This window comes from Anaeromyxobacter oryzae (assembly GCF_023169945.1).
Taxonomy (GTDB): Bacteria; Myxococcota; Myxococcia; order Myxococcales; family Anaeromyxobacteraceae; genus Anaeromyxobacter; species Anaeromyxobacter oryzae.
The window spans coordinates 3,511,570-3,566,536 of the sequence record NZ_AP025591.1 but is presented as its reverse complement, the minus strand read 5'-3'; the positions used below and the strand labels follow the sequence as shown (position 1 = coordinate 3,566,536).

The window sequence follows — 54,967 nt, the reverse complement described above, 5'->3', positions numbered from 1 at the left end:
GCCGAGTGCTGCCAGATGAACGCCGAGACGAAGAGCCAGACGCCCAGGATGAGGTTCGCCACCCGTGCGCCGTTGACCCGATTCGACATATGACCTCCCGGCCGCCCGGCCCGGGCGGCCCGCTTTGCTCTCTTTGTTGGTTGGTATCGCAACTATATGACTCCGCCGCCTCGCTCGCGCCCTCGTCGGTTCGCGGAGCGGAGAGCGCGCCGGGCCCCTGCGCAGAGGCCCGGTCGCGGCAGCCGGCCGCCCTCAGCGGCGGACGTTCAGGTTGGCGGTCTTCGTCACGCCGTCGCAGGTCGCGGTGATCTTCACGCGGACCTTGCGGCGCGTCGGCGACGTCGTCTGGATCGTGAACGTCGCGCGATCGGCGCCCGCCGGCACGATGACCGACGCGGGGACCGTCGCGACCGCGTCGCTCGTCGACAGGGTCACGGCGAGCGGGCTGGTCGTGGCGCGCGTCAGGACGACCGTGCCGGTCACCGTCCCTCCGCCGGCGATGGAGCCGCGGCTCAGGGTGACGTACGCGAGCTGGACCGGCACGGAGGCCGGCAGGACGGTGATCGTGGTCGTGCCCGAGAGGCCGCTCGAGCCGTCGGTCGCCGTGACCGTCGCGGTGCCGGCGGCGACGGCGGTGACGACGCCGGCGGCCGAGACCGTCGCGACGAGCGGGTCCGACGTGGTCCACGCGACCCTGGTGGTGAAGTCCACCGTCGAGTCGTCCGTGTACGTGCCCGTGGCGCCCAGGGCGACCGTGCCGCCGACCTGGACGACGGGATCGATGGGCGCCACGTCGATCGTGGCGAGCTGCGCGTCGATGACGGTCACGTCGAGCGTCCCGGGGACGCCGCCCAGCTCGGCGCCGACGACCACCGCGCCGGTGGCGACGGCCGTCACCACCCCGCGCGTGCCGTCCGCGTTCGACACGGTGGCGATGGCCGGATCGGAGGAGGTCCACGTCACGGCGAGCGTCAGGTCGTGCGTGCTCGCGTCGGAGTAGGTCCCGGTCGCGGCGGCCGGCGCCGACAGGCCGACCGGGAGGGCGGCCGGCCCGGAGAGCGCCAGGGAGACGAGGACCGCGTCCGTGACCTCGATCGTCGCGGACGCCGAGATCCCGCCCGGCGCCTCCGCGGTGATCGTCGCCGTGCCCGGGCTCGCGGCGGTGACCACGCCCTCCGACCCGGCCGCCGTCGAGACGCTCGCGACGGTGGCGTCGGAGGACGTCCAGGTGACCGCGGCGCCGAGGTCGGCGGTGCTGCCGTCGGTGAAGGTGCCGGTCGCGAGGTACCGGGTGACCGCGCCGTGCGGCAGGGGCGTGTCGCCGGTCACCGCGAGCGAGACGAGCTCGGCGGCCGTGACCGCGACCGAGACGGTGCCGGTCCCGCTGCTGCACGTCGCCGACACCTGCGCGGTGCCTTCCGCCAGCGCGGTCGCGAGGCCCCCCTGGACGGAGACGACGGCGGGGTCGCTGGAGCTCCACGCGGCGTCCGCGGTGCAGTCCCAGGTGAGCCCGTCGGAGCGGGTCGCGATCGCGCCGAGCTGGTGCGTGGTCCCCTTCGCCAGCGCCTGGTCCGCGCCGAGCGCGACCGTGGTGGTGAGGACGGAGCCGCCGCCACCGCCGCCCCCGGTGCTCCCGCCGCTCCCGCCTCCGCCGCAGCCTACGAGGAGAGCCACTGCGACCACGAACCCCGACGCGCGTGCGATGTACATGCAGAACCCCCCGGTCCAGTGAGGTCGAGCATGTCAAGTTCTGCGCCAGTGTCGGAGTCCCGCGACCGTGGTAGGAGAAACCGCGCGGAACACATCCCTCGACCGCCTGACACCCACAGGGTGCGGCAGGGACGCCCTCTCGACGGAAGACGCTGATCGGGTGAGGAAATCGCTCGCCGCGCGCTTCGCCGCTCGCGCCTACCCGATCCGCTCGAGCACCCGCGCGAGCCGCCCCCGGACCTCCTGCGCGATCGGCGAGAGCTTGGGCTCGGCGGCGGCGATGGTCTGCATCGGATCGACGGCGACCACCATCGCCTTCCCGTCGTCGCGCTCGTACACGACCACGTTGCACGGCAGGAGCGCCCCGATCTCCGTCACCGCCGAGAGCGCCTGGTGCGCGAGCGACGGGTTGCACGCGCCGAGGATCCGGTAACGGCGGAAGTCGACGCCGAGCTTCTGCTTCAGCGTGCCCTTCACGTCGATCTCGGTGAGCACGCCGAACCCCTCGGCCTTGAGCAGCTCGGGGATCCGCGCGAGCGCCTCGTCGAAGCTCCAACCCGTCACCTTCTGCATGCCGATCGCCGCCATCGGTCTCCCTCCTCGTCCGTCCATGAGAGCCGGGCCCGCGCCGGGCGGGGAGCGGTCTTCCGGGGCGCGAGAGCGCCGGTGCGGGCGCCCGTCTCCGCCGGGACGGGGCGGCCTCGCGCGCGGCGAGCGCCTACGTTCTGGGCATGCCGGAGAAGACCACGCTGCGGCGCGCGCGCCGCGACCGAGCAGAGGGGAAGGCGGCGACCACGCAAGCGGGCGAGTTCGTCCGCGAGGAGATGGAGCACGCGAAGCGCGGGAAGCACCCCGTGAAGAGCCGGAAGCAGGCGATCGCGATCGGCCTGTCCAAGGCCCGCCGGGCCGGGGTGAAGATCCCGCGCAAGAAGGGGTCCACCGCTCGCGGGCGCTCCGGCGGGTCGCGATCGACCTCGCGCTCGAGCGCGGCCAAGTCGCGGTCGGGCGCGTCCTCGAGGTCGCGGACGTCGCGCCGGTCGCGGTAGCGCTCGCCGGGTCGCCACCCCGTCTCCGCGCCCGGCGAGCGCCGGGTGCAGGCACGCCGCGGCATGTCGACCTTCCTCGCCGCGTCCGGCTCCTGCCGGACCAGGAGGCTGCCATGCCGAAGGACCGCGATCGCGCCGCGCGAGGTGAGGACAGGGAGTGGACGCCCGCCCGCTCCGCCGCGCCGGACGGAGGCGCGCCGGTGACGCCCACCGAGATCTCGCAGCGCCGGCTGCTCGACGAGGAGGACGGGCGTGACCGTCCGCTCGCGGGCGGCACCCAGCTCCCGCGCGAGCGGAGCTGACCCGAGCCCCGCGCCTACAGGCTCACGCGCAGCGCGACGCCGAGGTCGAGGATCGGCGCGCGGCCGAGCCGCGGGTCGATGGGCAGGAACGCCTCCGCGCCCGGGGGCACCTCGAAGGCGAGGCGGAACTCGCCCCCGCGGTGCCCGAAGTGGCCCGCCACGAAGGTCTCGACGCGCAGGTAGGTGAGCGCGAGCACCGCGTGATCGAGCCGCGCGATGAAGCTCCGGTCGGAGAGGTTTCCGAGCACGGAGAGCGTGAGGAAGGTGTCGTTCCAGCTCCCCGGCCGCGGCAGGTACACGAAGGCGCCCGCGTAGTGGCGCCCCATGTAGAACGGCCGGAACGCCGTCGGATCGCGCAGCGAGAGCTGCTGGCCGGTGGGCGCCGTCGGATCGATGAGCGGCGCGCCGGCGAGGAGGAACGGGTAGATGGAGGAATCCGAGTACCCGGCGTCGTTGAAGAAGTACTCCGCACCGAGCGTCACCGCGTCCTCGTCGGAGTAGTTCCGGGACCAGCTCCCGCCGAGCGTGAGCTGCGGAGTGAAGCCCTGGGGATCGGCGCGGACGTAGCCGAGCAGGTCCGTCGGCGTCGGCGGGCCGGGCGCCCAGTGCGACCCGTCGATCCCGGTCCGGAGCGCCGCCTCCGCGTGGACGTCGAGCTCCCAGATGCCGGCCGAGAGGTCGACGCCGAAGCGCGGCCGGTGCCCGCTCTGCGTCATGGCGTCGAGGCCGAGCTCCGCGGGCCCGAGCACCAGCTCCGCGCGGCCGCCGGCCGCGACGCGGCCCAGGCGATCCACCGGCTCGAGCTCGCCCGCGAGGTCCTCGAACATCGCGATGCCGTAGAAGTTCCAGCCCCGCTTCTCCCACGGGACGTGCAGCTTCACCATCGTGGTGCCGACCCGGACGTCGAACACGGCGAGCGGGTCGCGCCGGACGGGGTGCAGGTAGTCCGTCGGGTTCCAGAACTTCCCGACGCCCCACTTCACGTGCTGCCGCCCCGCGGTGACGAACACGCGCCGGCCGGGGTCGAAGTTCAGCCAGAGCTGATCGAGGACGCCGCGCGGGTTCTGGAGCGGCGTCGCGGAGACGCCGGGGACCGTGGTCAGGGCCTGGCCGGGCGTGCGCTCGCCGGGCACGAGGGTCGGGTCGTAGCTCAGCCGCCCGAGGACGAACCCGCGGACGCGCTCGTTCGGGCGCACGTCGAGGAACACGTCGAGCAGGTTCGGCGAGGTGAGGATCCAGTCCGACGGCGGGACGTCCTGCTGCCACGTCGAGGTCGCCCGGAGGTAGATCTGGCCGCCGACCTTCAGCGGATCCTCCTGCGCGCCGGCGCGGGAGACGACGCCCTCCGCGGGCGGCGGCGCCGCGTTCGGCGAGCCCGTCCCGCCGAACATCTCGGCCTCGCGCGCGCGATCGGTGCCCTTCGGTACCGGCGCCTCCTCGCCGCGCCTGGCCTCGTCGGGCGCGGGCGGCTTTCCGGCGGGCGGCGCGGCCTCCGCGGGCCGCTGCTCCGGCGCGGGCGGCTGCGGGTTGCCGAACAGCTCCTCCTCGCTCGGACGGTCCTGCGCGCCGGCGGGCCCGGCGGCGAGCACGGCTGCGGCGGCGAGGGCGCGGATCAAGGGGCGGGTCATGCTGGGGTCCTCGCGCGCGGCGCTCACCGGCTCTTCGACTCGAGCCACGCCTTCGTGAAGATGTTCTCGGCGAGGGCGCGGAGGTCGATCTCGCGGATGAGGACGAGGGTCGAGTTCCCCTTCTCGATCTCGTCGAAGACGCGGATCTCCTCCGGGTACCAGACGTCGTCCTTCTTCGACTCGGAGTAGATCTTCTTCCAGCGCGGATAGTAGCTCGTCCGCATGAGCCGCCCGGACAGCGCGAGGTCCTGCCGCTTGAGCACGTTGAGGCTCGCGCGGTCCACCCAGAGGCGGCGGACCGGGAACGAGACGTCGACGCCCGGCTTGACCTCGAGCCTGATCCGGTGGACGTCGTACACGCCGAGCTTCTCGTCGCCCTCCCAGGTCGCCGTGTAGTCCTGCGCGAGGCGGGGCTCGGAGAGGTCGTCGCGGCGCGTGTCGGTGCCGCCGATCCGCTCCCGCTCCGTCCGCCGCTCCCACCGGCCGGTGGACGGGTCGTAGCTCCAGAGGTTCTTCTCGACGCGGAGGTAACCCTTGCCCGCCTCGGACTTGGGCTTCGTGAAGAGGAACATCTGCTTGTCGTCCTCGTCGCGGCGGTAGACGACGAGCTCGTAGACGACGTCGGTCTTCCCCTTCTCCTTCGCCTCCATGTAGCAGAGCGCCTTCCAGTCGCCGGAGTTGCGCTGGCGGTCGTCGAGCGTGTGCACGACCTTCGTGAGCTCGGCCGGGTCGAGCGCGCGCGCGGCGGCGGGCGCGAGGGCGGCGAGGACGAGGAGGAGTGCGGGGAGGCGTGTGAGCATGGTCCGTTCACCCGATGTGATGCATGGCCGTGACCGGCCGCAGGCGGGCCGCGCGGAGCGCCGGGAACAGCGCCGCGACGACGGTCACGCCGGAGAGGACGACGACGTAGGCCGTGATGGCGCCGGGCTGGAGCAGGAACCGGAGCCGCTCCTGCATGATGAAGATCTGCATGCTCTCGGGGATCCGGATGCCGACGAGGTTCACCAGGCCGGCGACGAGGCAGGCGACGAGCGCGCCGCCCCCGGAGCCGGCGACGCCGAGCAGCACCGTCTCGAGCACGAAGAGCCAGAGCACCTTCCTGCGCTGCATCCCGATGGCGCGCATGGTGCCGATCTCCCGGGTGCGCTCGCGGATCGCGATGAGGAGCGTGTTCAGGATCCCGATGATCACCACCACCATCAGGACGATGACGAGGAGCCAGGTGAGCGCGCGGACGCCGAAGATGAACTGCTTGAACTGGCCCATCTCGTCTTCCCAGGTGGTCACGTCGAGCTTCTGCCCGGTCCAGTCCTCGCTCGGCACCTTCTGCATGAGCTTCACCCAGTACGGCTGCGGGTCCGGATCCATGATCCGCCACCCCGCGCCGCCGAGGTCGGCGCGGAGGCGCGCCGCGACGACCTTCGCGTCCTCCGGCTTGCGGAGGTACAGGTGGATCGCGCCCGTGGTGCTGGCGGCGAGCCCGTACAGCTGCCGGAGCGTATCGCCCTGGATGAAGGCGCTGAACGCGGAGAGCAGCCCGACGTTCTTCGCGACCACCGCCACGCGGACGTCGGCGGTGTTGTTGATGCCGCGGGACGTCGGGGCCGAGAGCGTCACGACGTCACCGACCTTCACCTTGAGCCGGTCCGCCTGCCCCTGGAAGAGGAGGATCGTGCCGGGCTGGCCGAGGTCCGCGAGCTTGCCCTCCAGCGGCATGATCACCTTGGCGAACCCCGGCTCCTTCGCGACGTCGACGCCGCCGATCACGAGGTCCATCGACGAGCTCTCGGAGACGGCCTTCGCCCAGCCGCGTCCGCGCACCGCGATGTAGTCCACCTCCGGGACGGCGGCGCGGACCTTCTCGAGCACGCGCGGGTAGTCGGAGACGAGCGGCGCCGCGCTCCCGGAGGTGATCTTGAAGAACCCGCCCACGTTCACGTGCCCGGTGAGGAGCGTGGTCGCGGACTCCATCATCGCGTGCTCGATGCCGGCCGTGAGGCTCGCGAGCAGCACGAGGAGCCCGGTCACCGCGGCGAGCGCGCCGCCGAGGAAGAAGTTGCGCCGCGTGTGGCGCGTGAGGTTCCTGCCCGCGATCTGGAGGTCGGTGGAGAGCACGGGTCAGTCCTCCGTCGACATCGCCTCGACGGGCGTGACGCGCATCGCGAGGAGCGCGGGGTAGAAGCCGGAGAGGATGCTCACCACGACGACGATGACGAGCGACACGACGACGCTCGCGCCGCCGAGGGCGGGCAGCAGCGTCGGCCCGGCGAAGAGGAAGTTCAGCATGTCGTTCGTCGCCGGGATGCCGCCCGCGGCGCGGACCAGCCACACGCCCGCCCCGCCGAGCGCGGCGCCGACGAGCCCGAAGACGAGGCCGACCGTGGCCGTCTCGACGAGGAGCATGACGAGCACGAACCGCCGCTGCGCTCCGATGGCGCGCATCGTGCCGATCTCCGTCACGCGTTGCAGCGTGGCCATCACCATCGCGTTGTTGATGATGACGAGCGCTACCACGAAGAAGATGAAGACCGAGACGTAGAGCACGATCCGCAGCGTGGTCACGAACTGCCCGACCATGCCGGACGCGGCGTGCCAGTCGACGACCTTCAGCCCGAGCTTCTCGCGATCCGACGCCGCCTGCACGTCCCGGAGCGTCCGCCGGAGGCGCCCGGGGTCGTCGAGCACGAGCGCGGCGTTCAGCGCGACCCCGCGATCGAGCTCCTCCTGCGTGTACGGGCGGTCGGCGGCGCTCGCGCCGGCCCGGGTCGCCGCCGCGCCGCCGAGGAGCGTGCGCTCGTCGATCGCCGCGGCCTTGGCCTCGCCCTCGAGCGCGCCGCCGCCGCCGAACAGCGCCGCCTCCGCGTCCTCGCGCGCGACGTCCCGCGCGCCGACCGCGCCCTTCAGCGACGCGATCTCCGCGGCCTTCTCCTTCGTCATGTAGCCGTACAGGTCCCGGAACGAGAGCAGGTCGAGCACGCTCATCATCCCCGCGATGCCGGACTTCTCGATCTGGCGGAACTGGATGAAGCCGTAGACCTTCACGTTCACCGAGTTGAAGTATCCGCTCTTCGCCGGCGCCTTGATGGTGATCGTGTCGCCGACGTTGATGAGGTAGAGGCGGAGGAGCGGCGCGAGCTGGTCGTAGAAGATCCGGTAGTGCGCCTCGAAGTTCCGGTCGTCCGTCCGGAACAGCCGCGCGAGGAGCGCCGGGAGCTCCTCCCCGGCCGCCTCGGGCCCGAGGGCCGCGCGCAGGCGCCGCGTCGCCTCCTCCGCCTGGATGGGATCGAGCTGCTGCAGGATCTCCTTCGTCCCGCTCTGGTTCTCCTTCACCCAGCGCTGCAGCTCCTCGTCCCGTGCGTCCGCGATCCGCCGCCCGCGGCGGTCGCGCGCGTCCTTGATGAGGTCGAGCCGGCGCGCGTTCTTGAGCTTCAGCCACTCCTCCGCGTACTGCTTCCCCACGAGGATCCCGCGCCGCCCCTTCGGGATCATCTCGCCCGTCGCCACCTGCGCGAGCTCGAACGCGCGGAAGAACGCGTCCGGGTCGGTGCCGACGTAGCGGATGAACGTGAAGCTCCCGTCCATCGACAGCTTGGCGATGCGGTTCTCGAGGAACTCCAGGTGGCCGTAGCGATCCCGGTCGAAGCCGGCCCAGAAGTCGTCGGCCGCCGCGCGGCCGAGATCCGCCCACTCCCGCCGGCGCTCCTCCGCCTCGCGCCCGTCGAGGTCCGCGATGACGCGCGCCTGGCCGAGCTCGTCCCGGAGCAGGCCGACGATGCGCCGGACGTGCGCCTTCCGCGCCTCGTAGCCACGGAGCGCGTCCGGCGAACGGTCGCCGGCCTCGAGGCGCCGCACGTCGGCGCGGAGCTTCTCGAGGGCGACGTCGATGACGTTGCCCGTCGCGACCATCGCCTGGTCGATGCCCATCGGCACGACCGCCCTCACGTTGGGCACCTTCGAGAGGACGTCCTTCACCCGCGAGAAGTCCTCGATGGGCGCGAGCTGGGACTCGCCGCGGAGGCCGCCGTACAGCTCGAGCGGATCCTGCGAGGCGGCGTTGTAGACCTGCAGCTGGCCGCCGAGGCTTCCCTGGATCGACGTGCGCATGCCTCGGTCGATCGAGTCCATGAGCGACGACCCGAGCACGACGAGGAACGACCCGCCGAGCACGATGGCGCCGATGATCGCGGTCCGGACCCGGCCCGCGACGAGGTTGCGGAAGGCGATCCGGAGGAGGATGCGGATCGCGTCGCGCCGCGCGCCCATGGTCACCGCCCTCCCGCCGCGGCCGGCGCGCCGGCCACCGCCTCGCGCCCGACCAGCTGGCCGTCGGCGATCCGGACGATCGCGCTCGCGTGGCTCATCACCTTGGGGTCGTGCGTCGAGAAGATGAACGTCGTGCCGTCGCGGCGGTTCATCTCCTTCATGAGGTCGATGATGTTCGCGCCGGTCTGCGAGTCGAGGTTGGCGGTCGGCTCGTCGGCGAGCACGAGCGCCGGGCGCGTCACCAGCGCCCGCGCGACCGCGACGCGCTGGCGCTGCCCGCCGGAGAGCTCGCTCGGACGGTGGCGCGCGTGGCTGGCGATCCCGACGGCGTCGAGGAGCCCGAGGACGCGCGCCTGCCGCTCCTTCTTCCCGAGGCCACCCTGGAGCAGCAGCGGGAACTCGACGTTCTGGAAGACCGAGAGCACCTGCACCAGGTTGAAGCTCTGGAAGATGAAGCCGATCGTGCGGAGGCGAAGGTCGGTGAGCGCGCGCTCCGAGAGCCGGGAGGTGTCCTTCCCGTTCACGAGGACGGTCCCGGCGGTCGGCGTGTCCACGCAGCCGACCAGGTTGAGGAGCGTGGTCTTGCCGCTCCCGGACGGGCCGGCGATGGAGAGGAACTCGCCCCGCTCGATGTCGATCGACACGCCGCGCAGCGCTGACACGACGGTCTTCCCGAGCATGTAGTCCTTCGAGACGTTCTGGACGGAGACGATGGACATGGGTTGCTCCCCGGGGCGCCCTCCCCGTGGGCGGGCGCGGTGGCGGGCCGCTAGGCCGGGTGTGCGGCTCTCTTCCGCGGCAGGCGCGCCGGCAACGGCGCCCGCCGGGCGCGCTCGCGCTCCCACCGCGCGAGGACGTCCGGCAGCTCCCGCTCGAAGAAGGCGTACTGATCGTGAAGCTCCTCGAGCCGCAGCCGGACCGCGGCCGGGCGCCGCGCGAGCAGGTCGAGGCCGCGGCGCATCACGGTGGTCGCCGTGCGGAGCTGCTCGAGGCGCGCGCGCCAGAGCCGCTCCCACTGCCCCGCGTGGATCCGGAAGTGATCGCGGCGCGCGCCGGGCGGCCGGATCCGCTCGACGAGGCCCGCGTTCGCGAGGAGGCGCGTCATCGTGCTCATCGACGCCTTCGACCCCTGGAGGGCGGCGGCGAGGTCCTCCATGGACTGCTCGGCGGGCTCGCAGACGAGGAGCCACGCGAAGATGCGGCCGGCCATCCGCGGGAGCCCGTCTCGCTCGAAGAGGATGGCGACCTCCTCGATCCAGCTCCGCAGCGCGGCGTCGTCGCGTGGCACGGGCCCGGTCTAGGCTGTTTGGAGTGTTCAGTCAACGCTGAACTGACTGACAGATCGCCGCAGCCGCCGGGGGCGCCGCCCCCGCGTCACTCCACCGGGAGGTGCATCCTGCGGAGCAGCGCGCCCCAGCGCGGGTCGCCGTGCAGCGCCGCGAGCAGGGGCTCGGCCTTCGCCGAGTGGAGGTCCTCGTCGCGCTGCCCCCAGGCGCGCTCGAGCCACTCGAAGGCGCGATCGCGCTCGCCCCGCGCGGCCAGCACGAGCGCGACCGCGTACGGCGCGTCCCGCCCGGGCCCGGAGACGAGGGCCTCGAGCGCGCACGCCGCCTCGACCTCGTTCCCGGCCGCGTGGTGCGCGATCGCCAGGCCGGCGAGGCGGTACGGCGCCCGCGGCTCGCGGGAGAAGAGCGGGAGCGCCTCGGTCGGCTTGCCCGCGAGCACGTCCCTCACCGCGAGGTGGTACGTCGCGAGCGGCTGCCCGGGCGTGATGGCGAGGGCGCGGCCGAGCGCCTGGGCGGCGCCGTCCCGATCCCCAGTCGCGAGCTGGTACGCCCCGAGCCTCGCCCAGGCCGGCGCGCTCATGGGATCGCGCTCGAGGGCCCGGCGCAGCTCCGCGATGGCCTCCCGGAGCCGCCCCTGGTCTGCGAGCCACATGCCGCGGGCGGCGAGGGTCTCGGGGTCGCGTGGATCGAGGGCGAGCGCGCGCTCGAGATCCGCCCCCGCCTCCGCCCAGTCCCAGCCGAGCGCCGTCCGGAGCCTGCCGCGGACGGCGTGGCCCTCCGGCGACGTCGGCGCGAGGGCGACGGCGCCATCGGCGGCGGCGAGCGCGCGCTCCGCGAGCGCGCGGCGGTCGTCGCCCGACGCGCGCACCGCGAGCTCTCCGAGCGCGGTCGCGAGCCGCGCCTGAGCGGGCGCGTAGGAGGGATCCAGCGCGAGGGCGTTCTCGAACGCGCCGACGGCGCGGCGCGTCGCCTCGACGGTGCCCGCGGCGAGGAGCCGCTCGCCGAGCAGGAGCTGCGCGTGGGCCGCGGCGCTGTTCGTCGCCGCCGCCGGCGAGAGGAGCGGCGCCCCCGGCTGCGCCCGCACGCCGAGCGCGTCCGCCACCGCCGCGGCGATCTCGGCCTGGACCGCCGGGACGCCCGCGAGCTCGCGGTCGTACGCGCCCGACCAGACCTGGGTGCCGCGCGCGACGTCCACCAGCTGCGCCGTGACCCGCAGGCGCGGACCATCGGCGCACACGGTGCCCGCCAGGACGGCGCGGACTCCGAGGGCGCGGCCCACCGCGCGCGCGTCGTCGCTCCGCTCCTCGAACGACGCCGACGAGGCGCGCCCGACGACGTAGAGGCCGGGCAGCCGCGCCAGCGCGGCGCGGATCTCGGCGGCGAGGCCGTCCGAGAGGTACGCCTGCTCGCGCTCGGCGCTCAGGTTCACGAACGGGAGGACCGCGAGGGACGCCGCGGCCCCGGCCACCCGCGGCGCGCGTGCGCTCCGGACGGCGGCCGCGCCGATCCCCACGAGCGCGAGCGCGACAGCGGCGGCGAGCGCCGCGGCCCACCGGCGTCGCCGCCAGGGCCGCCGCGCGCGGACGCGGATCGCCGCGCCCGGCGGCGCGCGGTTCAGCTCGCGCTCGAAGGCGGCGAGGGCGGCCTGCACCTCCCGCCCGTCCCGGGGCCGGCGCACCGGGTCCTTCTCGAGCATCCGCGCGACGAGGGCGCCCAGGCCGGGTGCGTGCGCGACCTCCAGCACCGGCGCAGGCCGCGGATCCTGGAGCGAGCGCCCGCCGTCCGCCGGGAACGGCGGCGCGCCCGCGAGCATCTGGTACAGGATGACACCGAGCGCGAAGACGTCCGTCCGCTCGTCCTCGGGCGCGCCCCGCCACTGCTCCGGCGCCATGTACTCCGGCGTCCCGCCGTCGAGCTTGCGCCGCCCGAAGGCGTGCGCCATCCCGAGGTCGAGCACCTTCACCTGTCCGTCGTCGCAGAGGTAGACGTTGCCGGGCGTGAGGTCCCGGTGCACCACGCCCGCGGCGTGGGCGTGGGCGAGCCCCTTCGCGACGTCCACCGCGATCCGGAGCGCCTCGCGGACCGGCAGCGGCCCGTACGCGAGCCGCGCCGCGAGCGTCTCGCCGCGGAGCAGCTCGAGGACGAGGTACGGCCCGTGCTCGCTCCGTCCGACGTCGTGCAGCGTGACGACGTTCGGGTGCGAGAGCCGCGCCGCCGCCTCCGCCTCGCGGAGCAGGCGCTCCTCGCGGACGTCCGGCCGGTCGCCGGCGAACAGCGCCTTGAACGCCACCGTCCGCCCGAGCTCGAGGTCGCGGGCCTCGTACACCACGCCGAAGCCGCCGCGGCCGACCTCGCGCACGAGCTCGAAGCGCCCGATGACTGCGCCGGGCCGGAGCGCGCGGTCCCAGCTGCCGTGAGCCGCGTCGCCCGTACGGGCGAGCTCCTCGAGCAACGCGGAGAGCGCGCCGGAGCGCAGCCCCCGCGGACCCGACCGTCCGTGCGCCTCCCGATTCGCCACCGTCCCCCCCGGTGCCGCTCGTCCCCGTTTACACCTCTGGCGCGGCGCCGACCGCTCCCACGGGGGTCGGGGGACCCCGGCCGCCACGCGCGACGACCGCTCGTCACGCCGCATCGCCGCTCGTCACTCCCTCCGGGCGAGCGAGCGCGACCGCGCGAGATTGACCTCGACCCTCCGAGGGAAAATCGAATGCTCCGGCCGCGCGCGCGGCCGCTTCCATTCCCTCTCGCTCCTCCTCGCAGCGCGCGTCTCGGCGAGCGAGCCTCCGCGGGCCCGGCGCCGCTCGTCGACACCGCCCGCCGCGAGCTCGCCGCCAACCTCCGCGGCGCACCGCCTCGAGGGCGCGGCGGTCGTCGGCCACGGCCTCGGCGGCGACCTCGCGCTCTCGCTCGCCGAGACCGAGCCCGGCCTCGTGTCCGCGGTCGCGATCGTGGACGCGTACCCGTTCCTCCCGGCCGCGCGGTTCCCCGGCGCGATGACGGCGCGTGCCCGCGACGCCCACCCCGATGAGCGCGCCCGCGCATTGCAGGAACCGGCGCGAGCCCCGATAATCCGCGCCGCGCGCGCCGGGTGGCGTCGCGCCCACGCGATGACCTCGGCCCGCTCTCCCCTCTCCTTCTTCACCGGCTCGCTCGCGTTCACCGCCGCCGGCCTCGTCGCCGCCGCCGGGCTCGGCATGTACTACCGCGGGACCGCCGCGGGCGTCGCGAGCACGGTGTTCATCACCGCGGTCCTCGCCGTCCTCGAGATCTCGCTCTCCTTCGACAACGCCGTGGTGAACGCGACGGTGCTCCGGGACATGACGCCCGTCTGGCGCCACCGGTTCCTCACCTGGGGCATCGCGATCGCGGTGTTCGGGATGCGCCTCGTGTTCCCGCTCCTCGTCGTGAGCGTGGTCGCCCGGATCGGGCCGTGGGAGGCGCTGCGGCTCGCGACCCTGCGCCCGCACGATTACGCGCGGATCCTCACGAGCGCCCATGTCGTCATCGGCGCGTTCGGCGGCGCGTTCCTCGGCATGGTGTCGCTCCGGTACTTCTTCGACTCGGAGAAGATGGTGCACTGGCTGCGCCCGCTCGAGCGCGGCCTCTCCAGGCTCGGCAAGGTCGAGGCCGCCGAGCTCGCGCTCATGCTCCTCGTGCTGTACGGCATCTCGCGCGCGGTCCCCGCCGCGGAGTCCGAGCACGTCCTCGTCGCCGGGATCTTCGGGATCGTGACGTTCATCGCGGTGGACGGGATCGGCGCCGCGATGGAGGTCGACGAGGCGGCGATGGCGACCGTCCACCGCGCCAGCGCGGCCAGCTTCCTCTACCTCGAGGTGCTCGACGCGAGCTTCAGCTTCGACGGCGTCATCGGCGCGTTCGCCCTCACGAACAACCTGTTCGTGATCGCGCTCGGGCTCGGGATCGGCGCGATGTTCGTGCGGAGCCTCACGGTGATGCTCGTCGAGCGCGGCACGCTCGCGTCGTACCGGTTCCTCGAGCACGGCGCGTTCTACGCCATCGGCGCGCTCGCCGCGATCATGCTCGTCGGGACCTTCGTCGACGTGCCGGAGGCGGTGACCGGGCTGGTCGGCGCCGCGTTCATCGGGCTCTCGGTGTGGTCGTCCATCCGCTGGAACCGCCGCGCGGCGCGCACCGCCCCGGACGCGGAGGCCTGACCCCCTAGTCGTCCTGCCGGCCCACGGCGACCGCGAACCCGCCGGGCTCCTCCTCGACCGCGTGGACCGTCCAGGGCTGGCAGCAGACCGGGCAGTCCTCGACGTACGTCTGGCTCTCGCCGCCGCCCGGGTCGACGAAGATCGTGACGAGCTCGCCGCAGTAGGGGCACTGGATCTCGATGTCCACGGCGTCCGCCGTTATAGTCGAGCGGTGGCGAAGAAGCCGTTCAACAACCCCTTCGAGAAGCTGAAGGCGCTCGCCAGGGAGCAGGCCGCCCCCCCGCGGCGTGTCTCCCCGCCCGCGCCGCCGCCACCCCCGCCCGCGCCGCCCGAGGCGACCGAGGACGAGCTGTGGGCGCGGGCGACGAGCGGCGTCCGGAAGGTCGAGCGCGGCGCGGACACGGTGCCGCCGCCGCCCCCGCCCGCGCCGAACGGCACCTTCTACCACCCGGACCTCGAGGCCATCGACGCGCTCCGCGCCCTGGTCTCCGGCGACGCGCCGTTCGACCTCTCCGACTCCGACGAGTTCATCGAGGGGCGCGTCGCGGGGATGGACGCGGGCGTCGTCCGGAAGCTCCGCCGCGGCGACTTCGCGGTGCAGGGCCACATCGACCTGCACGGGATGACGCGCGAGGAGGCGAAGGGCGCGGTCGAGGTGTTCCTCCGCGCGTCGCGCCAGGCCGGGAAGCGCTGCGTGCTGGTCGTCCACGGCCGCGGTCTCCACTCGAAGGACCAGCTGCCGATCCTGAAGGACTCGCTCCGGACCTGGCTCGCCACCGCGCGGTTCGCGCGGCACGTGCTCGCGTTCGCGACGGCGCGGCCGGTGGACGGCGGGGCGGGCGCGCTCTACGTCCTGCTCCGCCGCGCCGGGCGCTGACGGGCCGAAGGCCACGAGAAGCTCCGCGACCCTCCGTGAACGCCTACAGCAGCGTCCCCGTCATGATCGCGCTCGCGGTCGTGAAGTAGATGACGAGCCCGGTGACGTCCACCAGCGTCGCGACGAACGGCGCCGACGCGCTCGCGGGGTCGAGCTTCAGCGCGCGGAGGAGGAACGGCAGGAGCGAGCCGGCGAGGGTGCCGAAGGTCACGACGCCGACGAGGCTGCAGAACACCGTCGACGCCACGAGGAGGTAGTGCGGGCCGTAGACCGGCCGCACCGCCTGCCAGATCACGATCCGGAGGAAGCCGATCGACCCGAGGGTCGTGCCGAGCGCGAGGCCGGCGCCGATCTCGCGCCGCGCCACCCGCCACCAGTCGCGGAGCCGCACCTCCCCGAGCGCCATCGCGCGGATGACGAGCGTGGTCGCCTGCGACCCCGAGTTGCCGCCGCTCGAGATGATGAGCGGGACGAAGAGCGCCAGCACCACGGCGCGCGCGATCTCGTCCTCGAACCGCGCCATCGCCGTGGCGGTGAGCATCTCGCCGAGGAACAGCGCGGCGAGCCAGCCCGCGCGCTTGCCGACCATCCTGCGAAAGCCGATCTGGAGGTAGGGCGCGCCGAGCGCCTCCATGCCGCCGAGCTTCTGGATGTCCTCGGTCGCCTCCTCCTCGACCACGTCGACGATGTCGTCGAGGGTGACGATGCCCTTGAGGTGCCCCTCCGCGTCGAGCACCGGCAGCGCGAGGTAGCCGGTCTCCCGGAAGACCCGGCCCACGGCCTCCTGATCCATGTCGTCGCGGACCGCCACGGTGTCCGCGTGCATCACGTCGCGGACGACCTTGCCCGGCGGCGCGGCGAACAGGTCGCGGAAGCTCACCACGCCGAGCAGCCGCTGCGACTCGTCGAGCACGTAGACGTAGTAGATGGTCTCGAGGCGCTCGCGCGCCTGCCGCCGCAGGTACGTGATCGCCTCGTCGACCGACATGTCCGGGCGGAGCCGCGCGTACCGCGGGCTCATGAGGCCGCCGGCGTCATCCTCCGCGTAGGCGAGCAGCGCGCGGACCTCGCGACGGGTCTGGTCGTCGAGCAGCCCGAGGACGTGCTCGCGCGCCTCCGGCGGGAGCGCCTGCACCAGATCCGCCGCGTCGTCCGGCGCGAGGAGGCGCGCCCACGAGCGCTGCTCCTCCGGCGGCAGCGCGCGGAGCAGGGCGGCCTGATCGCGCGCGTCGTGCGAGAGGAAGAACTCCTCGGCCTCGGAGCGCGGCAGGAGCCGGAACCCGGCGACGCGGTCCTCCGGCGAGAGCACGTGCCAGACGTCGGCGAGATCCTCGAGCGTCAGCGCTTCCCGGGGCTCCGTCTCGGCCATGGCGCGCTCTCGTCGACGGCGGGTCCCGGATCGCTGCCGGCTCAGATCGAAGCGGCGATGTCTCGAGCCGCCTGCGCCGGGTCGCGGGCGTCCCGCAGCGGCCGGCCGACGACGATCACGTCGGCCCCCGCGCGCACCGCGTCGGACGGCGTGGCGACGCGCGCCTGGTCGCCGAGGGCGGCGCCGGGCGGCCGGACGCCCGGCACGACGAGCAGCGGTCCCGGTCCGACCGCCGCCCGCACCGCGGCGACCTCGTGGGGCGAGCAGACGAGGCCGCCGGCCCCCGCGCCGACCGCGAGGCGCGCGAGCCGCACCACCGCGGTCTCCGGCGGCCCGGCGAGCCCGATCGCGTCGAGCGCCGCACCGTCGAGGCTCGTGAGGACGGTGACCGCCAGGACGCGGACCTTCCCGCCCGCGCCGCGCACCGCGGCGCGCACCATCTCCGCGCCGCCGGACGCGTGCACGGTCAATAGCGACGCGCCGCTCGCCGCCGCGCTGCGGGCCGCGCCCTCCACGGTGTTCGGGATGTCGTGCAGCTTGAGGTCGAGGAAGACGGGCCGGCCGAGGCCCGCGGCGGCCTTCACCGCCGGCGGGCCCTCCGCGACGAACAGCTCGAGGCCCACCTTGAGCATTCCGACGTGCGGCGCGATCGTCCGCGCGAACGGCTCGGCGGCGGCGAAGGAGGGGAAGTCGAGGGCGGCGCAGATCCGGTCGCTGGGCTTCATGTGGTCTCCACGATCGCGTCTGCGCTCGGGGTTCTTCCTCATGCCCGGGGCCCGGGGCCCGGGGCCGGCACGTCACGCCTTCCCGACCTGCATCCGGCCGACCTCGCGGAGGAGCGCGTCCGCGTCGGCCTTGGGGAGGCAGTTCTTGACCTCGAACAGCGCGAAGGCGAGCAGGTCCTCGAGCGCCTCGAGCGACCGCGCCTTCGCGGCGGCGCCGCGGTGCGCGCCGGTCGCCGACACGTTCACGAGCACCTGCGCGACGTCCAGCTCGCCGTCCGCGTCCACCGACACGCCGTCGAAGATGGGACGCTGCTTCGCCGGGAGCCGCTCGAAGTAGCTGTTCAGCCGTTCGCGGGCGTCGGGCTGCGCGGCGGCGAGGCCGGCGAACACCCGCTTGAAGATCCGGCGGTAGGTCTCGAAGGGTCCGCTCGGCCGCGGCCGGTCGGTCCGGACCGGCGGCTCCACCTCGATGACGATCTCCTCCTCGACGCCGGCCGCCGGCGTGGCCGCCGCTGCGATCACCGTGCCCGCGCGGGCGAGGGCGGCCGCCGCGCGGAGCGCCTCGAGGAGCGGCAGCGCCGCGGTCTGCGCGGCGTCCGCGAGCGTGCGCCGCCCGTCGACGGCCTCGAGGACGCGCGCCTCGATCGCGCCGGGCGCCGTCCCGGGCGTCACGCCGCGGGAGAGCACCGCGTCGCGCCCGCCGAGCTCCGCCGCGAGCCGCTCCGCCTCCTCGACCCGCTTCATGCCCTCGAGGAGGAGGTCGCGGGTCCGCTCCGGGAGCTTCACCGCGTTCCGCTCGTCGTGTGCCCCCTCCAGGAACGCGAAGCGGCCGGCCGTCTCGACGAACGCGCCGAGGAGGATCTCGCGGACCTGGACGGTGATCCCCTCGTAGAGCCGCCCCGAGGACAGGATCCCCTCGTCCACCAGGACCTGGCCGAGCGGGCGACCGCCCCGGACGAGTGGCGCGCAGCGATCGAGGTCCTCCGGCGCGAGGACGCCGGCGCGGACGAGGACGTTGCCGAGCCGGTCGGCGGGGTCCGTGGACGACGCGAACACCACCTGGCCGTCGCGGAAGAAGATGCTCTTCCTCCGGAGCGCCTCCGGCCGGTCCGGGGCCGGCGTGGCGTCGCGCTCGAACGAGAGGAGCAGGACGCCGGTCTTGAGCGACGTGAAGACGAACTGGACGACCTCGGGGACCGTGAGCGCCGCGAGGGAGCCCGCGAACCAGCCCGAGGGGGCGTCGCCGCGCGCGGGGGTGACGAGCGCGAAGGCGTTCCGGGCGGACACGACGTCCACCTCGCCCCCGCCGGCGAGCCCGAGCCCCTCCGCCTCCGCGGGCGGGAGGACGATCTCCCCCTCCGCCCCGACCGACAGCTTCGCGCGCATGGGAAGCTCCCTTCCGCGCCCCGGTGCTCGCCGCTACGCCGCCGAGCGCACCTTGTCGGCGACCTTCCGCGCCACCTCGCCCAGCGGCACGAGCTCCACGCCGCCGCCGGCGCGGAGCTTCCACTCGACCTGCCCGTTCGCGAGGCCCTTCTTGCCGACCGCGATGCGGATCGGCACGCCCACGAGATCCGCGTCCTTGAACTTCACGCCGGCGCGCTCGTCGCGATCGTCGAAGAGGACGTCGACGCCCGCCTTCGCCAGCGCGCCGACGATCTCCTCGGCCGCGGCCTTCAGCTCCGGCTCGGGACCGAGGGTGAGCACCGTCGCCTGGAACGGCGCGATCGACAGCGGCCAGACGATGCCGTTGTCGTCGTGGTGCAGCTCGATGGCGGCGGCGAGGATGCGCTCCACGCCGATGCCGTAGCAGCCCATCACGATCGGCACCTGCTTGCCGTCCTTGTCGAGCACCGTCGCCTTCAGCGACTCCGAGTACTTGGTGCCGAGCTTGAAGATGTGGCCGACCTCGAGCGCCTGGAAGACGTCGAGCGTGCCGTCGCAGCGCGGGCAGCCCTCGCCGGCCTTCACGGTGCGCAGGCTCGCGAAGGTGCCGTGGCCGAGGTCGCGCGGGACGGAGACGCCCTCGAGGTGGAAGCCGTCCTCGTTCGCCCCGGTGACCATCCCCTCGAGCCCGCGCAGCGCCTCGTCGAGGAGCACCTTCGTCCCCGTCACGCCGACGGCGCCGAGCGAGCCCGGCAGCGCGCCGAGGAGGGCCTTGATCTCCTCCGGGTGCGCCGGGCGGATCGTGGTCGCGCCGGTGGCGCTCTGCAGCTTCGGCTCGTGCAGGTCGTCGTCGCCGCGGAGGACCGCGATCACCGGCTTCTCGTCGGCGACGAAGACCAGCGTCTTGAGCTGCTGCTCGGCGGGCCGCCGGTACGGGGCGGCGGCGAGGTCGTCGATGGTCCGGACGCCCGGCGTCGGGAACTTCTCCGGCCGATCCTTGCGGGTCCCCTGCCTCGCGGCGGCGACCGGGCCCCTCGAGGTGGCGGTCTCGGTGTTCGCGGCGTACCGGCACCGCGGGCACGCGGCGACGAGGTCCTCGCCCGCCTCCGTCTTCACCATGAACTCCGAGGACTCGCTGCCGCCCATCGACCCGGAGTGCGCCTGGACCGCCACGAAGTCGAGGCCGCAGCGGGTGAAGATCTTCTCGTACGCGCGGCGCTGGTCCTCGTACCGCAGGTCGAGGCCGGCCCGGTCCACGTCGAAGGAGTAGGCGTCCTTCATCGTGAACTGGCGGACGCGGAGGAGGCCGGACTTCGGGCGCGGCTCGTCGCGGAACTTCGTCTGGATCTGGTACCAGACCTGCGGGAGCTGCCGGTAGCTGCGGAGCTCGCCGCGCGCGATGTCCGTGAAGATCTCCTCGTGCGTCATGCCGAGGCCGTAGTCGCCGCCCTTGCGGTCCTTCAGGCGGAACATGTTGTCGCCCATGACCTCCCAGCGGCCGGACTCCTTCCAGATCTCCGCGGGGTGGAGGGCCGGGAGGAAGAACTCCTGGCCGCCGATGGCGTCCATCTCCTCGCGGACGATCGCCTCGATCTTCGCGAGCGACCGCTTCGCGAGCGGGAGGTAGTCGTAGATCCCGGCCCCGAGCTGCCGGATGAAGCCGGCGCGGACGAGGAGCTTGTGGCTGGCGACCTGCGCGTCGGCGGGCGCCTCCTTGAGCGTCGGGATGAAGGCCTGGCTGTAGCGGACCACGTGCATGGTGGGGGGTTATACAATGGAACGGCTTGGGCGCGCCTACACGAGTCCTGCTCGTCGCCGTCGCCGTGGCGGCGCTGCTCGTCATCGTGGCGGACGCCCTCCCGGTCGCGCGCTGGCTCGGGCTCGATCCTCCCCCCGTGGTCACGCCGGCGCTCGTCGCCCGCGGCCGCGAGGTCCTCGCGCGCCGCTGCTGGGGGTGCCACCGCGAGGTCCCGCTCGCGCCCCGCGTGCGGGGCTGGGACGTCCGGCGGGCCTACGACGCCATCGGCCGGCTCCCGGAGCTGTACCGGGCCATGCCGCCGTTCCCGGGCACCGACGAGGAGCGGAGGGCGCTCGCGGCGTACCTCGCCGAGCTGGGCGAGGCGGGCGCCGTCGCGGCCCCGTGATCCCCCGCGCGCCGGCGGGCGGCGACGGCTACTGCGACGGCTACTTCGGCGCGCGCTCGGACGCGATGCGGAGCGCCTCGGAGACCACCGCCTCCTCGAGCTCCTCCGCCTTCATCCGCTTCACGATCTTGCCGTCCTTGAACAGCAGCCCGACGCCGTTGTGGCCGTACGCCACGCCGACGTCGGCGGCCGCGGCCTCGCCGGGACCGTTCACCTCGCAGCCCATCACGGCGACCTGGACCTCGCCCTTGAGGTTCGCGAGCCGCCGCTCGACGCGCTCGGCGATGGGGATCATGTCCACCGAGCAGCGTCCGCACGTCGGGCACGACGTGAGCGTCGCGCCGCCGAACTTGAGGCCCATGGACTTGAGGAGCATCCGCGCGACGCGGACCTCCTCGACCGGATCCGCCGTCAGGGAGATCCGGATCGTGTCGCCGATGCCGTCGGCGAGCAGGATGCCGAGGCCGGCGCTCGACTTCACCGTGCCGGCCATCAGCGTGCCCGCCTCGGTGATGCCGAGGTGGAGCGGGTACTCGAACCGCTCGGAGAAGAGCCGGTTCGCCTTCACGGTCATGGCGATGTCGTGGGCCTTCAGGGAGACCTTGATCTCCCGGTAGCCCTCGTCCTCGAGGAAGCGGATGTGGCGCGCCGCGCTCTCCACCATCCCCTCGGCGGTGGGCCAGCCGTGCTTCTCGACGATGTCCTTCTCGAGGGACCCGGCGTTCACGCCGATCCGCACCGGCACGCTCCGCTCGCGGGCGGCCTTCACCACCTCGCGGACGCGCTCCTTCGAGCCGATGTTCCCGGGGTTGAGGCGCACCCCGTGGATGCCCGCTGCGAGGGCGGCGAGGGCGAGCCGCCAGTCGAAGTGGATGTCGGCGACGAGCGGGACTGGCGTCGCCCGGACGATGGCGGGGAGCGCGGCCGCCGCGTCCTTGTCGGGCACGGCGACGCGCACGACGTCCGCGCCCGCCTCGGCGAGCGCGCGGATCTGCGCGAGCGTGGCCGCGGCGTCCGCCGTTTGCGTCGTCGTCATCGACTGGACCACGATGGGTGCGCCCCCGCCGATGGGGACGTTGCCGAGCCGGATCTGCCGCGTCTTCCGGCGCTCGCCCAGTGACGCGCCCTCGCCCTGTCCGTAAGCTCCCATCGGGTTCCCTCGGGCCTGCAAATGAAACGGCGGCCGGGCCTCGATCTAGGCCCCGGCCGCCGCGCGCGCCACCCGCCGCCGCTACTTCTTCGCGGTCTTCTCGGCGCCCTGGAGCTCGGAGTCGATGACCTGCTTGAAGGCCTCGGCGGGCTGCGCCCCCGAGATGAGGCGGCCGTTGATGAAGAACGCCGGGGTACCGTTCACGCCGGCCTCCTCGCCCGCCTTCTTGTGGAACGCGACCTCCGACGCCTTCTCGCCGGAGTCGAGGCACTTGTCGAACTTCGCGGGGTCGAGCCCGACGTCCTTGGCGTAGCCCTTGAGGTCCGCGACGTCGAGCTTGCCCTGCGCCGCGAAGAGCCGGTCGTGCATCTCCCAGTACTTCCCCTGATCGCCGGCGCAGTGCGCGGCCTCGGCAGCCTTCGGCGCGAGGCTATGGCCCGGCAGCGGGTAGTCCCGATAGACGAGCCGGATCTTGCCCGGGTACGCCGCCACGACCTCCTTCACGGTCGGCTCGGCCCGGACGCAGTACGGGCACTGGTAGTCGGAGAACTCGACGATCGTGACCGGCGCGTCCGCCGCGCCCTTCGCCGGGCCGGTCGCGGCCACCTCCACCTTCGGCGGCACGTACGCGGGGAGGAGCACCTCGACGCCGGCGTCCTTGCGGAGCCCGTCGTAGTACTTCGCGAGCACCTCCTGGCCCTTCTGGTTCTTGATGAAGCGGACGATGTTCGGCTTCACCTGCGCGAGCGGCGGGAGCTTCTGCCCCTGCGCGACGGCGGCGTCGTAGAGCGACTTCACCTCGGCGTCGCTCGGCTCGGGGATCTTCTGCACCACCTCGCGGTCGATGAGGTCGTCGACGGACACGCCGACCGCCTTCGCCTTCGCCTCGAAGACCTGCTTCTGGATCATCTGCTCGAGCGCGCGCCGCTTCAGCTCGTAGACCTGCTCCTGGTACTGCTGGTCGAGCTGCTTCAGGTCCTTCTTGATGGTGTCGTCGAGCTGCGCGGCCGTGATGGTCTGGACGCCGACCTTGGCGACGGGCGCCTGGGGGTTCACCTGCTGCTGCGCCGGGGCGCCGGGCTGCTGGGCGGAGCGCGGCGACTGGCAGGCGGCCAGGGCGAGGACGAGACCGAGGGCGGAAGAGCGGATGGACATGGGACTCCAGTGGCGGGTGACGGCGGAGATCGCTCGTGAAAACGCCCGAGATTCCGCCAAAACGCCGGACAGGTCAACGAACATCGGGGCGCGTTCCCACGCGCCCCGTCCCTCATGAAACCACCGGCGCGCGGGAGGATTCCTGCGCCGAAGTCGCACCCGCGCGCTCGGCCGCCCGGACGTCGACCGGGGTGCGCGCGGCTGCCGCGGTTCGCGGCGCGGGCGGTATCCTCGCGCCATGAGCGACCCCGTGCTCCGCCTCGCGCGGAACGACGACCTCGATGCCCTCGCCGCGCTCCTCGACCAGCTGTTCCGGATCGAGGCGGACTTCGCGCCCGATGCGGACCGCCAGCGCCGCGGCCTCGCGCTGCTCCTGGCCGAGCCGCGCGCGGCGGTCCTCGTCGCCGAGCGCGACGGCCGCGTCATCGGCATGGTGACCGCGCAGCTCGTCGTCTCCACCTCGGAGGGCGCGCTCTCCGCGCTCGTCGAGGACATGATCGTCGACGCCTCCGAGCGTGGCTCGGGGATCGGCGCGCAGCTCCTCGCGGGGATCGAGGGGTGGGCGGCGGGGCGGGGGGCGACGCGGCTGCAGCTCCTCGCCGACCGCGAGAACGGCGGCGCGCTCGCGTTCTACGCGCGAGAGGGGTGGCGGCCGACGCAGCTCGTCTGCTGGCGGAAGGGTGGCGCGCCCGTCGAGCCACGGCGTCCCGCCGGGTGAACCTTCCCATGACACCGGGGCTCCGAGCGGATAAGGAAGGTTGCCTTTTCCACCGCCTCGGGAGGGATCTCGACCATGGCCAAGCACGAGAGGCTCGTCATCATCGGGAGCGGTCCGGCGGGCTACACCGCCGCGCTCTACGCCGCCCGCGCCAACCTGAACCCGCTGCTCTTCGAGGGCATGCAGCCCGGAGGGCAGCTCACGATCACCAGCGAGGTCGAGAACTACCCGGGCTTCCCCGAGGGGATCCTCGGCCCCGAGCTGATGGAGAAGATGAAGAAGCAGGCGGAGCGCTTCGGGACGCGCTTCGAGGCGTCCGAGATCACCCGCGTCGACCTGTCCCGCCGGCCGTTCCAGCTCTGGCGCGACGACGACCTCTACACGGCCGACGCGGTCATCATCGCGACGGGCGCGTCGGCGAAGTGGATGAACATCCCGTCGGAGAAGACGTACCAGGGGCGCGGCGTCTCGGCCTGCGCGACCTGCGACGGCTTCTTCTTCCGCGGCGTCGACGTGGCCGTGGTCGGCGGCGGCGACACCGCCATGGAGGAGGCTTCCTTCCTCACGAAGTACGCGTCGAAGGTCTACGTGCTGCACCGCCGCGACGAGCTCCGCGCGTCGAAGATCATGCAGGACCGCGCGCGGAAGAACCCGAAGATCGAGCTCGTCCTGTCCGTCACGATCGACGAGGTCCTCGGGGACGGCAAGGTCGTGACCGGCGTTCGCCTGAAGAGCACCAAGGACGGCTCGAAGCGCGACCTGCCGCTGAAGGGCGTGTTCATGGGAATCGGCCACGAGCCGAACACGGGCATCTTCAGGGGCCAGCTCGCGATGAACGACGTGGGCTACCTGACCGTGAAGGCGCCCTCGACCCACACGAGCGTCCCCGGCGTGTTCGCGGCCGGCGACGTGTCGGATCCGAGCTACCGGCAGGCGATCTCCGCCGCCGGGTCGGGCTGCACGGCGGCCATCGACGCGGAGCGCTGGCTGGGCGAGCACGCCACCGAGACCTGGGACTAGCCGCATGAAGATGATCGACGTCGGCGAGAAGCCCAAGACCGAGCGCGTCGCGACAGCGCGCGGGTTCGTCACGATGTCGGCGGCCACGGTCCGGAGGATCCGCGCCGGCGACGTGGAGAAGGGCGACGTGCTCGCCGCGGCCCGGCTCGCGGGCGTGATGGCCGCGAAGAAGACGCCGGATCTCGTCCCGCTCTGCCACCCCATCGCGCTGTCCGGCGTCGACGTGACCGCCGACCCGGGACCGCGCGGGGTCGCGGTCACGGCGACGGTGCGGACCGTGGACCGGACCGGCGTCGAGATGGAGGCGCTCGCGGCGGTGTCCGCGGCGTGCCTGACCATCTACGACATGCTGAAGCGATACGAGAAGGGCATGTCGATCCAGGCGATCGAGCTCATGGAGAAGAAGGGGGGCCGGAGCGGGCACTGGGTCCGCGACGGAGCAGCGCCGAAGGCTCCACCCCGAGCAGCCGCGTCGCGTTCCCGCCGCAGACGCGGCGGATGACGGCGGCGCCGAGCCCGGCCTTCGCGAGCCGGTCCGCCGCGCGCGGCAGCGCGAGCAGGTCGCCGCCGGACAGGCCCGCGTCCGACCCGAGCACGATCCCCTCCGGCCCGAGGGACGCGACGAGCTTCACCGCCGCGTCGATGGCCTCGCGGGCCCCGCCCGCGGCGCCCGAGAGCGAGAGCGCCGCGCGGTGCCCGCACCCCACGATGGCGCGCACGGTCCGGGCATCGGCGCCGGCGACCAGCACGCGGGCCGGGTCCACCTCCGCCTCCTTGAGGATCGCGAGCACGCGCCGGGTGAGCCGCTCGCGGCCGCGCCAGGGGACGTGGACCAGGACGGGCCGCCGGAGCTCCTTCGCGAGCTCGAGCTGCCGCTGGAGCACGCGCTCCTCGAGGTCGCCGCCCTCGGCGAGCCCGACCGCCCCGAGCGCCGCCACCTCGGGCCGCCCGAGCGCCTCGGGAAGCTCCGCGAGGAGCGCCTCGAGCCCCCGGAGCGGGATCCGCCGCGGGTGGACGCCGAGGGCCGCGTAGCCGGCGAGCCCCGCCCGCCGGAGCCGCCGCGCGGCGCCGACGACGGCGTCCCAGCCCCCCCGGATCGCCGCCGCCGTCGCGGGCGCCACGGCGTCGTCGGACGGCACGAGCGCGCCCTGCACGCCGAAGAAGCGGAGGTTCGCGAGGGCGCGCGCGTCCAGGGCGCGGGCGTGGAGCAGGGCGTCGAACACGGCGCGATCGTAACCGGTCGGGGGTGGGATCGCTCTCGTCATCGTCTCGGCAGGCAGAGACCGCTCGTCGCGAGCCCGTCGAGCCACGAACGGGCGCGGCGCGCCCCTCGACGAGCTCGAGGCGACCGGGGGGGGGGCCGCCTCACCCGGGCCGGACGAGCAGCGTCGCCGCGCCGACCTCGAGGGGCTCGAGCGGCAGGGGCGCCGCGAGGGGGAGCTCGACGGGCCCGAGCACCAGGGCGCCGCCCGGCCGGAGCGCGGCGACGAGCCGGCGGAGGACGTCGGCGGCGACCGGCGCCTCGAAGTAGATGAGCACGTTCCGGCAGAGGACGACGTCGAACGGTCCGCCGGGCGGCGGCGGATCCGAGACGACGTTGTGGCGCGCGAGGCGCACCGCGGCGCGGACCTCCGCCCGCACGCGGCGCGCGCCGTCCTCGTCGGCGGGCTCGAGCCAGCGCTCGAGCGCGGGCGGGAGCCGGCGGAGCGCGCGCGGGCGGTAGCGGGCCTCGCCGGCCGCCGCGAGGGCGCGCGCGGAGAGATCGGTGGCCACGATCCGGTCCGCCCCGGCGCGCCCGGCGTCGAGGAGCGCCATCGCGACGCTGTAGGGCTCCTCGCCCGTGGCGCACCCGGCGCACCAGATCGCGAGCGGCCCCGGCGCCGCCGCGGCCCGGCGCGCGATCGCGTCGAGCTGCTCCGGGTGTCGCCAGAACGCGGTCTCGGTCACGACGGCGTGCTCGACGAGGAGCGCGAGCGCGTCGGCGTCTCCCGCCGCGGCCCGGGCGGCGAGGGCGGCGGCGGGCTCGCCGCGCTCGGCGGCGGCGGCGGCGAGCGCGTCCGCGAGCGCCTGGGAGAGCCCGCCGGAGAGGGAGAGCCCCGCGACGCGGGCGAGGGCGCGCGCGACCGCGTCGAGCGCGGGGCCGGGGGCGGGATCGCTCACGGCGGGGCCCGCACGGCGGGGCTCACCCGCCGCTCCCCGCGACGGCCGCGAGGAGGGGCGCGGGATCGAGGAGCGGCAGCACCTCGCCCTGCTCGACGCAGAGGCCGGCGACGAGCGTCGACCCCCTCCACGCCTCCGGCGTGCCCGCGGTGACGTCGCCCTCGAACAGGCGCGGCGACTCCACGAGCCGCTCGACCCGATCCACCACGAGGCCGACGGCGGGCACCCCGGCGATGACGGCGATCTGCGCGTCGAGCGACGGCTCGCGCGGCGCGCCGAGCAGCGCCGCGAGGTCCATGGCGCAGACGGGGGCCCCGCGGCAGACGAACGAGCCGAGGACGTGCGGCGGCGCGTCCGGGAGCGGAGTGAACGCGACGAGCCGGACGACCTCGACGACGCGCGCCGCCGGGAGGAGCGCGCGGCGCCCGGCGGCCTCGACGAGGAGGTGTCCGCCGGGGACGGTCTCGCCCCCGAGGGCGCGGAGCGCCCCCTGCGCCCGCGCGAGGGCCGACTCGAGGCGGCGGACCTCGGCGAGGAGGGAGGCGCGGGTGGGGGCGTCGGGGGACATCGGGGAGAAGGTATCAAAGGAGGGCGCGCACGCGCAGCCGGCGCTCCGCCGTGCCCGTAAACGTGACCGTACACGTGCCCGCCCCCGTGCCCGTCATCCGACTCCCGTGGCCCGTGGCCCGCCTTAACGTTGCCCGTGGCCCCGGTCCGACGCGGCTCGATCCGTGAGGGTGAGTTCCCGGTCCCCGACTAGGGGCCACGGGCCACGGCTCACGGGACGCGGGTCACGGCCACGGAGAAGCCGGGCACGTTCACGGGCACGGGCACGGAGGGGGCGGCTCAGCTCGGCGGACGTTACTGTGCCGCCGCCGCGCCCTCCCCCGCCGGATCGCTCGCCGCCTCCCTCCAGCCCTCCTTCGTCACCATCACCGCCTGCGGGTTGGCGAACGGCCGGTCGCGAAACGTGATCGCGTGGCCGAGCGCAGCGAGCGCCCGCGCGGTCTCGGCCTCGAGCCCGTCGGGCTCGACCTGGATCGCGTCCGGCCGCCACTGGTGGTGGAGCCGAGGCGCGGAGAGCGCCTGGACGAGGGTCATCCGGTCGTCGACGAGGTGGGAGATCACCTGCGCGACGGTGGTCGGGATCGTCGTCCCGCCCGGCGCGCCGACCGCGAGCCAGAGCTTCCCCTCCGGACCGAAGACCAGCGTCGGGGCCATCGACGAGAGCGGGATCTTCCCCGGCGCGGGCGCGTTCGCGCCGGTGCCCACCGCGCCGTACGCGTTCGCGACGCCGGGCGCGGCGTCGAAGTCGTCCATCTCGTCGTTCAGGAGGATCCCGGTGCCGGGGACCACCACGCAGGAGCCGAAGGTGAAGTTCACGGTGGTCGTGAGCGCCACCGCGTTCCCCGCCGCGTCGACGACCGAGAGGTGGGTGGTGCGGGACGAGTCGTGCGGCGGCGCGGGCGCCTCGACGTGCGCGGCCCGCTCGCCCACGTGCGCGGCGAGGCGCCTCGCGCCGGCGGGCGAGACGAGCTCGTCCACGACCTCGGTCGCCGCCGGCACGAACGCCGGATCCCCGAGCAGCACCCGCCCGGCGAACAGCTGCTTCTCGATCTCGACCATCGCGTGCAGGAACGGGACGGGCCGGTAGCCGCCGGCGCGCGGGTCCTGCCCCTCGAGCGCTTGCAGGAGCCCGATCACGATCGCGCCGCCGGACGACGGCAGCGGCATCGAGACGATCCGGTGGCCGCGGTAGCGGCCCTCGAGCGGCCGCCGCTCGCGGGTCGCGTAGCGCGCGAGGTCCTCGGGCGCGAGGATCCCGCCCCCCTCCCGCGCGGCGCGGGCGATGCGCGCGGCGAGCGGCCCCCGGTAGAAGGCCTCCGGGTCGCGCCCGAGGAGGCGGAGGGTGCGCGCGAGGTCCTTCTGCACGAGCGTCCAGCCCGGGGGCGGCGGCGCCGGGAGACCGTCCGGGCCTCTCGCGAGGAAGGTGCGAGCGGCCTCCGGCCGCGCGGCGAGGCAGGCGCGGCGCGCCTCCGCGCCGCGGACGTAGTGCGGGTTCACGGGGAACCCGCGCTCCGCGATCCGGGCCGCGGGCTCGACGAGCCGCGGGAGGGGGCGCGTCCCGAACCGCCGCGCCAGCTCCGCGTAGCCCTTCACCGCCCCGGGCACCGCGACGGCGAGCCCGCCGTCGAGCGAGCGGGAAGGTCCGCCCTCCCCCTCGCCCGCGAACATCTCCGGCGTCGCCCTGCCCGGCGCCACCTCGCGGAAGTCGAGGGCGTAGACGCGGTCCTCCCTCGCCACGTAGACGAGCGCGAAGCCGCCGCCGCCGATGCCGGACGACTCGGGCTCGACGACGGACAGCGTGAACGCCGCCGCGACCGCCGCGTCGACGGCGTTGCCGCCGTCCCGGAGCACCTGCGCCGCGACCTCGCTCGCGAGCGGGTGCGCCGTCGCGACCGCGCCCTTCTGGGACGTCGCCGTGGCGGAGAGGAGGAGCGCGAGGAGGAGGCTCATGGCGCCCTCTTATCATCCCGGGGGCGCGCGGCCGCGCGCCCCCGCCCGGCGCGCCCCGCGCGGCCTACCCGCTCCGCCGCCCCGGCGTGCGCAGGCTTGAAATCCGGAGACGGACCCGCCTAGCCTGCCGCGTCATGACGACCTCTCGAACCCGCCTCGCCGCCATCGTCCTCGCCGCCGGGAAGGGCACCCGGATGAAGTCGCAGAAGGCCAAGGTCCTCCACGAGATCGCCGGGCGCCCGCTCGCCTGGTTCCCGGTGATGCGCGCCCTGGAGCTGGGCGCCAACCCGGTCGTGGTCGTCGTCGGGCACCAGGCGGAGGCGGTCGAGGCCGCCCTCGTCGCGAGCCTCCCCGGCGCCCCGCTCCGGTTCGCGGTCCAGGAGGAGCAGCTCGGGACCGCGCACGCGGTGCTCTCCGCGCGGGACGCGCTCGGGGACCACGAGGGACCGGTGGTGATCCTCTCCGGCGACACGCCGCTCCTCGCGACCGAGACGCTCCGCGCCGTGGTGGAGGCCCGCGCGAAGGCGAAGGCGCCGCTCGCGCTCGCGGCCATGACGCTCGACGAGCCGCGCGGCTACGGCCGCATCGTGCGGGACCGCAAGCGCCGCCCGCAGCGCGTCGTCGAGGAGAAGGACGCGAGCGCGAAGGAGCGGGCGATCCGCGAGGTGAACGCCGGGCTGTACTGCGCCGACGGCGGGTTCCTCTGGAAGGGCCTCGCGAAGGTCGGCGCGAAGAACGCGCAGCGGGAGTTCTACCTCACCGATCTCGTCGCCATGGCCGCGAAGGCGAAGGGCGGCGCGGTGGCCGTGCCGGTGCCGGCGGCGGAGGCGGCGGGCGTGAACGACCGCGCCGAGCTCGCCCGGGCGGCGCGCGTCCTCAAGGACCGGCACTCCGACGCGCTCATGAAGGCCGGCGTCTCCATCGAGGACCCGGCGCGGTTCGACTGCGACGAGGGCGTCGAGATCGCGGCCGACGTCGTCATCGAGCCCGGCGTGCGGCTCCGCGGCCGGACCCGGATCGGCGCCGGGAGCACGATCGGCGCGGGCTCGGTGCTCGTGAACACCGTCGTGGCCGAGGGCGTCACGGTGAAGCCCTACACGGTCACCGAGGACGCGACCATCGCCCGCGGCGCGATCGTCGGCCCGTTCTCGCGCCTCCGGCCCGGGTCGGAGATCGGCGAGGAGGCGCACGTCGGGAACTTCGTCGAGACGAAGAAGGCGAGGCTCGGCAAGGGCGCCAAGGCGAACCACCTCACCTACCTCGGCGACGCGGTGATCGGCGCGGGCACGAACGTCGGCGCCGGCACCATCACCTGCAACTACGACGGCGAGAAGAAGCACGAGACCCGGATCGGCGAGCGCGCGTTCATCGGCTCGGACTCGATCCTCGTCGCGCCCATCACCATCGGCGACGGCGCGTACGTCGCGGCCGGGTCGACCCTCACCGATCCGGTGCCGGCCGGCGCGCTCGCCCTCGGGCGGGCGCGGCAGTCGACGAAGGAAGGCTGGGTGGCCGCGCGGCAGGCCGCGAAGGACGCCGAGAAGGCGAAGGAGCAGGGGCAGGAGCGCGGGTCCGCCCCGGCGGCGGAGGGCGGCGCGGGCGCCGGGCCGTCGTCCCGGCAGGCGGGGTAGCGGGCCTTCCGCCCGCTCCGTGGTAAGAAGGCGAACCTATGTGCGGAATCGTTGGGTACGTCGGTCCGAGGCAGTGCGTCGACCTCATCGTCGGGGGGCTCCGGAAGCTCGAGTACCGGGGCTACGACTCGGCCGGCGTGGCCGTGGTGGGGTCGAGCGGGCTCGCCGTGAAGCGCGCCAAGGGCAAGCTCCAGAACCTCGTGAACCTGCTCGGCGAGTCGCCGCTCGGCGGCTGCACCGGCATCGGCCACACGCGCTGGGCGACCCACGGCCGGCCGTCCGACGAGAACGCGCACCCCCACTCGTACGGCGGCGTCGCGGTGGTCCACAACGGCATCATCGAGAACCACCTCGAGCTCAAGGAGGCCCTCACCGGCCGGGGGCACAAGTTCCGGTCCGAGACGGACACGGAGATCTTCGCCCACCTCGTCGCCGACGCCCTCGACGCGGGCGCCCGCGACCTGCAGGCCGCGGTCCGGACCGCGCTCCAGCAGGTGAAGGGCACCTACGCGCTCGCCGTCATCTCCGACAAGCGGCCCGACGAGATCGTCGCCGCGAAGAACGCGTCGCCCCTCGTGGTCGGCTTCGGCAAGGGCGAGAGCTTCCTCGCCTCGGACGTGCCGGCGATCCTCGAGCACACCCGCGACGTGGTCTACCTCGAGGAGGGCGAGCTCGCGGTGCTGACGCCGGGCGGGATCACCCTGTTCGGCAAGGACGGCGAGCCGCTGGCCCGCAAGCCGCGGCGGATCGAGTGGAGCGCGGTGGCCGCGGAGAAGGACGGCCACAAGCACTTCATGCACAAGGAGATCTGGGAGCAGCCCCGGGCCGTCGCGGACACGATCCGCGGCCGCGCCTCCCTCGAGCAGGGCGACGTCACGCTCGACGGGATGGAGCTGCCCGAGGACTACGCGAAGGGGCTCGAGCGCATCGTCATCGTGGCCTGCGGGACCTCGTGGCACGCGGGCCTCTCCGGCCGCCTCATGATCGAGACCCTCGCCCGCGTGCCGGTCGAGGTCGAGCTCGCGAGCGAGTTCCGCAACCGCGACCCGCTCGTCTCCGAGAAGGTGATGTGCATCGCGATCTCGCAGTCCGGCGAGACCGCGGACACCCTCGCGGCGGTGAAGATCGCCAAGGCGCGCGGCGCGAAGGCCTTCTCGATCTGCAACGTCGTCGGCTCGGCGATCTCCCGCGAGTGCGACGGCGGCACGCTCTTCACCCGCGCCGGCCCGGAGATCGGCGTCGCGTCCACGAAGGCGTTCACGACCCAGCTCTGCGGGCTGTACCTGCTCGCGGTGAAGCTCGGCCGCCTGCGCGGCGCGCTCACGGCGGAGAAGGCGCGCGAGCACCTCGAGGCGCTCCGGCTCGTGCCGGGCTGGATGGAGAGCATGATCCGCCAGGAGGCGGCGCTCATGCCCATCGCGAAGCGCTGCGCCGCCGCGCGCGACGTCCTCTTCCTCGGCCGCGGCGGGCAGTTCCCCGTCGCCCTCGAGGGCGCGCTCAAGCTGAAGGAGATCTCGTACATCCACGCCGAGGGGTACGCCGCCGGCGAGATGAAGCACGGCCCCATCGCGCTCATCGACGAGCAGATGCCGGTCGTGGTGCTCGCCACGCGGGAGCCCGCGTACGAGAAGACGCTCGGGAACATGGAGGAGGTCCGCGCCCGCGGCGGGCACGTCTTCGCCGTGGTCTCGGAGGGCGACACCCACGCCGCGAGCCTCGCCGAGGTCGCGCTCACGGTCCCGCCCGCGCCCCCGCTCCTCGTGCCGCTGCTCTCGATCATCCCGCTCCAGTTCCTCGCCTACCACGTGGCGGACCTGAAGGGGACCGACGTGGATCAGCCCCGGAACCTCGCGAAGAGCGTGACGGTGGAGTAGGCGCGGGCGGAACGGGTAACGGGGAAAACTGTCCCGCGCCGCGCGGATCGGTTACGAAAGCGGCGTGCCGAACCACCGGCTCTTCGTCGCGCTCGAGCCGCCCGACGGCGTCCGCCGCCGGATGGCCACGCTCGCGGCCGACCTCCGGCGCGCCGCCGGGCGCGCGGCGGACGACGTCCGCTGGGTGCCCGCCGAGAACGTCCACCTCACGCTCCAGTTCCTCGGCGCAGTGCCCGAGGAGCGGGTCGCGGACGTCGTCTCCGCGGTGACCGCCGCGGCGGCCGCCGCGCGCCCCCTGTCGCTCGAGGTGAAGGGCGCGGGCGGCTTCCCGAACGCCCGCCGGCCGCGCGTGCTCTGGCTCGGGCTCCACGGCGACGTCGAGCCCGCGCGCGCGTTCGTCGCGGACCTCGGCCGCCGGCTCGCGCCGCTGGGCTTCCCGCCCGAGGCGCGCGCGTGGTCGGCGCACCTCACCGTCGGCCGCGCCCGTGATCCGCGCGGCGCCCCCGGCCTCGCCGGCGCGCTCGCCTCTCAGGCGGAGGGCGACGGCGTGCCTTGGCGCGTCGCCGACGTCGTCCTCTTCGAGTCGCACCTCTCGCCGAAGGGGCCGCGGTACGAGGCCCTCGCCCGCGCCGCGCTCGGCGGCGGCTAGGCGTCGCGGACGGCCGTCCGCCCCGAGCGTGTCGAACGGCGCCCGCACCACAGCGCGACCGCCCACGCCGGGGCGGCGCCCTGCAGGGCCCAGCCCAGCGCCTGGAGCGTCCCGCCGATGCCCTCGCACCGCTCGCGGATCCCGAGCATCCCGAGCATCTGCCACCAGTCGTGGGCGTTCCGGTCCGGCGCGAGGAGCGGCAGGACGCGCGCCTCGGCGTCCGCGGCATACGTCCCGATGTCGACGAGGTTCACGCCGAACCACACGATCATCGCGGCCGCGGCGACCGTCCGGCGCCGGAGCGCGAAGCCGAGGCCCGCGGCGACGGGGAACGCGAGCTGCCCGAGCGTGCCGCCGAGCAGGGTCACGAACCGCAGCCCGAGCACCCCGCAGACGACGTGCCCCGCCTCGTGGAACACGAGGTCCGCGCCGGCGAGCGCGGCCGCGACCAGCCCGCGCGTGACCTGCGACCATGCGAGGAGCGCAGCGCCGCCCGCGAGCAGGGCGGCCTCGACCCCGGTCGGCGGCGGCCAGGGGATGGCATCGGGATCGTCCGCTGGGGGCACCCGCCGATGCTACCCCGCCCGGGCGCGCGCCGTCGCGCGGCCGCCCCGGCCGAGGGGCGGCAGGGAGCGCCACTCGCCCGTCTCCCCTTGCGCGGCGGCGCGGGCCGCGCGAGATCTCGGAGGCGCAGGGGAACGGAGGGCCACGTGGAGACCGAGAGACCAGAGCCCGCCGCCGCCGGCCTCGCGCCCGGGTTCCTCGTCGCCTCGCCGGCGCTGCGGGATCCGAACTTCGCCGGGTCCCTCGTGCTGATGGCGGAGCACCACGGCGAGGGCGCGCTCGGCTTCGTCGTGAACCGGCCCGGGCCGCTCACGGTCGCGGACGTGCTCGGCGGCCTCGACCCCGCGCTCCGCGCCCGCGCCGACGCCGCGGGCCACGGCGCCGACCCGGTGCTCGTCGGCGGCCCGGTCCAGCCGGAGCGGCTCTGGATCCTCTTCCGCCCGGGGCCGGGGGTGCCGGAGGAGGGCGCCGTCCGGGTCGGGGCGGACGTCGCGCTCGGCGGCTCGCGCGAGCTGCTCGAGGCGCTGGTGCGCGCGGCGGAGCCCGGCCCGTACCTGCTCCTGCTCGGCTACGCGGGGTGGGCGCCGCAGCAGGTGGAGCACGAGGTCGCGGCGGGCGCGTGGATCCCGATGCCGCTCCACGGCGATCTCGTCCTCGGCGTGCCCCTCGAGCAGCGCTGGGAGACCGCCGTCCGCCGGCTCGGGCTCGATCCCGCCGGCTTCGCCATGGGCGGCGGCGGCGCCACGGCGTAGCGTCCGCCCGCCAGGGGCGGCGCGCTACGCCTTCCAGCTGATCTCGTACACGGCGTCGAGCGGCGCGATCTGCCGGCCCACGACCTTCACGTCCTTCGCGCCCATCGCCTCGACGGAGGCCTGGAACACGCCGCAGTGGAACGGGGGCACGAGGAAGTCGCGGGTGAACGTGAAGCGCGCGTGCGCGGGGCCGAGCCACTCGAGCCTCCGCTGCCCGTAGCTCACGGTCGCCTTGTAGCCGGCGGCGGCGTTCGAGAGCAGCGTCCGGGCGCCGTCCTTCCCGCTGAGCGCGAGCAGGGTCGCGCCGACCATGGAGCCGAAGGTGTTCGAGGCCGCGCGGTAGCCGATGGCGTGGAAGCCCGCGTCGACGCTGCCGAGCCTGGGCTCGAGGCGGTCCACCGCGTCGAAGGCGAGCCGCAGGTAGTCGCTCACCGGGAACGAGAAGAAGTCGGTCCGGTGCGCCTTCCGGGTCGGGTCGATGGCGACCGCGGCGTCCTTGCCGAGGTGCTCCTCCACCGCGTCGAAGATGGCGTTGAAGATCAGGCCGCGGACGGTGTCGTCCGCGGTCGCGGCGGCGAGGCGGCGCTCGAGATCGGTGCGGTCGGTGGGCATGAGGTGCGTGCGGTCGGCGCTCGGGTGATCGGTTGGAGCTGCAGGATATACCCGTCCCCGGGAACCCCCGAGCCGGCGCCGGCGGGCGGCGCCGGTGCCGCCCGGGAACTTGACCTTGGATCATCCGTTCAGTATGCATCCGTTCAGGCACGCGCCCCGCCGGCTGTCAGGGGCCGCTGCTAGAGACGAAGCCTCGCAGCGCTTGGAAAGCCGGGTGCGCCGCCCCGATCCCGGGGCTACCTGAAAGCGCGCCCTACAAGGAGAGCGGAGATGCCCGTCGGACCGGAGAAGGAGAAGGCGATCGAGCTGGCCGTCTCGTCCATCGAGAAGGCCTTCGGCAAGGGCTCGATCATGCGCCTCGGCAACGAGGACGCGCTCGTGAAGGACATCGAGGCGGTGTCCACCGGGTCGGTGTCGCTGAACATCGCCCTCGGCGTGGGCGGGTTCCCCCGCGGCCGCATCATCGAGATCTACGGGCCGGAGTCCTCCGGCAAGACGACGCTCGCGCTGCACGCGATCGCGGAGGCGCAGAAGCGCGGCGGGATCGCGGCGTTCGTCGACGCGGAGCACGCCCTCGACGTCACCTATGCGCGCAAGCTCGGGGTCCGCACCGACGACCTCCTCATCTCGCAGCCCGACTCCGGCGAGCAGGCGCTCGAGATCACCGAGACCCTCGTCCGCTCCGGCGCGATCGACGTCCTCGTGGTCGACTCGGTCGCCGCCCTCGTCCCGAAGGCCGAGCTCGAGGGCGAGATGGGCGACGCGCACATGGGCGTGCAGGCGCGCCTCATGAGCCAGGCGCTCCGGAAGCTCACCGGCACCATCGCGAAGTCCTCGACGATCGTCATCTTCATCAACCAGATCCGCATGAAGATCGGCGTCATGTTCGGGAACCCGGAGACCACCACCGGCGGCAACGCGCTCAAGTTCTACGCGTCGCAGCGGCTCGACATCCGGCGCATCGGCGCGATCAAGGACGGCGAGCAGGTCATCGGCAACCGCACCCGCGTCAAGGTCGTGAAGAACAAGGTCGCCCCTCCGTTCAAGGAGGTCGAGTTCGACATCATGTACGGCCAGGGGATCAGCCGGGAGGGCGACGTCCTCGACCTCGCCGCGACGGAGAACATCGTCGAGAAGAGCGGCACCTGGTTCAGCTTCGGCGGCGAGCGGATCGGCCAGGGACGCGAGCAGGCGAAGACGTTCCTCCGCGAGCACCCCGAGATCCTCCAGCAGGTCGAGGGGAAGCTCTTCGAGAAGTTCGGGATCCGCCGCGGCCCGGTCGCGGTGCCTCCGCCCCCGGAGGAGCCGCCGGAGGAGAAGAAGCGCGCGAAGGCGAAGTAGGAGCCCCCGTTCGCCCCCCTCCCGGGCGGGCGAGCGTCGGCGCGCCGAACCGCGCTAGACTCGCCCTCTCCCGGGAGCATGAAGCACCTTCTCGAAAAGAGCTGGCTCGAAGACCTCCTCACCGAGGAGCTCGAGCGTTACGACGCTTCCGCGGCGCGCGCGCGGCTGCCGGACGAGGTGCGCGCGGCGAGCGTCGCGCCGACCGACCTCGCGGCGGCCTCGAGGCTGCTCGTGGCGCGGTCGCTCCGTCACCGCCGGCTCGCCGCCGAGCCCGAGCCGCGGGCCGCCTTCCTCGACGACGTCCGCCAGCACGTCTGGCTCGCGCTCGACCTCGCGCTCCTGCGTGGCGAGCCGTTCGTCCGGGCGCGGCAGCGCGCGGAGATCGCCGCCTACCTCGCGAGCGCCGTGGGCCAGGACGCCCTCGCGCTCGCCGTCGAGCCGGAGCGGCCGGGCGGCGCGACCGATCGCGCCGTGGAGCGCGCCCTCCGCGCGGCCGCGGAGGCCCTCCAGCTGCGGTTCTACCCGCCGGGGGACCCGGTGCTCGGGCTGCCGCTGCACAGCGGCGCCGTCGCCGTGCTCCGGCGGCGCCTGTCGCGCGTCGCGGCCGGGTACCACCGCGAGGGCCGCCTCGTCGCGGAGGCGCTCGCGCGCCACGGCGCCTACGCCGCCCGCGAGTCGATCCTGCTCGCGGAGGCGCTCGCGGGCCTGCTCCGTGCCGCCGGGCCGGTCGACGAGCGCGCGCGGGCGATCCGGCTCCGCCAGCTCGGGCGCATCGGCCTCTCGCGCGCCGACCTGCGCGACGCACGCCACCGCGTGGAGGCGCCGCGGCCGCCGGAGGCGATCGCCGCGGACGCGCCGGAGCGGGTGCGGGTGTTCCTCCTCGAGCAGCTCTTCCTCGGCCAGCTCCGCGCCCGCGCCACCGGGGAGGCGGCGGTCCGGTGGGTGGAGGCGTTCGTGGCCGCGGCCGCGCTCGATCCCGCCGTGGTCGCCTCCGCCCAGGTGGAGGCCGCCGCCCAGCACGGCGATCACCAGGTCTGGTTCGCGGCGTTCGACGAGAGCGGCGTCCCGGTCGACCTGCAGAAGCTCGCGGACGAGTGGGAGTCCGTCGCCGACCACGTCGTCGAGCGGGTCTCCGCCGCGGTCACGGACAACCTCGGCGCGATGGTCACGGAGATCCGCGAGACCGGCGAGCTCGGGCAGCTCCTCGCGAAGGCCGCGGGCGGGAGCGCCCTCACCGCGGAGGAGAAGCGGAAGGTGAAGGCGCAGCTCATCGACCTCGCGAAGGCCGTCCCGGCGCTCGCGATCTTCGCCGCGCCGGGCGGCATGCTGCTCCTGCCCCTCCTCGCGAAGCTGCTCCCGTTCAACGTCCTGCCGAGCGCGTGGGACCGCGGCAACGGCGCGCGGTCGGCGGCGGGCGGCGAGCCGAAGGCGGCCGGCGCACCCGTCCGCGCGCCCGCGCCCGCGGAGCCGGACCGCCCGCCCGAGCCCGGGAAGGACGGGCCCGGCCCCGGGTCGAAGCCCGGTCCGGTGCGCCGGGCCCGCGGCCGCGGCCGCGCGAGCGGGCTCTAGGACCTACCGCGACGCGAGCGGCGCGGTGCGCCGGAGGCGCGTCGCGAGCCGGAGCGCCTCCTCGTTCACCGCGGCGGTCAGGGTGCGCCCGCGATCCTGCGCGATCATGCGGTCGAGCTGGTCGGCGTACGCGCCGGCCTCGGGCGCGAGCGGCGCGCGGGCCGCGAGCCAGCCGAGGCCGAGGATCGCGTGGTAACGCGCGATCACCGCCTCGTCGCCGTCCACCGGCCGGACGATCGCGTCGGCGAGCGCGCGCGCGTCGTCCTTCCCGCCGGCGCGCCCGACCTCGAGCGCGGCGCGGTCCCGCACCGCCGGGCTCTGGTCCGCGAGCTTCCCGCGCCAGCAGGCGACCTCGCGGCAGACCTGCGCCGCGGCGAGGCGCGCATCCATCGCGGCGAGCGCGTCCGCCTGCGCCCGCGGGCAGCCGCCACCGCACGCCGCCCGGGCGGCCGTCACGAGGGGCCGGTCCTCGCCGCCGCCGAGGCGGGAGATCGCCGCGAGCGGGCCCGCCTGGAGCTCCCAGACCCGCGCCGAGGCCGCCGCGGCCCGGAGCGCGGGCAGCGCCGCCGGGTCGCCGATCCGGGCGAGCGCGTCGCAGTAGCGGTCCCGCGCCGCGGGATCGACCTCGCGGGCGGCGAGCTCGGCGAGGGGCTTCACGCCCTCTCGCGCGCGGAGCCGTCCGAGCGACTCGGCCGAGAAGACCCGGACGAAGAGCTGGAGCTGCGGCTCCGTGTCGCGGTACCCGAGCTTCGCGACCAGGGCCGGCGCCGCGTCGGAGCCGCCCACGTCGCCGAGGAGCTGCGCCGCCTTCGCGTAGAGCGCGCCGGGCACGACGCCGCGCTGCCGGGCCCAGCCCTGGAGCGCCTCGTCCTTCCCCTCGAGCACCGCGAGGAGCGGCGCGGCCATCGGCTTGCCGATCTGGACGGCCGCGAACGCCGCCTCCGGGAAGAACGTCACGCCGGGGCGCTCCTCGAAGAGCATCCGGAGCACCGTCGGCCCGGCCTTGGCGTCGCCGATCCGGCCGAGCGCGAGGAGCGCCTTCTTCGCCGTGAACGGCTCGACCCCCTCCGACGTCGCGACCGCGACCAGCGTGTCGACCGCCGCGGCGTCGCCGATCTGCCCGAGCGCGTCCACCGCCGCGACCTGCGTGTAGCCGTCGGGCGACGCGGTGAGCTTCTCGAGGACGGGCACCGCCTCGCGGGCGCGGAGCGCGCCGAGCGCGAACGCGATCTGCCGGTTCGCGTCGATGGTGTCGCGGTCCTTCGCGGAAGGGTCGACCGCGTCGATGAGCGCAGCGATCGTGTCCCGGTCCGCGGCGCCGGCGCCGATCTCGCCGATGGCGAGCGCCGCCTCCGCGCGCGCGTGCGGCACCTTGCGATCCTTCACCACCTCGACGAGGTACGGAACCGCCGCGCGCCGGTCGCCGGGCGCCTTCCGGACCTGCTCGAGGGCGGCGATCCGCTCGTCGGCGCGGCTGCGGCTCGCCGCGCGCTTGGCCCAGCCTTCGGCGTCCTTCGGCTCGCCGCAGGCGGTGACGAGGAGCAGGCCGGCGGCGGCGATCGGGAGCGTGCGCATTGGGGAATCCTTCCTGGTCTACGAGGCGCCCGCGCCCTTCCGCGGCGCGGGTATGGCGATGGGCGTGAGCTCCGGATCGTCCACGGCGAGGGCGGCGCGGCGCTCGCGCGCGGCCGCGGCGAGCGCGTCGATGACGGGCGCGAGCTCCGGGGCGCGGGCCGAGGCGGCGCGCATCCGCGCGACGGAGTCCTCGAGGACCGCGGCGTGGCGCGCCTCGCGCGCCTTCATCGCGTCCACCGCCTCGAGGAACGTGCGGAAGAAGCCCTTCAGCTCGTCGCTCTTCCGGAGCGTCCGCATGCGCGGGAAGCGGCCCTGCGCCATGATCGACAGGTAATGGCCCATCACGAACACCGGCCCCGCGACGCGGTGCGTGATCACGATGCCGAGGAGCCCGAGCGCGGCGGCGAGGAGCGCCGCGATGCCCGCGAACGCCGCGAGCAGCAGGCGATCGCTGCGCTCGATGAGCTGCCGCGTCTCCGCGTCCTGCGCGAGGAGCGCGATGGCCTGCGCGTGGACCTGATGGAGCCACAGCCCGAAGATGATCGCGACGGCGAGGCCGGCGGCGGCCATGAGCAGCGCGTACTTGAGCTGGAACCCGCGGTCGAGGAGGTAATGGCGGCGGTGGTGAGGCGGTCGCACCTCGGTGGCTGCGACCGCGGATCCCTCGGCCATGCCGGTGTCCCCTTTCGGCCCTCGGGTGTCCTGCGCGCGGGGCGGGTGCGATTCTATCGCGGGGCGCACCCCCGGCAACGGGCCTCGTGCGTGGAGGTGGGACCATGACCGACCCTCGGAGACCCCTCGCGGCGGAGTGCGAGGCCGTGTACCGCGCCGCCCTCGCGCGGATGTTCGCCATGCGCCTCGTGGACGAGGCGCTCGCGGCGGAGCCGCTCCCCGCCGGACCGGTGCGGGTGCTCGCGCTCGGGAAGGCGGCGCGCGCCATGCTCGAGGCGGCGCGCGCGCGGCTCGGCGACCGCGTCCGCGATCCGCTCTGCGTGTACCCGGCGGGCACGCCGCCGCCGCCGCCGGACGTGATGGCGATCCCGGCGGGCCACCCGCGCCCCGATGCCGGCTCGCTCCGGGCGGGCGAGGCCGTCGCGGCGTGGGCGGCGCGCGACCGGGCCACGCCGGTGCTCGTCCTGCTCTCGGGCGGCGGGAGCGCGCTCGCGATCGCCCCGGCGGAGGGCGTCACCGCCGAGGAGAAGGCGGACGCCATCGCGGCGCTCATGCGCGCTGGGCTCACGATCCAGGCGCTGAACGCGGTGCGGAAGCATCTCTCCCGGCTCAAGGGCGGGCGGCTCGCGGCCCTGCTCGCGCCCGCGCCGGTCCGGGTCCTCGTGCTCTCCGACGTCCCGGGCGACGACCTCTCGGTGATCGCCTCGGGGCCGCTGGCGCCGGATCCGACGACGTTCTCCGACGCGCTCCGGCTCGCGGACGGCGCCGGCGTCGCGTTGCCGACGAGCGTCCGCGCCCGCCTCGCCGCGGGCGCGCGCGGCGAGGTGGACGAGACGCCGAAGCCGGGCGATCCGCGGCTCGCGACCGCCTCGCACCGCCTCCTCGCCGGGCCGGTCGACCTCGCGCGCGCCGCCGCCGCGGAGGCGCGGGCGCGCGGCTTCGACGCGGAGGCCGATCCCGCGCCGCTCGTGGGCGACGTGGAGGCCGTCGCGGCGCGGCTCGCGACGTGGGCGCGCGCGAACGCCGGCCGTGGCCGGCGCCTGCTCGCGCTCGGCGGAGAGCCGACCGTGCGGATCCCGCCGGCCGCTCCCGCGCCCGACGGCGGCCGGGCGCAGCACCTCGCGCTGCTCGCCGCGATCGCCATCGCCGGGCTCCCGGCGGCGGTGCTGGCGGCGGGCTCGGACGGGCGCGACGGGCCCACCGAGCAGGCCGGCGCGGTCGTGGACGGGCGCACTGCAATGGACGCGAGGGCGGCCGGCGTGGACCTCGCCGGGGAGCTCGCCGCGGCCCGCTCCGGGCCGGCGGCGGTCGCGATCGGGGCGGCGATCCCGCGGATCGACACGGGGACGCACCTGTGCGACCTGGTGATGGTGGCGGTGGGGTGAAGACGATCGGCGGAATCGGCCCGTTACCGTTTCCGTTTCCGTTTCCGTTTCCGATCCCGTTCCCGTGACCCGCCTCCCGTGGCCCGTGGCCCGTGGCCCCGACCCCGACCCCCGAACCGGCGAGCGGGAAGCGGGGAACGGAGAATCGGGCCGCGGGACACGGGACACGGAGAAACCGGTGACGGTAACGGTAACGTCAACGGAAACGGGAACGGGACGAAGCTCGACCTCGCCCTCACCTCCGCATATACACACCCCCTCATGCGGATCGTCTTCATGGGCACCCCCGCCTTCGCGGTCCCGTCCCTCGACGCGCTCGCCGCCGCCGGCCACGAGCTCCTCGCGGTCGTCGCGCAACCGGACCGGCCGGCTGGGCGCGGGAACGCGCTCCGCGCGCCCGCGACGAAGGTCTGGGCCGAGGCGCGCGGGGTCCCGGTGCTCCAGCCGGAGAAGGTCCGCGACGGACGCCTCGCCTCCGAGCTCGGCGCGCTCCGCCCGGATCTGCTCGTCGTCGCCGCGTACGGCCGGATCCTCGGGAGCGATCTCCTGACGCTCGCGCCGTGGGGCGCCGTCAACGTGCACGGCTCGCTGCTCCCGAAGTACCGCGGCGCCGCGCCGATCCAGTGGGCGATCGCGGAGGGGGAGCGCGAGACCGGCGTGTCGATCATGCAGATGGACGAGGGGCTGGACACGGGCGACGTCCTCCTCCAGCGGGTCCTCGAGATCGGAGCCGACGACACCGCCGAGACGCTCGCGCCGCGGCTCGCCGCGCTCGGGGGCGAGGCGCTGGTCGAGGCGCTCGCTCTCCTCGAGAGGCGCGCGCTCGTGCCGGTGAGGCAGGACGGCGCGCGGGCGACGCTCGCGCGGATCCTGGAGAAGGAGGACGGGCGCGTCGACTGGACCCTCCCGGCGCAGCGGATCGCCGACCGGCTCCGCGGCTTCACCCCGTGGCCGGGCGCGTTCACCACGCTCGAGGGCCGGGCGGTGAAGCTCCTCGAGGCGCGCCCGGAGCCGGGCGACCCTGGCGCGTCGCCCGGGGCGGCGCGGCGGGCCGCCGGGCGCGGCCTCGCCGTCGCCTGCGGCGCCGGCACTGCGCTCGTGGTCACGCGCCTGCAGCCGGAGGGCAAGCCGGCGCAGGACGCCCTCGCCTTCCTGAACGGGCTCCGCAGGGACGCCTTCCAGCTCGGCACATGAACGCCCGCAAGCTCGCCTTCGAGGTGCTCCGCCGGGTGGAGGAGGGCGGCGCGTACGCCTCCCGCGCCCTCGACGCCGCCCTCTCCAGCGCCGGCGCCCGCGATCCGCGCGAGGCGGGCCTCGCGACGGAGCTCGTGTACGGCACGCTCCGCCGCGCGCTCGCGCTCGACGCGGCGCTCGCGCCGCACTCGAAGCGGCCCATCGCGGAGCTCGACGCGCCGGCCCGGATCGCGCTCCGCCTCGGAGCGTTCCAGCTCCTCGTGCTCGGCACGCCGGCGCACGCGGCGGTCGGCGAGACCGTCGCGCTCGCGAAGGCGGTCGACCACGGGCGCGCGGCCGGGTACGTGAACGCCGTGCTGCGGGCGCTCGCGCGGGCACCGCGCTTCCCGGACCCGCCGCCGCTCGCGACGGATCCCGCCGGCCACGTGGCGGCGGCCGAGGCGCTGCCCCGCTGGATCGCGGAGGAGTGGGTCGCCTGGCTCGGGCCGGACGAGGCGCTCGCCCTCGCCCGCGCGATGAACGGCCCGGCACCGCTGTGCCTCCGCGCCGTCGAGCGCGACGCGCTGGTGGATCGGCTGCGCGCCGCGGGCATCGCCGCCGCCCCGGCGGCGCGCGCGCCCGGGGGCGTGTCCGTCACCGGCGCATCCGTCGCGGAGATCGCCCGGGCCGCCGGCGGCCTCGCGTTCCAGGTGCAGGACGAGGCGGCGCAGCTCGTGACGCTGCTCGCGGCGGGCGAGCTCCGCGGGAAGAAGGCGCGCGTGCTCGACGCGTGCGCCGCGCCGGGCGGGAAGGCCTTCCACCTCGCGGAGCTGCTCGCGCCCGGGTCGGAGGTGGTCGCGGTGGAGCTCCACCCGCGGAAGGCCGACGCGCTCGCGCGCGAGGCGGGGCGGCGCGGGCTCCCCGCGGTCCGGGTGATCTGCGCGGACGCGGCGAAGGCCATCCCGGGCCTCGAGCCGGGGAGCTTCGACGCGGTCCTCGTCGACGCGCCGTGCGCGGGGCTCGGCACCCTGCGCCGCCACCCGGAGCTGAAGCTCCGGCGGGCGCCGGAGGACCTGCCCCGCATGGCCGTGCTGCAGCGGGAGATCGCGGCCAGCGTCGCGCGCTACGCGCGGGCCGGCGCACCGGTGACCTACTCGGTCTGCTCCCTCTCGCGCGCGGAGGGGCCGGAGATCGTCCGCGGGCTGATCTCGGACGGGTGGCGGCGCGCCGCTCCGCCCGGGGGCTTCCCCGCGGACGTCCTCACCGCCGATGGCGACCTGCTCACCCTCCCGAGCCGCCACGGCGCGGACGGCTTCTTCGCGGCCAGGCTGGTCCGGTAGCCCGGAGCGAGCCGGGCGGCGGCGGAATAGACGCTCCGGGCCGCGCGTTTCCCGGCACCCCCATGCCGCCCTTCCCCTTCCTCGGCCACCTCCCCCGCATCGCCGTCGCGGCGATCACCCTGCTCGGGGCGGGCGGCATGCTCGCGTGGCGGGTCCGCGAGACGCGGACGCCCGTCACCACGCGGAAGATCGTGCTCCCGCCGCTCGGGATGGCGACCGGGTTCCTCATGTTCGTCGCGCCGGCGACCCGCGTGCCGTGGTCGTGGGGGCTCGCGGCGTTCGCCGTCGGCGCGCTCGTGTTCGCGATCCCGCTCTCGCGCACCTCGCGGCTGTCGCGCGTCGGCGACGCCGTGGTGATGCGACGCTCGCGGGCGTTCCTCTGGATCCTCCTCGGCCTGTTCGCGGTGCGCCTCGCGCTCCGCACCTGGGTCGAGCAGCACGTCACGCCGGCGCAGACCGGCGCGCTGTTCTTCGTCCTCGCGTTCGGGATGATCGTGCGCTGGCGCGCCGGGATGCTCGTCGACTTCCGCCGCCTGCGGGCGGAGGGCGCGGCCTCCGGGCCAGGCGCGGCCGCCGAGGCCGCGCCGTAGCGGCGGACCGTCGCCGGAGACGGCAGCGGCCGCGAGGCGATCGCCCCGCGGCCGCGTCCGAGGAGCCTGCCGCGTCTCCGCTACTTCTTCGTCATCACCGGCTGAGCGTCCGGGTGGCACGTCATGCAGTTCGTGATGCCGAGGCTGTTGTTCAGCCGGACCGCATCCGGCGTCGGGGGCGGCGGCGCGTCCACGTGGCAGTGGACGCACTCCGCGTACAGCTCCGGCTGCGTCGGGTAGAGCGGCACGTACTTCTGGCCCGGCACGAGGCGGTTCAGGATGATCGCCGCGACCTTCGCCACGTCGCCGGTGATCTTTCCGCAGCGGGTCTTCCGGTCGGTGGACGACGAGAGCTTCCCGGAGGCCTTGCACCAGCTCGAGACGGAGATGTGGCAGAGCGGCGACTCCGAGATGCTCTGCGCCTGCTGCGGGTAGCGCCGCTTGGGGTCGAGGTAGTCCATCTCCATCGACGGGAGCGGGGCCTCCTGGTACCAGCGGATGAGATCGGAGCCCATCTCCACCACGGACGCCGGCGAGGCGAGGGAGAAGATCGGCATCGCCCCCGCGAGGGCGCCGCACAGCGTGCCGGACTCGACCGCGCCGGTCTTCCCCCACTTGAACATCTCGAGGGGGAGCGCGTCCCAGGGCGAGCCCGGGCCGAGGCCGCTCCGGATGGACGCGAGGAGCGCCGCCGCCACGCCGTAGGCGCAGCCGTAGTTGGTGTTCTTGTAGGGATCGTTCGTCCAGTAGCCGAAGTAGCCCGCGTCGCGGACCACGTCCGGGTTCAGCACCGGGAGCGGCCAGGGGCCGGGCGGAGGCGGGACCTGCGCCTCCGCGGCGGCGGGCGTCCCGAGCGCCGCCGCGAGCGTGCCGGCGGCCACCGCGCCGCCCGCGCCACCGAGGAATGCCCGCCTGGAGAGACCTGCGTTCGGCTTCTTCGACATGGTGACCTCCGGAGAGTTCGCGAGCGCCGTCGTCGGGCGGCTCAGATGACGGTGACGTGCACGGCGCAGCCCATGCACGGATCGAAGGAGTGGATGACCCGGTAGACCTCGACCGGCTGGCTCTTGTCCGCGACCCGCACGCCGACCAGCGCCTGCTCGAGCGGGCCCGGCGCCTCGCGATCGTCGCGGGGCGAGGCGTTCCACGAGGTCGGCGTGATGATCCGGTACCCGGTCACCTTGCCGTCCGCGTACTCGAGCCAGTGCGCGAGCGCGCCGCGGGGCGCCTCGGTCAGCGCCACGCCGCGGCCGGCCTTCGGCATCGTCGCGACGTGCTGGTAGCCGCTCGTGTCGAGGGAGAGACCGCCGAGCCACCCCCGCATCGCGCCGGCGACGAGGCCTGTCTCGTAGGCGTTTGCGAGGAGGCGGTCCATCGCCGAGAGGCCGCCGCGGTAGTTGCCGCTCACGATCATCCGGGCGAGTGCGCCGACCTGGAAGACCTCGTCCCCGAGCCGCGGCGCCTTCACCCACGAGTAGGCGCCGCGCTTGTCGAGGTTCGGGGTCACGGTGTCGGCGTTCCGGCCGCGGCCGTCGCCGTAGTACGCGTGCTTCACCGACTCGCCGATCGAGGCCACGTCGGCGTCGGTGAGCGGCGAGACGTGGCGCGGCGACTCGACGGAGTGCGCGCCGGAGCGGCCGGGGCTCCCGTACTTGCCGGCCGGGAAGAGCTGCCCGCCCGTGCCGTCGGGGAACGCGCCGAACGACAGCAGGTTCACCGGCCCGCCGCCGATCTCGAGGTACTCGGGGTAGGCCTGCGCGACCTTCATCACGTCGGGGATGTAGACGTTCTCGACGAACGGGACGAGCTGGTCGAGGTACGCGCCGAAGTCCCTCACGTTCGCCGAGGTCGGCTGCTGCGTGACGCCGCCCGGCGCGAAGGTCATCACGTGGGGCAGCTTGCCCGCGAAGATCGCGCCCATCTCCTGCGCCTTCCTCCGCATGTCGAGGGCGGCGAGGTAGTGCTGGGCGAAGACCTGCGCGTCCGCCTCGGAGAACCGCTGGTCGACCGGGATCGCCGGCGTGAACGGCGGCAGCGCCGGCCCGTGCACGTAGTCGAGGAGCGCGAGGTGGTAGAAGTGCAGCAGGTGGTCGGAGACGAGGCCGGCGCCCTGCACGAGGTTCCGGAGCAGGAGCGCGTTCCGCGAGACCTCGACGCCGAACGCCCGCTCCACGACCTCGACCGCCGCGCGCGCGTGCGGGATGGGGCAGACGCCGCAGATCCGCTGGGTGAGGTGGATGGCGTCGCGCGGATCGCGCCCCGCGATGATGCTCTCGAAGCCGCGGAACATCGTGCCCGACGCGTAGGCGGCGATCACCCGCCCCGTGTCGTCGATGTCCACGTTGAGGCTGAGGTGCCCCTCGACGCGCGTGACCGGCGCAACCGTGATCCTTCTCGACATGATCGTTGGCCCTCGTCCGCGTTAGGTGTAGCTGCCGGTCGGCGTCAGGGGCGACGCCGGGAAACCGGGCGTCGCGCAGCCGATGCAGGGGTGGCCGGCCGCGGCGCACCAGTTCTTCCCGTTGTTCCACTTGTGCTTCGGGCACATCGCGGTGGTGACAGGCCCGCGGCAGCCGAGGTCGACGAGGCACCCGAGCTCGCCGAAGGCCTTCGCCTTCGGGAGGTGCTTCCGCGGGCACGTCCAGTGGACCGTGTGCGGGAAGCACGTGCGCGGGCGGCCGTCGGCGTCGAGCGCGCACTCGCCGCCGGCGAGGAGGTTGACGACGACCTGGAAGAGCTGCTCCGGCGGCGCGGGGCAGCCGGGGACGTTGATCACCGGCTTCGCCGTCCTGCCCGCGAGCACGTCCCCGAGCGGCTGGACGCCGGTCGGGTTCGCGCCGGCGCCCGCCACCCCCTTGTACGCGGCGCAGGTCCCGACGGCGATCACGCGCGCCGCACGCGGCCCGAGCTCCTTCACCGCGTCGAGGAGCGTGATGGGCACGCCCGCGCGCTCGCCGATGACGCAGTAACGGCCGCCCGCCGCGGTCGGGACGCCGCCCTCGACGACGAGGATGAACTGGCCGTCGTTCGCCTGGACGGCGAGGTCCATCGCCTGGATGGCGGCCTCGGCGCCCGCGGCCATCAGCAGGCCGTCGTACTTCGCCGAGACCCGGTTCAGCAGCAGGTCGTCGACCGTCGTGGGCGTCACCGCGTTCAGCGCGGCGATCGAGCACCCCGAGCAGCTCGAGCCGTGCAGCCAGATGAGCGGGGGAGACGACTCCGCCGCGAGCGCCTGCCCCAGCCGGAACAGCCCGAGCTGCGAGAGGCCGAGCGCCCCCGCCGACCGGCTGCTCCACTTCAGGAAGTCACGTCTGGTGAACATGCCCGCCCTCTCCTTCCGTCGCGTGCGGCCCTTCTCGACGACGCACCGTAGGACCAATGGTCACGTGCTGTCCATGTGTGTCTGTTGCCCCTCGCCCACGTCGCCTTGCGTGATTTGACCAGGGGTCACCGCCGCGCCGCGCACCGGGTCGCGCCGGACCGGCCGCGACACCCACCGCCTCCGCGGCCCTAACCCACCGTATGGCCTGGGGATACCCCCCGCTCGCCGGGAGCGTGCCGCGTCCGGGTCACGGCGACCCGCGGGCGCGCAGAATGCGCGTTCGCCGATTGGCTCCGTCGCAATCTTGAATTTGTGTGAACGAGCGCGCCTGATTGATCGCGCGCAGCATCGCCGCCGCACGCGCCCTGTACACGCAACGAGAAGAGCTGCACCTCACGCAAAGGAGATCGAGATGGCCGCGAAGAGGATCCTGACCGCACTGCTGCTGCTCCTCCTCGGGGGCGCCGGCGCCGCCCGCGCCCAGGAGATCAAGCTGGGCGTGCTCCCCCGCCTCTCCGCCACCGAGCTCACCACCATGTTCCGGCCCCTCGCGGAGTACCTGAGCCGCGAGACCGGCCAGAAGGTCACGCTCGTCATCGCGAAGGACTTCGACACGTTCGAGAAGCAGGTGCGCGACGGCGAGCTCGACCTCGCGTTCGCGAACCCGCTCGTCTACGCGCAGCTCAAGAAGGAGCGCGATCTCGCGCCGCTCGGCCTCGCGGCCGAGAAGAAGGGCGGCACGCGGTTCCGCGGCGTGATCATCGTGCGGAAGGACAGCGGGGTCGTGGACGTCGCGGCGCTCAGGGGCCGCAAGCTCATCTTCGTCGACGAGGACTCGCTCGGCGGGTACATCGCGCAGGCGCTCCTCCTCAAGAAGCAGGGGTTCGACGTGCAGCGCGACTTCGTGCGCCTCCCGTTCGCGAAGAAGCACGACAACGTCACCATGGCCGTCTTCAACAAGGCGGCCGACGGCGGCGGCATCCGCGAGGACGATCTCGAGAAGATGAAGGACAAGATCGACCTCTCGCAGATCCGGATCCTCGCCTACACGGACTACTTCCCGAACTGGCCGCTGTTCGCCACGCCCCGGCTCGCCGCGGGCCCGCGCGACGCGGTGAGGGGCGCGCTGCTCAAGCTCCGCCCCGGCGACCCCGCGCTCGAGGCCGCGAAGCTCACCGCGTTCGCGCCGGTCGCGGACAAGGACTACGACGGGCTGCGCGAGGCGGCTCGGATCGTGGGCGCGTTCTGAACCGGACCGGGCGGGGTCGAGGAGATCACATGGCGATTCGCGCGATGCGGAACTGGCGCCTCGGGACGAAGGTCCTCGCGGGCGTTCTCCTCGTCCTCTCCGTCGTCTTCGCCTCGATGATGGCCGTGCTCTCGCGGAGCGAGCGGTCCGTCTTCGAGGCGCAGCTGTCGGGGAAGGGCGAGAACCTGGCGCGGCTCCTCGCCAGCATCTCCGTCGAGCCCATCCTCTCGTACAACTTCGAGTACCTCGAGACGTACGCGAAGGAGATCGGGAAGGATCCCGACGCCGCCTACGTGGTCGTCGTCGACAAGGACGGCAAGCCCCTCACCCACGCCTTCGAGGAGCCGAAGGACAAGGCGGGCCTCCTGACGTTCACCGCGGACGTGAAGCAGGGCGACGAGGTCCGGGGGGGCGTCCGCATCGGCCTCCGCACCGACGCCATCGAGGCCGGGGTCCGCCGCTCGCGCGTCCTCGTCGTGGGCCTCGGCCTCGGCGCCATGGTCCTCGTCACGGTGCTCGTCCTGCTGCTGTTCCGCACCGTCGTGCTCCGGGGCGTGGAGAGCCTGCGCGCCAGCCTCGCGCGCGTCGCCGAGGGTGACATCGCCCTCGACGTGGCGGTCGACGGCGCCGACGAGGTCGCGCTCCTGCACGCGTCCCTGGGGGGCATGGTGGAGCGCCTCCGTGGCGTCGTGGGCGACGTGAAGACCGCCGCCGACGCGGTGTCGGTCGCGAGCCAGACGATGGCCGCGAGCACGATCCAGATGAGCCAGGGCGCCACCGAGCAGGCCGCCTCCTCCCAGGAGGCCTCGACGTCGATCGAGGAGATGGCGCGGGCGATCCGCCAGACCGCGGACAACGCCGGCGAGACCGAGCGGATCGCGGCGCAGGCGGCGAAGGACGCGGCGGAGGGCGGTCGCGTCGTCGCCGAGACCGTCGCCGCGATGCGCGCCATCGCCGAGCGGATCACCATCGTGGACGAGATCGCCTACCAGACGAACCTGCTCGCCCTGAACGCCAGCATCGAGGCCGCCCGGGCGGGGCAGCACGGCCGCGGGTTCGCGGTGGTCGGCGCGGAGGTGCGCAAGCTCGCGGAGCGCAGCCGGATCGCCGCCAAGGAGATCGGCGACCTCTCCGAGACCAGCGTCCAGCTCTCGGACCGCGCCGGCAAGCTCCTCCAGCGGCTCGTCCCCGACATCCAGCGCACCGCCGCCCTCGTCGGCGAGATCACCGCGGCGAGCCGGCAGCAGAGCGGCGGGACGGCGCAGCTCACCCGCGCGATCCAGCAGCTCGAGCGCGTCACCCAGCAGAACGCCGCGTCCGCCGAGGAGCTCTCCGCCACCGCGGAGGAGCTCGCCGCCCAGGCCGAGTCGCTGCAGGGGAGCGTCGGGTACTTCCGCATCGCGGACGGCGCCGCCGCGCTGCCGCCCGGCACCCGCCTCCCGCCCGCCGCGCGACTCCGGAGCTGACGCCTCTCTCGCGCGCCGCGCCGTCCGACCCGCCCCGGGACGGACGCGCGCCGCGCGCCACCCCGCGCCCGGGCTCCCCCGGGCCGCTTCGCCCAGCACCACCGAGGAGATCACACCTTGTCCGTCACCGCCCTCCTGCTCGCCGCCGCCCTCTCCCAGACCCCCCCGCCGCAGCCCGGCGCAGCCTCCGACGCGCCGCCTGCGCCGCCGGCCGCCGACGCCCCGACCACCCCGTCCGCGGTCGCGGCGCCGGTGGTCGCGAAGCCCGCCGCGGCGCCCGCCTCGAAGGGTCCGACGTTCTGGGGCTTCATCGACGCGCAGTGGTCGGCGACCGACGCGCCGAAGCCGGCGAACGACTCGTCCACGTTCGAGCTGCGCCGCGCCCGCCTCGGCGCCCGCGGCGAGGTGACGCCGAACGTCGGGTACAACGTCCTCTTCGACGGCGCCGACACGTCCTTGAAGGACGCCTACGCCTCCCTCAAGGCGATGCCGTTCCTCCCCGGCGTCGAGCTGCGCTTCGGGCAGTGGAAGACGCCGTTCGGCTACGAGCAGCCGGAGAGCGACACGAAGCTGCTCTGGGTCTACAGTTCGTACGTGGTGCAGGCGCTCGCGCGGTCGACCTCGACCACCTCCCTCTACGCCACGCCGGACAGCCGCGATCTCGGCGCCGGCCTCGTCGGAAAGTGGACGGCCGGGGCGCTCGGCGCGGAGCTCGCCGGCTCGTACGTGAACGGCGCGGGGCCGAACCGGAAGGACGATCTCGACACGAAGAACGTCTGGGGCCGGGCCGGCGTTCTCCTCAAGACCGACGGCGGGAGCCTGCGCGCTGGCGCGTCCTACGGCCACGGCCGCCAGGTCGCGGCGCTCGGCGCGAACGGGAAGTTCGACGGCGTCGGCTCCCCGGCGGACGACACGTACTTCTGGTTCAAGACCTACGGCGCCGACGCCGAGCTCGACCTGCCGTTCCTGTTCGTGGCCGCCGAGTGGATCAAGTCCGAGCGCGACGTGACGACCTACACGAGCGCGACGGCCTCGACGCACAGCTCGTTCAACGCGCGCGGCTGGTACGTCGGCGCCTACGGCAAGAGCCGGTGGAACGTCGGGCCGATCTTCCGGGCCGAGCGCTTCGACCGCAACCGCTCGACCACCAACGACCTGAACGAGCGCTACACCGTCGGCGGCTACGTCGACCTCCTCCCGGTGAGCGCCCGGCTCATCTTCAACTACGAGTTCGACCGCTCGGACGCACCGGTCCGCACCGGCGACCGCGCCATCGTGTTTGGGCAGGTGATCTTCTAGGGAGTCCGCCCTCTCCCCCGCGCGAGCGGGGGAGAGGGCCGCCCGGGCACGGTCCCGGGCCCATGGGCCGCGGGACGCGGGCGCGGAGAGGCCGGGTTCGCGTTCGGGTACCGGTACGCCCACGCTTCCGCAGTCGGCGGCGGCGGCGGCGCCTCCTGTTAGACTCCCCCCATGCCCCAGCCCATCCGCATCGCACCCTCCATCCTGTCCGCGGACTTCGGACGGCTCGCCGACGAGGTCCGCGCGATCGAGGCCGCCGGCGCGGACATCGTCCACGTCGACGTCATGGACGGCCGGTTCGTCCCGAACATCACGATCGGCCCGCTCGTCGTCGAGGCGGTGCGGAAGGTCACGAAGCTCCCCATCGACGCCCACCTCATGATCGTGGAGCCCGAGAAGTACGTCGAGGCGTTCGCGAAGGCTGGCGCTGGCCTGATCTCGGTCCACGCCGAGGTCTCGCCGCACCTGCACCGCACGCTGCAGGCGATCCGCGCCGCGGGCGCGAGGCCCGCGGTGGCGCTGAACCCGTCCACCGACCTGTCGGCGGTGGAGTACGTCCTCGACGACTGCGACATGGTCCTCGTGATGACCGTGAACCCCGGCTTCGGCGGCCAGCGCTACATCGAGGCCTGCACGGAGAAGATCCGTCGGCTCCGCGCGAAGGCCGACGCGCGCGGCCTCGCGCTCGACATCGAGGTCGACGGCGGCGTGAAGGCGGACACCGCCGCGACCGTCGCCGCAGCCGGCGCGAACGTGCTCGTCGCGGGCACCGCCGTGTTCGGCGCTAAGGACTACCGCGAGGCGATCGCCGGGATCCGCGCCGGCGCCGAGCGCGGGCGCGCCGGACGGTGAACGTCCGCGCGCCCTTCGACTCCGCGGCGCTTCGCGCCGCTACGCTCAGGGCGAACGGGAGTCGACGCGATTCGCTCGACCCTCGACGTCACGCCTCGATCCGCTCGACCCTCGACGTCACGCCTCGATCCGCTCGACCCTCGACGTCACGCCTCGATCCGCTCGACCCTCGACGTCACGCCTCGATCCGCTCGACCCTCGACGTCACTCCTCGATCCGCTCGACCCGGACGCGCGCGAGCCCGCGGCTCACGATCCCGAGCCGCCGCGCCGCCTCGAGCGAGAGGTCGACGACGCGCCCGCGTGCGAAGGGGCCGCGGTCGTTCACCACCACGTCGACGCTCCGGCCGTTGTCGAGGTCGGTGACCCTGAGGCGCGTGCCGAACGGCGCGCTCGGGTGGGCACAGGTGAGCGCGTGCATGTCGTAGCGGGCGCCGCTCGCGGTGCGCCGCCCGTGGAACGCCCGTCCGTAGTAGCTCGCGAGGCCCACCTCCCCGGTCGGCTGCTCGGGCTCGGCCTGCGGCCCGGGGGGCCGCTCCTCCGGCCGGGTCGGTGGGGTCGGGGGCTCCGATGTGGGCGGCGCGTGGGCACAGGCGGCGAGCACGAGCAGCGCCGCCGCTGCCGCGCCGGCGAGCCTCATTCCCGCCGCCCCCGGAGCGCGCGGCGCATCGCCGGGTGGGCGGCGAGGAGCGCGAGCGCCTGGTCGAGCAGCGTCCGCCCCGGCTCCATCTTGAACCAGGTGGACGCCCCGGAGGGATGGGGCAGCGGCACGACGTCGACCTTCACGCCGTGGAAATGCGCCTCGATGCGCCGTCCGACCACCGCCGCGATGGGCTCCGTGTGCCCGAGCACCTCCGCGATCGCGAGGCGCCCGACCGGGATCACCAGCCGCGGCCGGAGGATCTCCACCTCGCGGCGCACGAAGTCGCGCCACAGCGCGCACTCGTCCGGCGAGGGCACGCGATCACCGCCGCCCTTCGCCTTGCCGGGGAAGCAGCGCACGACCGCCGAGATGTAGATCCGGCTCCGGACCGTCTCCTCGCTCGCGCCGGTGGCGCGCTCCAGCCAGCGGAACAGCGTCTTGCCGGCGGTCCACGCGAACGGCCGGCCGAGCCGCGCCTCGTGAGGCCCGGGCGCCTGCCCGAGCAGGAACACCGGCGTCGCGATGGCGCCGCAGTGCACCGGCGGACCGAAGCCCTCCGGCTGGAACGCGTCGATGTCGCGGTGCACCGCCTCGAGGGCGGCGACGATCGCCCGGTCCGTCGCGGGCGGACCGGGCGCGCGGGCTGGACGGCGCCGCCGGGCTACCTCCACGGCTCCTCGCGGACCGAGTGGATCCAGCCCTCGCTGCGCGGCACGTTCGACGGCACGCCCTGGAACCCGTCCTGCCACGCGGCGGCGGCGGCGGTCGCGGAGAGCACC

Annotated in this window: 53 protein-coding genes (2 of these 53 running past the window's edge); 22 read left to right on the top strand and 31 right to left on the bottom strand. The window is 74.5% G+C overall.

Annotated elements, in window-relative coordinates; translation table 11 throughout:
• From AMOR_RS15535 to AMOR_RS15525, 3 genes are all read right to left on the bottom strand, one after another.
• On the bottom strand, positions 1–89 hold the 5' portion of the coding sequence (locus AMOR_RS15535; RefSeq protein ID WP_248352468.1) for an SPW repeat domain-containing protein. 256 nt of this gene lie to the left of the window's left edge; only the first 89 of its 345 coding nucleotides appear in the window; the start codon lies at positions 87–89; its stop codon lies beyond the left edge, outside the window.
• 163 nt (positions 90–252) lie between these two features.
• The gene (locus AMOR_RS15530) at positions 253–1,710 is read right to left on the bottom strand and encodes an Ig-like domain-containing protein (protein WP_248352467.1); all 1,458 of its coding nucleotides are present in this window, start codon (positions 1,708–1,710) and stop codon (positions 253–255) included.
• 198 nt (positions 1,711–1,908) lie between these two features.
• Complete coding sequence (locus AMOR_RS15525) at positions 1,909–2,298, bottom strand: DUF302 domain-containing protein (RefSeq protein ID WP_248352466.1); 390 nt, start codon at positions 2,296–2,298, stop codon at positions 1,909–1,911.
• A gap of 143 nt (positions 2,299–2,441) precedes the next feature.
• On the opposite strand from AMOR_RS15525, the gene AMOR_RS15520 reads away from it, so the two are divergent.
• Together AMOR_RS15520 and AMOR_RS15515 are read left to right on the top strand one after the other, a co-directional pair.
• The gene (locus tag AMOR_RS15520) at positions 2,442–2,756 is read left to right on the top strand and encodes a DUF6496 domain-containing protein (RefSeq protein ID WP_248352465.1); all 315 of its coding nucleotides are present in this window, start codon (positions 2,442–2,444) and stop codon (positions 2,754–2,756) included.
• Positions 2,757–2,869: 113 nt separating this feature from the next.
• Complete coding sequence (locus AMOR_RS15515; RefSeq protein WP_248352464.1) at positions 2,870–3,058, top strand: hypothetical protein; 189 nt, start codon at positions 2,870–2,872, stop codon at positions 3,056–3,058.
• A 14-nt stretch (positions 3,059–3,072) separates the two neighbouring features.
• Here AMOR_RS15515 and AMOR_RS15510 read toward each other — a convergent pair whose 3' ends face one another.
• The 7 genes from AMOR_RS15510 to AMOR_RS15480 all read right to left on the bottom strand — a co-directional run bounded on the left by AMOR_RS15510 (position 3,073) and on the right by AMOR_RS15480 (position 12,753).
• Entirely contained in the window at positions 3,073–4,686 is a 1,614-nt protein-coding gene (locus AMOR_RS15510) for a hypothetical protein (RefSeq protein ID WP_248352463.1), read from the bottom strand.
• Between the two features lie 23 nt (positions 4,687–4,709).
• On the bottom strand, positions 4,710–5,486 hold the full coding sequence (locus AMOR_RS15505; RefSeq protein ID WP_248352462.1) for an outer membrane lipoprotein-sorting protein: 777 nt from the start codon (positions 5,484–5,486) through the stop codon (positions 4,710–4,712).
• Positions 5,487–5,493: 7 nt separating this feature from the next.
• Positions 5,494–6,801, bottom strand: coding sequence for an ABC transporter permease (locus AMOR_RS15500; RefSeq protein WP_248352461.1), 1,308 nt, complete (start codon positions 6,799–6,801; stop codon positions 5,494–5,496).
• Positions 6,802–6,804: 3 nt separating this feature from the next.
• The gene (locus AMOR_RS15495; RefSeq protein WP_248352460.1) at positions 6,805–8,949 is read right to left on the bottom strand and encodes an ABC transporter permease; all 2,145 of its coding nucleotides are present in this window, start codon (positions 8,947–8,949) and stop codon (positions 6,805–6,807) included.
• A 2-nt stretch (positions 8,950–8,951) separates the two neighbouring features.
• Positions 8,952–9,668, bottom strand: coding sequence for an ABC transporter ATP-binding protein (locus tag AMOR_RS15490; protein WP_248352459.1), 717 nt, complete (start codon positions 9,666–9,668; stop codon positions 8,952–8,954).
• A 50-nt stretch (positions 9,669–9,718) separates the two neighbouring features.
• On the bottom strand, positions 9,719–10,237 hold the full coding sequence (locus tag AMOR_RS15485; protein ID WP_248352458.1) for a GbsR/MarR family transcriptional regulator: 519 nt from the start codon (positions 10,235–10,237) through the stop codon (positions 9,719–9,721).
• Between the two features lie 86 nt (positions 10,238–10,323).
• Positions 10,324–12,753: a protein kinase domain-containing protein gene (locus tag AMOR_RS15480; protein WP_248352457.1), complete on the bottom strand. Its 2,430-nt coding sequence runs from the start codon at positions 12,751–12,753 to the stop codon at positions 10,324–10,326.
• Positions 12,754–12,913: 160 nt separating this feature from the next.
• On the opposite strand from AMOR_RS15480, the gene AMOR_RS15475 reads away from it, so the two are divergent.
• Positions 12,914–14,410, top strand: coding sequence for a DUF475 domain-containing protein (locus AMOR_RS15475; protein ID WP_248352456.1), 1,497 nt, complete (start codon positions 12,914–12,916; stop codon positions 14,408–14,410).
• A gap of 4 nt (positions 14,411–14,414) precedes the next feature.
• Here the strand turns inward: AMOR_RS15475 and AMOR_RS15470 are convergent, their stop codons facing one another.
• Positions 14,415–14,597, bottom strand: a complete 183-nt coding sequence (locus AMOR_RS15470) for a CPXCG motif-containing cysteine-rich protein (RefSeq protein ID WP_248352455.1) — start codon at positions 14,595–14,597, stop codon at positions 14,415–14,417.
• Between the two features lie 24 nt (positions 14,598–14,621).
• On the opposite strand from AMOR_RS15470, the gene AMOR_RS15465 reads away from it, so the two are divergent.
• A complete protein-coding gene (locus AMOR_RS15465) occupies positions 14,622–15,287 on the top strand; it encodes a Smr/MutS family protein (protein WP_248352454.1) in 666 nt (221 codons plus the stop codon).
• 43 nt (positions 15,288–15,330) lie between these two features.
• Here AMOR_RS15465 and mgtE read toward each other — a convergent pair whose 3' ends face one another.
• From mgtE to AMOR_RS15445, 4 genes are all read right to left on the bottom strand, one after another.
• Positions 15,331–16,656, bottom strand: coding sequence for a magnesium transporter (gene mgtE, locus AMOR_RS15460; protein ID WP_248352453.1), 1,326 nt, complete (start codon positions 16,654–16,656; stop codon positions 15,331–15,333).
• Positions 16,657–16,697: 41 nt separating this feature from the next.
• Positions 16,698–17,381 carry an orotidine-5'-phosphate decarboxylase gene (gene pyrF, locus AMOR_RS15455; protein WP_248352452.1) on the bottom strand — a complete coding sequence of 228 codons (684 nt, stop codon included), beginning with the start codon at positions 17,379–17,381 and terminating at the stop codon, positions 16,698–16,700.
• A gap of 72 nt (positions 17,382–17,453) precedes the next feature.
• On the bottom strand, positions 17,454–18,767 hold the full coding sequence (locus tag AMOR_RS15450) for a DUF4388 domain-containing protein (RefSeq protein WP_248352451.1): 1,314 nt from the start codon (positions 18,765–18,767) through the stop codon (positions 17,454–17,456).
• Positions 18,768–18,800: 33 nt separating this feature from the next.
• Positions 18,801–20,525 carry a proline--tRNA ligase gene (locus AMOR_RS15445; protein WP_248352450.1) on the bottom strand — a complete coding sequence of 575 codons (1,725 nt, stop codon included), beginning with the start codon at positions 20,523–20,525 and terminating at the stop codon, positions 18,801–18,803.
• 26 nt (positions 20,526–20,551) lie between these two features.
• Between AMOR_RS15445 and AMOR_RS15440 the strand changes: the two genes are divergently transcribed.
• On the top strand, positions 20,552–20,911 hold the full coding sequence (locus AMOR_RS15440) for a c-type cytochrome (protein WP_248352449.1): 360 nt from the start codon (positions 20,552–20,554) through the stop codon (positions 20,909–20,911).
• Between the two features lie 40 nt (positions 20,912–20,951).
• On the opposite strand, the gene ispG is transcribed toward AMOR_RS15440, so the two are convergent.
• Together ispG and AMOR_RS15430 are read right to left on the bottom strand one after the other, a co-directional pair.
• Positions 20,952–22,061 (bottom strand): flavodoxin-dependent (E)-4-hydroxy-3-methylbut-2-enyl-diphosphate synthase, encoded by a 1,110-nt coding sequence (gene ispG, locus AMOR_RS15435; RefSeq protein WP_318653811.1) that lies wholly within the window; start codon positions 22,059–22,061, stop codon positions 20,952–20,954.
• Between the two features lie 81 nt (positions 22,062–22,142).
• Positions 22,143–23,216, bottom strand: a complete 1,074-nt coding sequence (locus AMOR_RS15430; protein WP_248352448.1) for a thioredoxin domain-containing protein — start codon at positions 23,214–23,216, stop codon at positions 22,143–22,145.
• A gap of 238 nt (positions 23,217–23,454) precedes the next feature.
• Here AMOR_RS15430 and AMOR_RS15425 point away from each other — a divergent pair, with 238 nt between their 5' ends.
• The 3 genes from AMOR_RS15425 to moaC all read left to right on the top strand — a co-directional run bounded on the left by AMOR_RS15425 (position 23,455) and on the right by moaC (position 25,456).
• Positions 23,455–23,934 carry a GNAT family N-acetyltransferase gene (locus AMOR_RS15425; protein ID WP_248352447.1) on the top strand — a complete coding sequence of 160 codons (480 nt, stop codon included), beginning with the start codon at positions 23,455–23,457 and terminating at the stop codon, positions 23,932–23,934.
• Positions 23,935–24,009: 75 nt separating this feature from the next.
• Positions 24,010–24,954 carry a thioredoxin-disulfide reductase gene (gene trxB, locus AMOR_RS15420; protein WP_248352446.1) on the top strand — a complete coding sequence of 315 codons (945 nt, stop codon included), beginning with the start codon at positions 24,010–24,012 and terminating at the stop codon, positions 24,952–24,954.
• 4 nt (positions 24,955–24,958) lie between these two features.
• Positions 24,959–25,456, top strand: a complete 498-nt coding sequence (gene moaC / locus AMOR_RS15415; protein WP_248352445.1) for a cyclic pyranopterin monophosphate synthase MoaC — start codon at positions 24,959–24,961, stop codon at positions 25,454–25,456.
• Here moaC and AMOR_RS15410 read toward each other — a convergent pair.
• The 4 genes from AMOR_RS15410 to ggt form a co-directional block, all read right to left on the bottom strand.
• Positions 25,347–26,177: a TatD family hydrolase gene (locus AMOR_RS15410; protein ID WP_248352444.1), complete on the bottom strand. Its 831-nt coding sequence runs from the start codon at positions 26,175–26,177 to the stop codon at positions 25,347–25,349. The genes moaC and AMOR_RS15410 overlap by 110 nt on opposite strands.
• A gap of 142 nt (positions 26,178–26,319) precedes the next feature.
• Positions 26,320–27,114 carry a CheR family methyltransferase gene (locus AMOR_RS15405; RefSeq protein ID WP_248352443.1) on the bottom strand — a complete coding sequence of 265 codons (795 nt, stop codon included), beginning with the start codon at positions 27,112–27,114 and terminating at the stop codon, positions 26,320–26,322.
• Positions 27,115–27,136: 22 nt separating this feature from the next.
• Positions 27,137–27,682: a chemotaxis protein CheW gene (locus tag AMOR_RS15400; RefSeq protein ID WP_248352442.1), complete on the bottom strand. Its 546-nt coding sequence runs from the start codon at positions 27,680–27,682 to the stop codon at positions 27,137–27,139.
• Positions 27,683–27,975: 293 nt separating this feature from the next.
• On the bottom strand, positions 27,976–29,631 hold the full coding sequence (gene ggt / locus AMOR_RS15395) for a gamma-glutamyltransferase (protein WP_248352441.1): 1,656 nt from the start codon (positions 29,629–29,631) through the stop codon (positions 27,976–27,978).
• 134 nt (positions 29,632–29,765) lie between these two features.
• On the opposite strand from ggt, the gene glmU reads away from it, so the two are divergent.
• The 3 genes from glmU (at position 29,766) to thpR (ending at position 33,785) form a co-directional block, all read left to right on the top strand.
• Positions 29,766–31,262, top strand: a complete 1,497-nt coding sequence (gene glmU, locus AMOR_RS15390; protein WP_248352440.1) for a bifunctional UDP-N-acetylglucosamine diphosphorylase/glucosamine-1-phosphate N-acetyltransferase GlmU — start codon at positions 29,766–29,768, stop codon at positions 31,260–31,262.
• Positions 31,263–31,300: 38 nt separating this feature from the next.
• On the top strand, positions 31,301–33,136 hold the full coding sequence (gene glmS, locus AMOR_RS15385) for a glutamine--fructose-6-phosphate transaminase (isomerizing) (protein ID WP_248352439.1): 1,836 nt from the start codon (positions 31,301–31,303) through the stop codon (positions 33,134–33,136).
• A 64-nt stretch (positions 33,137–33,200) separates the two neighbouring features.
• Positions 33,201–33,785: an RNA 2',3'-cyclic phosphodiesterase gene (thpR, locus tag AMOR_RS15380; protein ID WP_248352438.1), complete on the top strand. Its 585-nt coding sequence runs from the start codon at positions 33,201–33,203 to the stop codon at positions 33,783–33,785.
• Here the strand turns inward: thpR and AMOR_RS15375 are convergent.
• Positions 33,782–34,351 (bottom strand): hypothetical protein, encoded by a 570-nt coding sequence (locus tag AMOR_RS15375; protein ID WP_248352437.1) that lies wholly within the window; start codon positions 34,349–34,351, stop codon positions 33,782–33,784. The genes thpR and AMOR_RS15375 overlap by 4 nt on opposite strands.
• 144 nt (positions 34,352–34,495) lie before the next feature.
• On the opposite strand from AMOR_RS15375, the gene AMOR_RS15370 reads away from it, so the two are divergent.
• Positions 34,496–35,101, top strand: coding sequence for a YqgE/AlgH family protein (locus AMOR_RS15370; RefSeq protein WP_248352436.1), 606 nt, complete (start codon positions 34,496–34,498; stop codon positions 35,099–35,101).
• 24 nt (positions 35,102–35,125) lie between these two features.
• Here the strand turns inward: AMOR_RS15370 and AMOR_RS15365 are convergent, their stop codons facing one another.
• Positions 35,126–35,713 (bottom strand): DUF2378 family protein, encoded by a 588-nt coding sequence (locus AMOR_RS15365; protein ID WP_248352435.1) that lies wholly within the window; start codon positions 35,711–35,713, stop codon positions 35,126–35,128.
• Positions 35,714–35,983: 270 nt separating this feature from the next.
• Between AMOR_RS15365 and recA the strand changes: the two genes are divergently transcribed.
• A complete protein-coding gene (gene recA, locus AMOR_RS15360) occupies positions 35,984–37,054 on the top strand; it encodes a recombinase RecA (RefSeq protein ID WP_248352434.1) in 1,071 nt (356 codons plus the stop codon).
• Between the two features lie 78 nt (positions 37,055–37,132).
• Positions 37,133–38,623, top strand: coding sequence for an LETM1 domain-containing protein (locus AMOR_RS15355; RefSeq protein ID WP_248352433.1), 1,491 nt, complete (start codon positions 37,133–37,135; stop codon positions 38,621–38,623).
• Positions 38,624–38,626: 3 nt separating this feature from the next.
• Here AMOR_RS15355 and AMOR_RS15350 read toward each other — a convergent pair whose 3' ends face one another.
• Together AMOR_RS15350 and AMOR_RS15345 are read right to left on the bottom strand one after the other, a co-directional pair.
• Complete coding sequence (locus AMOR_RS15350; RefSeq protein WP_248352432.1) at positions 38,627–40,198, bottom strand: HEAT repeat domain-containing protein; 1,572 nt, start codon at positions 40,196–40,198, stop codon at positions 38,627–38,629.
• An 18-nt stretch (positions 40,199–40,216) separates the two neighbouring features.
• Positions 40,217–40,870: a hypothetical protein gene (locus AMOR_RS15345; RefSeq protein ID WP_248352431.1), complete on the bottom strand. Its 654-nt coding sequence runs from the start codon at positions 40,868–40,870 to the stop codon at positions 40,217–40,219.
• 104 nt (positions 40,871–40,974) lie between these two features.
• Between AMOR_RS15345 and AMOR_RS15340 the strand changes: the two genes are divergently transcribed.
• The 4 genes from AMOR_RS15340 (at position 40,975) to AMOR_RS15325 (ending at position 45,358) form a co-directional block, all read left to right on the top strand.
• On the top strand, positions 40,975–42,255 hold the full coding sequence (locus tag AMOR_RS15340) for a glycerate kinase type-2 family protein (RefSeq protein ID WP_248352430.1): 1,281 nt from the start codon (positions 40,975–40,977) through the stop codon (positions 42,253–42,255).
• Between the two features lie 261 nt (positions 42,256–42,516).
• Positions 42,517–43,449: a methionyl-tRNA formyltransferase gene (gene fmt, locus AMOR_RS15335; protein ID WP_248352429.1), complete on the top strand. Its 933-nt coding sequence runs from the start codon at positions 42,517–42,519 to the stop codon at positions 43,447–43,449.
• Positions 43,446–44,768 (top strand): transcription antitermination factor NusB, encoded by a 1,323-nt coding sequence (locus AMOR_RS15330; protein ID WP_248352428.1) that lies wholly within the window; start codon positions 43,446–43,448, stop codon positions 44,766–44,768. Before fmt ends, AMOR_RS15330 begins: the two co-directional genes overlap by 4 nt.
• 62 nt (positions 44,769–44,830) lie before the next feature.
• Positions 44,831–45,358: a CcdC family protein gene (locus AMOR_RS15325; protein ID WP_248352427.1), complete on the top strand. Its 528-nt coding sequence runs from the start codon at positions 44,831–44,833 to the stop codon at positions 45,356–45,358.
• An 80-nt stretch (positions 45,359–45,438) separates the two neighbouring features.
• Here AMOR_RS15325 and AMOR_RS15320 read toward each other — a convergent pair whose 3' ends face one another.
• From AMOR_RS15320 to AMOR_RS15310, 3 genes are read right to left on the bottom strand one after another with little or no spacing between them, the layout of a single operon-like run.
• Positions 45,439–46,302, bottom strand: coding sequence for a C-GCAxxG-C-C family (seleno)protein (locus tag AMOR_RS15320; protein WP_248352426.1), 864 nt, complete (start codon positions 46,300–46,302; stop codon positions 45,439–45,441).
• A gap of 41 nt (positions 46,303–46,343) precedes the next feature.
• Positions 46,344–47,759 (bottom strand): nickel-dependent hydrogenase large subunit, encoded by a 1,416-nt coding sequence (locus AMOR_RS15315; RefSeq protein ID WP_248352425.1) that lies wholly within the window; start codon positions 47,757–47,759, stop codon positions 46,344–46,346.
• Between the two features lie 21 nt (positions 47,760–47,780).
• A complete protein-coding gene (locus tag AMOR_RS15310) occupies positions 47,781–48,680 on the bottom strand; it encodes a hydrogenase small subunit (protein WP_248352424.1) in 900 nt (299 codons plus the stop codon).
• Between the two features lie 412 nt (positions 48,681–49,092).
• On the opposite strand from AMOR_RS15310, the gene AMOR_RS15305 reads away from it, so the two are divergent.
• The 4 genes from AMOR_RS15305 to rpe all read left to right on the top strand — a co-directional run bounded on the left by AMOR_RS15305 (position 49,093) and on the right by rpe (position 53,546).
• On the top strand, positions 49,093–49,929 hold the full coding sequence (locus tag AMOR_RS15305) for a phosphate/phosphite/phosphonate ABC transporter substrate-binding protein (protein WP_248352423.1): 837 nt from the start codon (positions 49,093–49,095) through the stop codon (positions 49,927–49,929).
• A gap of 29 nt (positions 49,930–49,958) precedes the next feature.
• Entirely contained in the window at positions 49,959–51,395 is a 1,437-nt protein-coding gene (locus AMOR_RS15300) for a methyl-accepting chemotaxis protein (RefSeq protein ID WP_248352422.1), read from the top strand.
• Between the two features lie 117 nt (positions 51,396–51,512).
• A complete protein-coding gene (locus tag AMOR_RS15295) occupies positions 51,513–52,694 on the top strand; it encodes a porin (RefSeq protein WP_248352421.1) in 1,182 nt (393 codons plus the stop codon).
• Between the two features lie 171 nt (positions 52,695–52,865).
• Positions 52,866–53,546 carry a ribulose-phosphate 3-epimerase gene (gene rpe / locus AMOR_RS15290; RefSeq protein WP_248352420.1) on the top strand — a complete coding sequence of 227 codons (681 nt, stop codon included), beginning with the start codon at positions 52,866–52,868 and terminating at the stop codon, positions 53,544–53,546.
• Between the two features lie 204 nt (positions 53,547–53,750).
• Here the strand turns inward: rpe and AMOR_RS15285 are convergent, their stop codons facing one another.
• The 3 genes in view from AMOR_RS15285 to AMOR_RS15275 are tightly spaced (each overlapping or abutting the next) and all read right to left on the bottom strand, a layout consistent with a single transcriptional unit that may run on beyond the window.
• Positions 53,751–54,185: a septal ring lytic transglycosylase RlpA family protein gene (locus AMOR_RS15285; RefSeq protein WP_248352419.1), complete on the bottom strand. Its 435-nt coding sequence runs from the start codon at positions 54,183–54,185 to the stop codon at positions 53,751–53,753.
• Entirely contained in the window at positions 54,182–54,859 is a 678-nt protein-coding gene (locus AMOR_RS15280; RefSeq protein ID WP_248352418.1) for a uracil-DNA glycosylase family protein, read from the bottom strand. Before AMOR_RS15280 ends, AMOR_RS15285 begins: the two co-directional genes overlap by 4 nt.
• On the bottom strand, positions 54,850–54,967 hold the 3' end of the coding sequence (locus AMOR_RS15275) for a DUF429 domain-containing protein (RefSeq protein WP_248352417.1). 815 nt of this gene lie beyond the right edge of the window; only the last 118 of its 933 coding nucleotides appear in the window; the start codon falls outside the window, past its right edge; its stop codon occupies positions 54,850–54,852. The genes AMOR_RS15280 and AMOR_RS15275 overlap by 10 nt, the downstream gene beginning before the upstream one ends.

What these genes read in the sequence shown, in the direction of transcription:
- AMOR_RS15300 (WP_248352422.1), top strand. Translation starts at nt 49,959, where the DNA reads ATGGCGATTCGCGCGATGCGGAACTGGCGCCTCGGGACGAAGGTCCTC.
- glmU (WP_248352440.1), top strand. Translation starts at nt 29,766, where the DNA reads ATGACGACCTCTCGAACCCGCCTCGCCGCCATCGTCCTCGCCGCCGGG.
- pyrF (WP_248352452.1), bottom strand. Translation starts at nt 17,381, where the DNA reads ATGAAGCCCAGCGACCGGATCTGCGCCGCCCTCGACTTCCCCTCCTTC.
- AMOR_RS15445 (WP_248352450.1), bottom strand. Translation starts at nt 20,525, where the DNA reads ATGCACGTGGTCCGCTACAGCCAGGCCTTCATCCCGACGCTCAAGGAG.
- fmt (WP_248352429.1), top strand. Translation starts at nt 42,517, where the DNA reads ATGCGGATCGTCTTCATGGGCACCCCCGCCTTCGCGGTCCCGTCCCTC.
- AMOR_RS15285 (WP_248352419.1), bottom strand. Translation starts at nt 54,185, where the DNA reads ATGAGGCTCGCCGGCGCGGCAGCGGCGGCGCTGCTCGTGCTCGCCGCC.
- recA (WP_248352434.1), top strand. Translation starts at nt 35,984, where the DNA reads ATGCCCGTCGGACCGGAGAAGGAGAAGGCGATCGAGCTGGCCGTCTCG.
- AMOR_RS15355 (WP_248352433.1), top strand. Translation starts at nt 37,133, where the DNA reads ATGAAGCACCTTCTCGAAAAGAGCTGGCTCGAAGACCTCCTCACCGAG.
- AMOR_RS15520 (WP_248352465.1), top strand. Translation starts at nt 2,442, where the DNA reads ATGCCGGAGAAGACCACGCTGCGGCGCGCGCGCCGCGACCGAGCAGAG.
- AMOR_RS15510 (WP_248352463.1), bottom strand. Translation starts at nt 4,686, where the DNA reads ATGACCCGCCCCTTGATCCGCGCCCTCGCCGCCGCAGCCGTGCTCGCC.
- ispG (WP_318653811.1), bottom strand. Translation starts at nt 22,061, where the DNA reads ATGGGAGCTTACGGACAGGGCGAGGGCGCGTCACTGGGCGAGCGCCGG.
- AMOR_RS15525 (WP_248352466.1), bottom strand. Translation starts at nt 2,298, where the DNA reads ATGGCGGCGATCGGCATGCAGAAGGTGACGGGTTGGAGCTTCGACGAG.
- AMOR_RS15345 (WP_248352431.1), bottom strand. Translation starts at nt 40,870, where the DNA reads ATGGCCGAGGGATCCGCGGTCGCAGCCACCGAGGTGCGACCGCCTCAC.
- AMOR_RS15490 (WP_248352459.1), bottom strand. Translation starts at nt 9,668, where the DNA reads ATGTCCATCGTCTCCGTCCAGAACGTCTCGAAGGACTACATGCTCGGG.
- AMOR_RS15310 (WP_248352424.1), bottom strand. Translation starts at nt 48,680, where the DNA reads ATGTTCACCAGACGTGACTTCCTGAAGTGGAGCAGCCGGTCGGCGGGG.
- AMOR_RS15505 (WP_248352462.1), bottom strand. Translation starts at nt 5,486, where the DNA reads ATGCTCACACGCCTCCCCGCACTCCTCCTCGTCCTCGCCGCCCTCGCG.
- AMOR_RS15425 (WP_248352447.1), top strand. Translation starts at nt 23,455, where the DNA reads ATGAGCGACCCCGTGCTCCGCCTCGCGCGGAACGACGACCTCGATGCC.
- AMOR_RS15495 (WP_248352460.1), bottom strand. Translation starts at nt 8,949, where the DNA reads ATGGGCGCGCGGCGCGACGCGATCCGCATCCTCCTCCGGATCGCCTTC.
- ggt (WP_248352441.1), bottom strand. Translation starts at nt 29,631, where the DNA reads ATGAGCCTCCTCCTCGCGCTCCTCCTCTCCGCCACGGCGACGTCCCAG.
- AMOR_RS15330 (WP_248352428.1), top strand. Translation starts at nt 43,446, where the DNA reads ATGAACGCCCGCAAGCTCGCCTTCGAGGTGCTCCGCCGGGTGGAGGAG.
- AMOR_RS15365 (WP_248352435.1), bottom strand. Translation starts at nt 35,713, where the DNA reads ATGCCCACCGACCGCACCGATCTCGAGCGCCGCCTCGCCGCCGCGACC.
- AMOR_RS15430 (WP_248352448.1), bottom strand. Translation starts at nt 23,216, where the DNA reads ATGTCCATCCGCTCTTCCGCCCTCGGTCTCGTCCTCGCCCTGGCCGCC.
- moaC (WP_248352445.1), top strand. Translation starts at nt 24,959, where the DNA reads ATGAAGATGATCGACGTCGGCGAGAAGCCCAAGACCGAGCGCGTCGCG.
- AMOR_RS15350 (WP_248352432.1), bottom strand. Translation starts at nt 40,198, where the DNA reads ATGCGCACGCTCCCGATCGCCGCCGCCGGCCTGCTCCTCGTCACCGCC.
- AMOR_RS15400 (WP_248352442.1), bottom strand. Translation starts at nt 27,682, where the DNA reads ATGTCCCCCGACGCCCCCACCCGCGCCTCCCTCCTCGCCGAGGTCCGC.
- glmS (WP_248352439.1), top strand. Translation starts at nt 31,301, where the DNA reads ATGTGCGGAATCGTTGGGTACGTCGGTCCGAGGCAGTGCGTCGACCTC.
- AMOR_RS15320 (WP_248352426.1), bottom strand. Translation starts at nt 46,302, where the DNA reads ATGTCGAAGAAGCCGAACGCAGGTCTCTCCAGGCGGGCATTCCTCGGT.
- AMOR_RS15305 (WP_248352423.1), top strand. Translation starts at nt 49,093, where the DNA reads ATGGCCGCGAAGAGGATCCTGACCGCACTGCTGCTGCTCCTCCTCGGG.
- AMOR_RS15340 (WP_248352430.1), top strand. Translation starts at nt 40,975, where the DNA reads ATGACCGACCCTCGGAGACCCCTCGCGGCGGAGTGCGAGGCCGTGTAC.
- rpe (WP_248352420.1), top strand. Translation starts at nt 52,866, where the DNA reads ATGCCCCAGCCCATCCGCATCGCACCCTCCATCCTGTCCGCGGACTTC.
- AMOR_RS15325 (WP_248352427.1), top strand. Translation starts at nt 44,831, where the DNA reads ATGCCGCCCTTCCCCTTCCTCGGCCACCTCCCCCGCATCGCCGTCGCG.
- AMOR_RS15515 (WP_248352464.1), top strand. Translation starts at nt 2,870, where the DNA reads ATGCCGAAGGACCGCGATCGCGCCGCGCGAGGTGAGGACAGGGAGTGG.
- trxB (WP_248352446.1), top strand. Translation starts at nt 24,010, where the DNA reads ATGGCCAAGCACGAGAGGCTCGTCATCATCGGGAGCGGTCCGGCGGGC.
- AMOR_RS15530 (WP_248352467.1), bottom strand. Translation starts at nt 1,710, where the DNA reads ATGTACATCGCACGCGCGTCGGGGTTCGTGGTCGCAGTGGCTCTCCTC.
- AMOR_RS15450 (WP_248352451.1), bottom strand. Translation starts at nt 18,767, where the DNA reads ATGCGCGCGAAGCTGTCGGTCGGGGCGGAGGGGGAGATCGTCCTCCCG.
- AMOR_RS15315 (WP_248352425.1), bottom strand. Translation starts at nt 47,759, where the DNA reads ATGTCGAGAAGGATCACGGTTGCGCCGGTCACGCGCGTCGAGGGGCAC.
- mgtE (WP_248352453.1), bottom strand. Translation starts at nt 16,656, where the DNA reads ATGGCCGAGACGGAGCCCCGGGAAGCGCTGACGCTCGAGGATCTCGCC.